The organism is Sphingomonas sp. RS6 (assembly GCF_054489705.1).
In genome coordinates, this window is the sequence record NZ_JBTMWM010000006.1 from 111086 (window position 1) to 168756 (window position 57671).

Genomic DNA, 57671 nt, shown 5'->3' on the forward strand with positions numbered 1-57671 from the left:
CGTGCCGCAGATCGAGGAGGCGCTGCTCAAGGCGTAAGCGGGGCGCTCCGAAGCTTGGCGGCGCCCTGATCGACGTTCCAGGCAGTCGCCACACGGCATCCGTTATCGCAGGCGGGCGGCGTTGCCCGTTCGCCTGCGCGCCGCCCCGCTCAGGATCATCGGATGCAGCACGCCATCACCTGACGGTGACGTGCGTTATGTTGAAGTCGTTTGCGGCGCTTTCGGACTGGTACTGCCGCCGGCGCGCAACATTGCGTCGCTTGGCGTTAAATCATGAACGGTTTGGCTGGGCGGCGTTTACTTATCGCGGACGTACCCAACAGCAATCTGGATAATGTTCGAATTCGATACATATCGACATCGCAACGATCCGTTCTGCTCGGGTCGTTTGTGCTCTCTGGCGTACTCGCGCGGAAGAATTCTGAGGCGTTGAGCCGAGAGGCTAAATCACACTGTATTACAGGGAATTCACAAAATCGCTCGCAAAGCATTCGCTTGTTAACCGGCGTTCGCGAAAGTATAGGCCCTTGGGGCAATGGCAGTCCGCTGGTGGCTCGTCTCCGGCGACTGGTGTGGAGAGAGTGGGGATGGCTACTGTTTTGGATCGTATCGACGAACCGGGTAAACACGTTCCTTCGGCTGCGAATGACGGCTATCGGCCGAGCGACGACGAACCCTTCATGAACCCGCGGCAGCAGGAATATTTCCGCGCCAAGCTGCACGACTGGAAAGATGCGATCTATCGCGAGTCGGCCGACACGCTCAATCAGCTTCAGACCGATTCGCTGCGGGAGGCGGACCTCACCGATCGCGCATCGAGCGAAACCGACTGGTCGATCGAACTCCGCACGCGCGATCGCCAGCGCAAGCTGATCGCGAAGATCGATGCCGCGCTCCGTCGCATCGATGATGGCGAATATGGCTATTGCGAAGTCACCGGCGAGCCCATTCCGCTTGCGCGGCTTGAGGCCCGTCCTACCGCGACGATGACGGTCGAGGCGCAGGAGCGCCACGAACGCAACGAGAAGATCAGCCGAGAGGAATGACGCCTGGCCCCTCGGCGCCTCGGGGAATTACGGAGGCGCCAAGGGGTTAACGCTTTCGATAAGGATGCTGGTCTATTCACGGTGCCCGTGAGTATACGCTTTTGAGAGCCCGAATGGATCAGCAGTCTTCCGCCCCTTCCTCCACGTTATCGGCATCCGATTTTGCCGGGCAGCGTTCGGACGTGCGCGACAGCCTGTTGCTCACAGCCGCGTTTCGCGTCCACGGCGCCGATGCCGGAACGGTGCGCGTTCGCAACCTGTCGGCTGGCGGGCTGATGGCCGAATATACCGGCCCGATGGCATTGCGGACCCCGGTGGCCGTCGAAGTGCGCGGCGTGGGTTGGGTCAGCGGCAAGGTCGCGTGGGCGGCGGAGGGGCGCGTCGGGGTTGCGTTCGATGCACCGATCGATCCCAAGCTGGCCCGGAAGCCCGTTGGCGGCGGAGCCCAGACCCCGGTCTACGTCAAGCCCATCATCACGCGCCGCTGATCGCGGCGCGCATCCGCGACATTCTCTGACTCACGGGGGTGGCCTAGCGGGGTCGGGCTTCGCAAGCGCGGCCTTGGGCGGCCATCGTCCTTCTTTGCGGTGGCGGTTTGCCGCCGTCTTAAAGGCCGGTCGCGGCTTGGCCAGAACCGCGACCGGTTGAAATTTCTGTGGATGCCGATCCTATCGGTTCATCTCTTCCTTGACGCGCAGCTTCTGCTTCTTCAACTGCGCGAGGACCATCCGGTCGGGAGAGGGGCGCTGCGATTCGGCCGCGATTCGCTTGTCCAGATGCGAATGTTTGGCGCTAAGTGCCGAAAGATGCGCGGTATGCATGGAAGCATTCCTCCTTGAACGGTTACAGGGGGAATCCAATAAAACACGTTTGCGTGCAGATGTCGCGCCTCGAATCATCCCTGATCGACGGGCCGCCGAAAAGTCGCGATAGTTCGTGATGGCGCGGCGGGGTTTCCGCAGCGAAGCGGGGGAGCAGCGTATTGGAAGACAATGAAATTCGCCGCCGGGTCGAGGCGCTCAGATCCGAGCACCGCGATCTGGACGCGGCCATTGCCGCCCTGGCCGAGAGCAGCAACGATCAGCTTCAGATCGCGCGGCTGAAGAAGCGCAAGCTGCGCCTGCGTGATGAAATCTCGTTGCTGGAGGACCAGCTTATCCCCGACATTATCGCCTGAACCCCGTTTTCGGACAGATCCGGCCTGCTTTTGGGCTTTCCGCGAGCACGGTCGCTGTGGCACGTTTTTTCGCATGCAAGGCTCGATGTCGTCCCCGATCCGCCGAAAGCTCGTCGACTCGCTCTATGTCGAGGCCATGGTCCTGGCCGACGAGGCTCGCGGCTATTTCGACCAACTCGGCCGCGACGAACGCGACATGCTCGGCGCGCTCAACCGGGTCGCATTCTCATGCGAATCGTTGAAGGTGACGACACGGCTGATGCACATCATCGCCTGGTTGCTGACGCAGCGCGCCGTCGATGCCGGCGAGATCGAGCCGCATGATGCGCTGTCGCCCTCGCGCCGGCTGGGGGCCGCCCCGGAGACAGACATGAACGCGATGGCCGGAATGCCGGGGCAGGCGGTTTCGATCGTGCAGGCGAGTATCGATCTGTATCGCCGGGTGGCGAGGCTCGATTCGTCGCTCGACGCACAATCGGTGGCGATCAGCCCCGCCCGGCGGATGCTCGATCGACTTTCCAGCGCATTCTGAGCCTCAGCGACAGAGCGCCGCACGCGCCTCGGTATATTGCGCGGCGAGACGGTCGATTCTTGCCCCGGCGGATTCGACCGCGTGGACCGCGCCGATCCCCTGGCCCGATCCCCAGATGTCCTTCCACGCCTTCGCCCCGCCAAAGTCCATCGCGCTGGGATCGCTTACCGGCAGATTGTCAGGATCGAGGCCCGCATTGACGATCGACGCGCGCAGATAATTGCCGTGAACGCCGGTGAACAGGTTTGAATAGACGATGTCGTCCGCCCGGCCGTCGACGATCGCCTGCTTATACGCCTCGGCGGCGTTCGCTTCCTCGGTCGCGATGAAGGGTGAACCGATATAGGCGAGATCGGCGCCCATTGCCTGCGCCGCGAGGATCGCCCGGCCGGTGGCGATCGAGCCCGACAGCGCCACCGGGCCGTCGAACCATTCGCGCACCTCCTGCACCAGCGCGAACGGGCTGAGCCGGCCGGCATGGCCGCCCGCGCCGGCCGCGACGAGGATCAGGCCGTCGGCACCCTTTTCCACCGCCTTGTGTGCGAACTTGTCGTCGATCACGTCGTGGAGCGTGATGCCGCCCCAGCCATGCACTGCGTCGTTCAGTTCGGGCCGGGCGCCGAGCGAGGTGATCACGATCGGCACCTTCCACTTCGCGCAGGTCGCGACATCCTGTTCCAGCCGCGGGTTCGAGCGGTGGACGATCTGGTTGACCGCGAAGGGTGCGGCGGGCCGATCCGGGTTGGCCTGATCCCAGGCCGCCAGTTCTTCGGTGATGCGGTGGAGCCATTCGTCGAGCTGCGCCTGCGGACGCGCATTGAGCGCCGGGAAGGATCCGACGATGCCGGCCTTGCACTGCGCGATCACGAGATCGGGCACCGAGATGATGAACAGCGGCGATCCGATGACGGGAAGCCGCAGGCGATCGAAGAGCGCAGGTAAGGCCATGTCCACGATTTGATAGCGCAAGCGGAACGTCTGTCCAGCGCCGCGCGGGCGACGTTACGGCAGCGCCGCCTGCGCTTTCGCGATTGGCGAAATCGTGCGCCAGCTGCGATCGGCTACTTGCGTTTGCCCCGAGTCGCGGCACAGTGATGCGACATCGATGGGGGGGAACGCGCTTGCGTGGATTGAAACTGGCTGCCGCTGCGGGGTTCCTGCTGACCGTGGCGACGACTGCGACTGCACAGACCGCGAAGGAGGCGGCGCTCGATCCAGACCCCGCCAAGGCGGCCCCGCGCTGTTTCGTCGCATCGACAAAGGTGAGCAGCGGGGACGACCGCGTCGACGCATACGAAGTCGCCGATGCGATGTGGTTCATGATCGAGAAGGCGCGCCTGACGCCCGCGCAGGGCTCGATTATGGCGCAGCTCGGAAACATAGAGTCGCTGGTCACCGGAGACCCGGCGGTTACGGCGGAAAATGCGTCGGCGATCATGGCGTTGTGCGCCACGCGCTGGCCGCGCAGTGCCGGGCATTCCTCGGCAATCGCGCTGCCGGCCGACGCGTTCGATCGCCAGCTGATGTGCCTGGCCGTCAGCAGCATCGTCTATGGTGCGGCCGAATCCGAGGTCGAGACCTATGGCGAGAGCGAGGCGATGCCGGCGCTGAAGGCGATCGTCGATCGTGTGAGCGCTTCCCTGACTGACGACGAACTCGCCCGGCACGGAATCAAGAATGACGAGGAAATGCTGATCCGGTTCGGCGCGGCGCTGGGCAATGCGGTGCAGTTGGGCAATCTGAACAGCGTGATCCGCGCCTGTTCGGCGGATTAGCGGCGCGGCTCAGCCGATCTGTTCGAGCTGCGCGGCATAGTCCCGCTGCTTCGCCGCGTAGAGCGCCGCACTGGCGGCGAGCATTGCCTTTTGCGCGTCGTCCAGCGGCCGGACGGCGCGCGCCGGGCTGCCGACGATCAGATGCCCCGGGGGAAATTCCTTGCCTTCGGTGACGAGCGCGCCTGCGCCGACCAGGCAATCATCGCCGATGACGGCATGGTTCAGAATGATCGCACCCATGCCGATCAGCGTTCGATTGCCGATGGTGCAGCCGTGCAGCACCGCGCGGTGGCCCACGGTGACTTCGTTGCCCAGCGTGAGCGGTGCGCCTGGATCCGAATGGAGCGTCGCGCCTTCCTGGACATTGGTGCCTGCGCCGATGATGATCGGGGTGTTGTCGGCACGGATCACTGCACCGAACCAGATGCTGGCGCGATCACCCAACCGGACGTCGGCAATCAGATCCGCGCTTGGCGCGACCCAGCACTCGGCGCCGATTTGCGGGCGCTTTCCGGCAAATTCGTAGAGCGGCACTGCGTGGGGATCAGAAAATCGGGGCGGAGAACGCAGGCGGAAGTGGCATCTGAACGCCCATTGCCAGCGCCAGCCCGAGCGCACCCATCAGGATGGCGAGCGTCGACGAAAGCGAGAACAGGCCCCAGCCGGCCATCGTGACGATTGGCAGCGTCTGCCGGCCCGATCGGCGGTTGCGCTGCATCGTCATGAGCACGAACATCGTCGCGACCGCATAGATGAAAATGAAGAACTGGATCGCCATGTCGCACCTGATTTCTCGGACGCAACAACGGTTAACGCGCACAGGTTAACGCTTCAATGCCGGGAAAGTGCGGATCACCGCGTCGCACGCCGCGTCCGTCGCACGGCGCGGAACATTCGCTTTGTTAAAGCGTAACGCCGCGCTTCCAGATTGCGATTTCCCGCTCGCCATTTCGTTCAGCCGCAGTGGGCTGGCCGGAAGCGACCGCGACGATCGTGTCGAGCAGTGCCGAGGCGGCGGTTTCGATACCCTGATCGAGCACCCGCCCGGCATCGAAGTCGATCCAGCTGGGCTTGCGTTGGGCAAGGTCGCTGTTGGACGCGATCTTGATCGTTGGGACGGGAAAGCCGAGCGGGGTGCCGCGACCGGTGGTGAACAGGATGGCCGTGGCGCCGGCCGCCGCAAGCGCGGTGGACGAGACCGCATCGTTCCCCGGCGCCTCCAGAAGCGTCAGGCCGGCGCGCCGAACGCGCTCGCCATAGCCAAGCACATCGGTGATGGTCGCATGGCCGGCCTTTTGCACCGCGCCGAGCGACTTTTCCTCTAGCGTCGTGATCCCGCCGGCGATGTTCCCGGGGGATGGGTTTTCGGACACCGGCTCGCCGTGGCGGGTGAAATAGGCCTTGAAGTCGTTGACCAGCGCAACAACGCGATCGAATACCGCCTGATCGCTGGCGCGTGCCATCAGCAGTTGTTCGGCGCCGAAGATTTCCGGGATTTCGGTCAGCACCGCCGCGCCGCCGGCGGCGGTAATGCGGTCGCTCATGCGGCCGACCAGCGGATTGGCGGTCAGCCCGGAAAAGCCGTCCGATCCGCCGCACTTGACCCCCAGCACCAGCGACGAGAGCGGGACAGGCTCGCGTTGCGCGCGTTCGGCGACGCCGACCAGTTCCCCAACCAGCGCGAGCCCTTCGCCCAGCTCGTCAGCGGCCTGCTGCGCACCGAGCGCGCGGAGATTGGGATGATCGACTCCAGCCAACATCGCCGACAACTGGTTCGACTCACACCCCAGCCCGACCAGCAGGACGCCGCCGGCATTGGGGTGATTGGCCAGCGCAGTGAGGATCGCGCGCGTGCCGTCGAGATCCTCGCCAAGCTGCGAACAGCCGAAAGGGTGACAGAAGGCATGGATGCCATCGACCCGCCCGGCAAAATGAACGGCTGCGCCGGCAGCGATCTTTTCCGCCGTCCGGCCGACGCAGCCGACCGTCGGAAGGACCCAGATCTCGTTGCGCGTGCCGACCCGGCCATCGGCGCGGCGATAGCCGAGAAAGCCGGGACCGTCGAACATGGCCGGGGCAGCGGATGACGGGGCGTACCGATAGCTGCCGCTCGTCTCCAGCGCGGTAGCAACGTTGTGCGTGTGGACATGTTCGCCCGGCGCGATGTTGCGGATCGCGCGACCGATCGGGAAGCCGAACTTGTGGACCGGATCGCCTGCGCGGATCGGGCGCAGCGCCACCTTGTGGCCCTTCGCGACCGGCGCCGCCACCGTGACCCCAAGCAACGCCTCGCCAGCGGCCAGGTCGCGCAGCGCTGTCGCGACTGCGTCGCTCGGGTCGATCTGGAAAAGCGCAGGGATCGTCATGGCTTGTGGCCCATAAATGCGTCCGCGGGCACGCGCCCGCAGCGGCGTGTAGCGATCGCTGCCCTGCTTTGCAAAATGCCTGCCGTGGCATGAGGGGCGATGGACGCTTGCGGGCTGCGGCACAGGCTATAAACTTCGTGCATGTCACAGTGTCTCCACCGATGAACCTGCGCCACATCGAAATCTTTCACGCCGTCTATGTGAACGGTTCGGTCAGCGGTGCTGCGCGCGCGCTCAACGTGTCGCAGCCATCGGTGTCGAAGATGCTGCGCCATGCCGAATCGCTGCTGGGATTTCCGCTGTTCGATCGCACCAACGGCCGGCTGGTCCCGACCGAGGACGCACACATGCTGTTCAGCGAAGTGAGCGAGATTCAGGATCGCGTCTATGCCCTTCGTGAAGCGGGGCGCAATCTTAAGCGCGGTGCCGGGCAGATGCTGCGGATATCGGCGTTGCCGTCGCTGGCACTGGCGGCGTTGCCCACCGCGGTGGCACAATTTCTGCGCAGCCATGCCGATGTGAAATTCGATCTGCAAACCGTTCACCACGACGATCTGCTGCGCAAGCTCTATGAGCGTGAAACCGATATCGCCATCGCCTACGAAGTACCGCCCACCGCGCCTCTCGGGCATCGGTGGCTGGGGGAGGGTGAATTGGTCGTGCTCTACCGCGAGGCGGACATGCCCAACGCGCCGCCGCGGATCGCACTGGAACAGCTTCGCGACGCAAAGTTCATCAGCCTGGCCGCCAGCGGACCGATCGGTCAGCTATTCACCCAGGAGTTGCAGCGCGCCGGCGTCTCGCTCGACGAGGTCATCTCCGCGCGGACATTCTATATCGCCACCGCACTCGTGGCGCATGGCGTTGGCCTGACGGTGGTCGACAGCTTCACGGCGCAGGCATCGCTCGCGCCGGGCCTGTCGATGCGCCCGCTCAAGCCGCCCGTTACCTTCGACGTCCATGCGATGTTCCTGCTGAACCGCCCGCCGACCGCGCTCGCCACCGAATTCCTGAAGGGGATGGCGCGGGTGATCGACGAACCATGAATCCATAGCTCGCGGCTATGCCGCACCGGGCGGATTGCTATGGCGAAGCCACGGCATCGCGTCCTAGCGTCGACGCACGATGATCCCAGCGCCCTATCTGCTCTATCTCGGCCATTCGACCGACTTTGCCGGCATCAAGACCTCGCGGGGGCTTGCCGAGTTCCGGCCCGACGACTGCGTCGGCGAGTTTCGCCATGACGATTGCCCGCTGACACTGGGGCTCGATCGGCTTTCGATCGCGGACGGTGCGGGCCGGGGCGCGCGGACGATGGTGCTGGGCATCGCCAATTCCGGGGGCACGCTGGGCGATGCGCTGATCGCCGATGCGGCGGCGGCGCTGGAGGCGGGCATGCACGTTGCCGCCGGGCTCCACCAACGGCTGCGCGACGTGCCCCGGCTGGCCGCGCTGGCGGCGGAAAAGGGACTGCACTTGTTCGACGTGCGCGAGCCGCCGGCGGACCTGCCGGTTGGTAGCGGACGGCCACGCGCCGGACGGCGGCTGCTGACCGTCGGCACCGACTGTTCGGTCGGCAAGATGTACACGACGATCGCGCTCGTCCGGGGCCTTCGCGAACGTGGGGCCACGGCAGATTTCCGCGCGACGGGGCAGACCGGCATCCTGATCGCGGGTGCGGGCATGCCGATCGACGCGGTGGTGGCGGACTTCATTTCGGGCGCGGTCGAGCAACTGGCGCCGGCACGCGATGACGGTGGCTGGGACGTGATCGAGGGGCAGGGCTCGCTCTACCACCCTTCCTTTGCGGGCGTGTCGCTTGGCCTGCTCCACGGCGCGCAGCCCGAAGCGATCGTGATGTGCCACGATCCGGTGCGCAAGGACATGCGGGGGATCGAAGGCCGGGCGCTCCCCGATCTGGGCGAATGCCTGGCGCGAAACCTGGAGCTTGCCCGGCTGACCAGCCCGGCGGTGCGGGCGGTGGGGATCGCGCTCAACACCTCGCGGCTGGAGCGGGCGGCCGCCGAGCGGCTCTGTGCGGAGACCGAGGACCGGCTGGGGCTGCCTTGCACCGACCCGATGGCGTTCGGCGTCGCGCCGATCCTCGACCGGTTGCTTGATGCTGCGCACGCTTGACGCGCGCCACGAGCGGTTTCCGCTCGCCCGGCCGTTCCGCATTTCGCGGGGGGAAAAGACGCAGGCCGATGTGGTGACGGTCACGATCCGCGACGGCGGCATGGCGGGGCGGGGCGAGGGCGTGCCCTATCCCCGCTATGGCGAGAGCGTCGAAAGCACGCTGGCGACGATCGAAGCGGTCCGCAGCGCGGTCGAGGGCGGGGTCAGCCGGCGCGAGTTGCTGGGGCTGATGCCGCTTGGCGCGGCGCGCAACGCGGTCGACTGCGCGCTCTGGGATCTGGAGGCGAAGCTGCGCGGCCATTCGGTCGCGACGCTGATCGACGCGCCCGAGCCGCGCGGCATGGCCAGCGCGCTGACCATCGGCATCGATACGCCCTTCGCCATGGCAGCGGCTGCGCGACAGGTGGCGAAGGCGCCGCTGCTGAAGGTGAAGGTCGATGCGACGATCCCCGACGCCCAGATCCGGGCGGTGCGCGGGGCGGCGCCGGGCGCGCAGTTGATCGTCGACCCCAATGAAAGCTGGGACGAGCGGCTGTTGCGCGCGATGGAGCCGATCTTGATCGAGTGTGGCGTGGCGCTGCTCGAACAGCCGGTGCCGGCCGGCGAGGATGGTTGGCTGGAGGGCTTTGCATCGCCCGTGCCGATCTGCGCCGACGAGGCGGTGCATGTCGCCGCCGACCTGCCCCGGATCGTCGGCCGCTACAGCCATGTGAACATCAAGCTCGACAAGGCGGGTGGGTTGACTGCCGCGCTCGACCTGGCCGAGGCGGCGGCCGCGCAGGGGCTGGGACTGATGACCGGCTGCATGATCTGCACGTCGCTGTCGATCGCGCCAGCTTTGCATGTCGCGCGGCGAAGCGCGTTCGTCGACCTTGACGGGCCGCTCTGGCTTGCCGAGGATCGGCCGGGCGGGGTGCAGGACGCGGAGGGCTATCTGCTTCCGCCGCAATCGGGATTCTGGGGATCGGCATGAAGATCGGGTTGCTGCTGGGCGTGGCGCTATTGGGTCTGGGCGCGACGCCAGCGCCGGAGCAGGTCGACCTGCTGATCCGGGGCGGGACCGTCTATCCGGGCGGCGCGGCACCCTTTGCCGGCGATGTCGCGATACGCGGGGACCGCATCGTCGCGGTGGGGCCGCATCTGACGGTGCGGGCGAAGCGGACGGTCGATGCGCGTGGCATGATCGTCGCGCCCGGTTTCATCGACCCGCACACCCATATGGGCGACGACCTTGCCTCGGCCGATCCGGCGGTACGGCTGATCTCGGCCTTTCTGATGCAGGGTGTGACCACGGCCTTTATCGGCAATGACGGCGGCGGCGATCCCGATGTCGCGCGCGTGCTGGGCAGTGCGGCGACGAAGCCGGTGGGCATCAACTATGCGGTCTATGTCGGCTTCGGCGCGGTGCGCGAGAAGGTGATCGGCATGGCCGACCGGGCGCCGACGCCGGAGGAACTGGCGCAGGAAAAGGCGCTGGTCGCGGACGCGATGTGCCACGGCGCGCTGGGGCTTTCGACCGGGCTGTTCTACGCGCCGCAGAGTTTCTCCAAAACCGACGAAGTGGTTGCGCTGGCGGCAGAGGCGGGGAAGCGCGGCGGCGTCTATGACAGCCATATCCGCGACGAGAGCAGCTATACGGTCGGCCTGGCGGCGGCGATCGACGAACTGCTGGACATCGGCCGCGAGGCGCAGCTGCCGGTGCATATCAGCCATATCAAGGCGCTGGGCGTCGATGTGCAGGGCATGGCGCCGGCGATCATCGCCAGGGTGAATGCGGCCCGCGCCGCCGGGCTGAACGTGACGGCGGATCAATATCCCTGGTCGGCCAGCGGGACCAGTCTGGTCGCCTCGCTGATGCCGATCTGGGCACAGGATGGCGGGCGGCCGGCGCTGCTGAAACGCTTCGACGATCCCGCGCTGGCGACAAAGCTGCGCGCCGGCATTGCCGAGAATCTACGCAAGCGCGGCGGCGCCGACAAGCTGTTGATCGTCGAGGGGCGCTATCGCAACCAGACGCTGGCGGCGGTGGCGAAGACGATGGGCAAGGATGCCGTCGATGCCGCGATCGCGGTGATCCGCATCGCCGATCCGGGCGTGGTCTCGTTCAACCAGAGCGAGGCGGACATCGCCGCCTTCATGGCGCAGCCCTGGGTGATGACAGGTTCGGATGCTTCGGGCGGGCACCCGCGCGTCTATGGCAGCTTCGCGCGCAAATATGCGAAGTATGTCGTGGCGGAAAAGGTGCTCACGCTCCGCCAGTTCATCGACCGCAGCAGCGCGCTTCCCGCCGAAAGGTTCGGGCTGACGGACAGGGGGCATCTCCGCCCAGGGGCGTTGGCGGACGTGGTGGTGTTCGACCCCGAAAGCTATGCGTCGCGCGCGACATACGAGGAGCCCAAGCTGCTGGCGGCGGGCGTGCGGACGGTGCTGGTGAACGGCGTGGTGGCGGTCGATCAGGGTCGGATGACGGGGAAGGCGGGCGGACGGGCGCTGCCGCATATGCCGACGGCGGGGACATGCGGGTGACGAGGCTGGGCGTGTCACCCTCACCTTTCCGGCGCTGCGCGCCTCCCTCCCTCTCCCTTGAAAGGGAGAGGGAAGGGTGCAACCGCCGCAAGCGGTGGGAAGGGTGAGCGCGCTGCTCCGCCGCTGGTTCGCCGTTCCGCTGTGGCAGCGCGTGCTTGCGGCGCTGTTGCTTGGCCTCGCCTTCGGGATCGCCTGGCCCACTGCGGCGCCGAAGCTGATGTTCCTCGGCGACCTGTTCGTCCGGGCGATCCGGATGCTGGTGGCGCCGATCGTGCTGGTGACGATCGCCGCCGGCATCACGGCGCTCGCCGATCCCAAAAGGCTGGGCGGGCTGGGCGGACGGACCATCGGGCTGTTCGCGCTGACCACCGCCATCGCCGTGTCGGTGGGAATACTGGTCGCGGTGCTGGTACAGCCCGGCCTCGGTGCCCCGCTCGGCAGTGCGGCGCCGCACGCGCTGGGTACGCCGGTGACCCCCTATGACCAGTTGATCGGCATCGTTCCGCTAAACATCGTCGAAGCGCTGGCAAAGGGCGACATGCTCGCGCTGATCTTCGTCGCGATCCTCACCGGCTGCGGGACGGTGGTGGCGGGCGAGGCGGGTGAACCGTTCGCGGCGCTGCTCCAGTCACTCTCGGCGGTGCTGCTGCGCATCGTCGGGATCGTGATGGAGGCGACCCCGTTCGGCGTGTTCGCGCTGATCGCCAACGCCATTGCCCAGCACGGCGCGGCGGTGTTCGTCCATGTCGGCTGGCTTGCGCTGGCGGTGGTGCTGGGATCGTTGCTGCAGATGGTAGTGGTCCACAGCCTGATGTTGCGGCTGATCGCGCGGCTGCCGGTGCTCCCCTTCTTCCGCGGCATCCTCGATGCGCTGGTCGTCGCCTTTTCCACCGCCTCCAGCTCGGCGACCCTGCCGGTGGCGATGCGGGTGGCGGAGCGCAACCTGGGCGTGGGGCGGCCGATCTTTTCGACCGTGCTGCCGCTCGGCGCGAGCATCGGCAAGGACGGCACGGCGATGTATGTCGGCCTGCTCAGCATGTTCGCGCTGCAGGCGTTCGGCGTGCCGCTGACCCTGCCCGTCTATGGGCTGGTGCTGCTGACCGGCGCGCTGGCGGCGTTCGGCACCGCGCCGGTGCCGTCGGCCTCGCTTTTCATGCTCGCGGCGGTGCTGTCGGCGGTGGGCGTCGCGCCCGAGCAAACCGCGCTGGTGGTCGGGTTCGTGCTGCCGTTCGACCGGCTGCTCGACATGACCCGCACCGTGCCCAGCGCCTCGGCGAACCTGGCGGTCGCCACCTGTGTCGCGCGGATGGAGGGGGAACTGGACGAAGCCGTCTATCGTGGAGCCGATGCAGCATGAGGCTTTTGCTGGTTTTTGCTGCACTATGCTGCACACCGGTGGCGCAGGCCCAGTCGGCGCTCCAGCAGCAGGTGGAGGCGAAGCTCGCCGAAGCCGGACCGGGCCTCCGGTTCGGCCTGGTCGTGGTCGATGAGCAGGGGCGTGAAATCGCCGCGATCAACCCCGACCAGCGCTTCATCCCGGCATCGAACACCAAGATGTTCACCACCGCCGCCGCCTATGCGACGCTGCCGGTCGATGCCCCCGACGCTACTGGCGGCGCGGCGGTGCGGATGGAGGGGCGCGACGTGGTGCTGGAGGGGCATGGCGATGCCCGGCTGTCGAGCGCCGACGATTGCGTGACCGATTGCCTGGCGACGCTCGCCGATGCGGTTGCGGCGAAGACCCGCCGGGTGCGCGACGTGATCGGCGACGACACCGCCTTTCCCGACGAGCGTTGGAGTTCCGGCATGAGCTGGAACAACATCCCGACCCGGTCGGGCACCGGCATTTCCGCCCTGACGCTTGACGACAACGAACTGGTGATCCGGGTGATACCCGGCGCCCCCGGAAAGGCGCCGCGCATCGAGGCGCCGGCCTACCTCCCGATCGAGAACCGGGCCACCAGCGTTGCCACGGGCGCGACGGGCCTCGGCTATGACCGGCTGCCGCTCGAACGCCGGCTGCGGATCACCGGCTCGGTTGCGGCGGGGAGTGCGCCGGTCACGCTGGTGACGGGGATCGACGATCCCGCCGACTATGCGGCGTGGCGGCTGAAGGCGATGCTGGTCGCGCGCGGCGTGAAGGTGGAAGGCACGGTCCGCGTGCGGCATCGCCTGCTGTCACCTAGCGACGATCCGGCGCTGCGCGGCGAGGCGCCGGTGGTGCAGCCGGCCGCGCTCCCGGTGCTCGCGCGCCTGGCGCCGCCGCCGCTGGCCGAAGACATCACGCACACCAACAAGGTCAGCCAGAACCTCCATGCCGAATTGCTGCTGCGGCGGGTGAGTGTTGCGCATGGCAGCGGATCGGTGGCGGACGGACAGGCGGTGGTCTCGGCCATGCTGGCGGGCGCCGGGCTGCCGGACTGGGCGTTCAGCTTTTCGGACGGATCGGGCATGTCGACCTATAACCGCATCACCCCGCGCGGCGCGGTGGCGCTGCTGCGATGGGTGGCGGGGCAGCGCTGGGGTGCCGCATGGCGGGCGACGCTCCCCATCGGCGGCGTCGACGGCACGTTGGCGCGTCGCTTCAAGGGCACGGCGCTGGAAGGGCGCATCTTCGCCAAAACCGGCTCGCTGAACGGCACCAGTGCGCTCGCCGGCGAGTTCGTCGGCGCCAGCGGCAAGCGGCTGTTCTTCGCCTTCTACGCGAACGATGTGCCCGCCGATCGATCGGTCCGCCCGCTGATGGATTCGGTGCTTGAAATGGTGGCGTCGGCCCGCTGAAGGGCGCTAGGTAGTTGTACGTAGCGGCCGATATCCGATGCCCCTATTGGGCGCATGTTAACCCCGATCGCCCAGACATCCCCCTGGAAACCAAGGAGGAAGATGGTGGTCGCGCGCCGGGCAATAGCCGCATCGATCGGGCAGGGGGACGGCGAATGACCGTCCACTTCCTGAACGCGTTACGTCGACCCCGCGGCGCGGCAGCGCGCCAGCGCGCGATCGACGCGCTGGTGCCGGTCGCGGGCGATGAGCCAGCGCTGATCGAACTGCTCGATGCCGTCCGTTCGGTCCTGGCAACGCCGGCCGCGCTGCTCGTTCTCGCCGACGGCGCAGGGATGCGCGTGGCCGCCGCATCCGGCGCGGCCGTTGGCGCGATGGCGGCCGCGGTCGCGCTGTGCGGCCACACGCTTGCCGCACCCGATGGCATGCTATGCGTGCCCGATCTGCGTCGCGAACCCCGCTTCTGCGATGACCCGGCGGTGATGGCGCCGGCCGGCCCCGTCTATTTCGCCGGGGTGGGCCTGTTCAGCGGAACCCACGGCGTCGGCGCATTGTGCGGAATCGATTCGCACGCACATGGCCCGATCTCCTTCGGCCAGCGCGGGATGCTCGAAAAGCTCGCCTTGACCACGGCGATCGAACTGGGTGCGGCGCCTCCGACACGGGTGTGATCCGAACACCACAGTCCGGGATTGTTCGTACGGCGCCCGTGCGCATTATCGCGGATAGTCATTGACAGGGGCATGGTCACCGCTCTTTTAACCCTTTGTTAATCGCCGGTTTCGTTTCGGAAGCGATGTAACCGGTTACAACGCGTAGGGGAGAGTATTCCGTGCTCAACACAAAGATTTTGCGCGCACGCCTCGCGGCGGCGACGATGTTGGCCAGTGGCGCGCTGCTGCTGCCGGCGCAGGTCCATGCCCAGGTGACCACCGGTAGTCTGCGCGGGCAAGTGACCGCAGCAGACGGCACCGCTGCGGCGGGTGCCCAGGTCATGGCGCGCAGCACCGGCACCAACCAGACCTTTCGTGCCACCACCGATGCGAGCGGCATGTACACGCTCAGCGGCATTCGTCCCGGCGCCTATGAGGTGACGGCGACCGTTGGCGGCGAAACGACGAGCCAGTTCGTTCAGGTGGCGATCGGCCAGTCGGCGAGCCTCGATCTGTCGCTCGCGGCTGCGGGCACGCCCGCGGAGATCGCCGCCGGCAACGAGATCGTCGTGACGGGCAGTCGCCTCAACGAGACGCGCACGAGCGAAGTGGCCACCAACGTCAGCCGCGAGCAGATCGAGCGCCTGCCGCAGACCGACCGCAACTTCCTGTCCTTCGCCGCGCTGGCGCCGGGCGTGCGGTACATCGATTCGGAAACGGACAAGGGTTTCCGCTCTGGCGCGTCGACGGCTAGCCAGGTCAATGTCTTCATCGACGGCGTCAGCCTGAAGAACAAGCTGCGCGAAGGCGGCGTTGCCGGCCAGCAGAACAGCCGCGGCAATCCGTTCGGCCAGTTGGCCGTGCAGGAATTCCGCGTCCTTACGCAGAACTACAAGGCCGAGTATGAGCAGGCTGGTTCGGCGATCATCACCTCGGTCACCAAATCGGGCACGAACGAGTTCCACGGCGAGGCCTTTGCCCAGTACACGGACCGCGGGCTGACGGAGAAGAGCTTCATCGACAAGCGCGACGGAAATGCCAAGCCGGCGTTCGAGCGGAAGCAATATGGCGCATCGCTGGGTGGGCCGATCATCAAGGACCGCCTGTTCTTCTTCGCCGCTTATGAAGGCAACGACCAGGATCGCGCGTTCAACGTCAAGAGCAGCGGTTCGGCCGCGCAGATCGCTGCGTTCGAGCAGGCCTCGGGACGCAGAATCTCGGAATTCGAGGGGGCGTTCGTCAGCCCGTTCCGCGGCGACTTTTACTTCGGCAAGCTGACGCTGACGCCGGATGATCGTCAGACGTTCGATGTTTCGTTCAGCCGTCGCCAGGAGACCGATATCCAGGGCTTCGGCGGTAACACGTCATACGAATATGCCGAGAACAAGCGCAACAAGGTCGATACCTATCTCTTCAAGTGGACCTATAACGGCGATAATTTCATCAACGAGTTCAATGCGAACTATTTGAACTACGAGTTCAATCCGACGTCTATCAATCCTGATCTGCCCTCGTACGAATATGCCGGTGTGATTCTGTTCGGCGGCAAGGATTCGACGCGCCGGGAGCTGCAGCAAGGCTACACGATTCGCGACGACTTCACGTTCAGCGGGATCGACCGCCACGTTTTCAAGGCGGGCGTGCGGGTCGAGGTGACTGACATCGAGTTCGCCAACAACGCCTATATCCAGCCAAAATACACGTTCCGGCAGGAGCCGAACAACAATCTGGACTTCACCTTCCCGGCGGAGGCGCGGCTCGGCCTCGGCAACGGGCGAATCCTGGCGTCTGACACCCAGATCGGCCTTTATCTGCAGGACGATTGGGACGTCACCGATCGGCTTCAGCTGAACCTTGGCGTGCGATGGGATTATGAAACCAACGGTTTCAACAACGACTATGTGACGCCGCCTGCGGCGGCGGCGACGCTGCGCGCACTGCCCACGACGAGTTACTTCAATCCCGAGGATTACATCACCGATGGGACCGATCGTTCGCCCTTCGCCGGAGCGATCGCGCCACGTTTCGGCTTTTCCTGGGACATCAAGGGCGACCGCTCGACCGTGATCTTCGGCGGCGCCGGCCGCTATTATGACCGCAATAATTTCAACAACACGGTCGACGAGCTTTCCCGTACGATCAATCCAATCGGGGTTTTCCGCTTCTCCACCGATGGCAGCCCGCGCAACGGACTGCCCACGGTTCAGTGGAATCCGTCCTACGGCACGCGCGAGGGGCTGCTGGCGCTGATCGATTCCAATCCGCAGGTTGGCCTGCCGGAGTTGTTTGCGGTCAAGAACGACGCGAAGCCGCCGGTGAATGATCAGTTCAGCATCGGCGTGCGGCAGCGGATCGGGATGTTCGAAGCGTCGCTTTCCGGTTCGTACCAGCGCGGCCGTAACGGCTATACCAACCTGTTCGCCACGCGCCGGGACAACGGGACTGGCGGATGTTGCGACACCGCTCCCGCGGTCGCCAATGGCTATTCCAACGTGCTGATCGGCTATGACGGGCTAGACACCCGCTACAAGGCGATCTTCTTCACGCTCGACAAGAACTACACCCGTGCCTCCGGCTGGGGCCTGAACATCGCCTATACCTTCGGCAAGGCCGAGCAGAATGGCGGCGATCTGTTCAGCCTCGATGCGGTGACGCCGGACGATTATGGCTGGCGTCCGACGGCCGGCGATGAACGCCATCGCGTCACCATTTCCGGGATGGTCGATCTGCCGCTCGGCTTCCAGTTCTCGACGCTCAGCACGTTCGGCAGCGGTGCCGCCTATCAGGTGGTCGACAGCACCAATGGCGCATCTTCGGGCTTCAACCGCTTCACGGCGGCCTATCCGGAAAAGAACTGCATCAGCGGTCTGTTCGCCTTCTGCGAGGTCAACCTGACGCTCGCCAATCGCGTGAGGATTGCCGGCAACCATCAGGTCGAACTGGCGGTCGACGTACTCAACGCGTTCAACAACAAGAATTTCACGGGCTTCGACAGCGGATTCAACAACCAGATCAATCCCGACACGGGAGAGGTCGTCGATCCGCTGCGCCCGGCGAATGGCACGACGGCTTCGGGTCTATTGACCCTGCCGCGCCGCATCCAGTTCCGGGTCGGCTATCGTTTCTGATCCGGCGCCGGCGCCGACGACCAAAAGAAAAGGGGGGCTGCGGCCCCCCTTTTTTGTTGCGGCAATGGTTCGCTCAGCCGTTTAGCCAGCCCCCCTTGAACCCGGCCAGCGTAAGCCCGCGCCGGATCGCGGGCACCTGACGCATCCGTTCCCAGACAAAGCCGCTGCGATGGTTTGCGGCCATCAGCAGGATCGGCCCCTGGTCGATGCCGAGATAGTCGTCATCGACCCACCCGCCGGCGGGATCCACCGATCCCTTGTTCACCTGCACATCGGTGTAGCGAAAGCTGGGATTGAACGAATCGAGGAAGCCGTATTTGCCGAGCAGCCGATCGCCATAGTCGCGGCGCATCGCATCGGCGCACGGAATCACGATTTCGGGCGCAAACGCGATCGATCCCAGCGCGGCCGTGGGCGCGAGCGTGCCGTCGTCGCGCTCGTCGGGCATGCCGAGCGGGCCGCGCGCCGAATAGGCGTGGAATTCGCGCATCTCGCCCTTGAACGGCAGTCTGAAATAGCCGGGGCCGTCACAGGCGGTCAGGCCCCAGATTTCGTTGGAATAACCGTCCCAGCGCATCGGATTGGCGGTGCAATAGGCGCGCTGGGCATAGGTGGCGCGGCGGCTGTTCTCGAAATAATCCATGCCGGCGGCGCGCATCGGCGCATCCTGGATGCCACGGAAATCGATCCAGGCATGGCTGTACTGGTGGCCGAACATCGGCGCAAAGGCGAGGTGGCGGGTGGCGCCTTCGCCGCGCCAGACGCGCGGATAGGGCGCGGTCCAGGCCGTCCAGCTATCGGCGCGGAGCGGCCGTTCTGGCGCACCGAGGCCGAGGATGTAGACGAACATCCCCTCGTTATAGCCGTCCCAGTTGCGCTCGATGAAACCGCTCTCCGGATGCCAGCCCATCGAGATCGCGTCGCGCCCGTCCTGGAACCACGTCCAGTCGGCGCGGGCGTAGATCGCATCCGCCAGTTTGCGGATCTCCGCCTCGGCAGGGTCGTCGCGATCATAGAACTGTCCGGCGAACAGCACGCCCATGAACAGGATCGTGCTGTCGACGCTCGACAGTTCGACCTCGCGGAAGCGCTGCCCCTCGGCCATATCGAGGAAATGGTAGAAAAAGCCCTTGTGCCCGGCGGTGCCGCTGGCGTCGGGGCCTTGGGGCGCGTTCCAGAAGAAGCGCAGCGTCGTAAGCGTGAGGTCGCGGGCTTCCGCGCGGCTGCACCAGCCGCGTTCGACGCCAATGCCATAAGCAGTGAGCGCAAAGCCGACCGACGCGATCGAACAGAAGCTGGGGCTGGGCCAGCGATCGGGGACGAGGCCGTTGCTGCGGTTCACCGTGTCCCAGAAAAAGCGGAAGGTGCGCTCCTCAAGCTCGTCATACCAGGCCGGCAACGGCATTGCCGCTGCGTCGCCCGCAGCGGCCGGTCGGATGGCCGCCGTGCAGCCGGGCAGCGTCGCTCCCCCCAGCAGCAGGGCGGTGCGTGCAAGAAGGTTGCGGCGGTCGATCATGAGGTCTCCCCTGGAGAAAAAGGGACGGCGCGGGGCGCCGTCCGAGGCGCATTACGCGGCCCATCCCAGAGGGGTCCAGGATGGAACCGGTTACATCCATAGCAGATACAGGCGATTTGCAAGCCGCTTTTCGTCGTTCCAGCCTTATCCCGACGACGCTGCGGTGCTCGTCCGCACCACCAGTGCGGGCGCCAGCGGTATCTGGTCGCCGCCCGGCGACTTGCCTTCCAGCTGGTCGATAAGTTCGGCGACGGCATAGGCGCCGAGGTCGGCGATCCGTACCTGGACGGTGGTGAGATCCATGTATCGGGCGAGCGGGACATCGTCGAAACCGGCCACGGCAATGTCCTCAGGCACGCGCTTCCCGCCGCGCCGGAGGCCGTGGAGGCAGCCCAGTGCCATCATATCGTTGGCCGCGAACACCGCGTCGCAATCGATCTCGCCCGCCACGATCCGTTGGGCAATGAGGTCGCCGGCGCTTTCGTTGAAATCGCCTGCGACGATCGTCGGCGCCACCTCGGGCAGCAGTTCGGCCATCGCGGCGAGATAGCCCTGCGCACGTTCCTGCGCGTCGATATTGCCGTCGGGACCCGCGAGGTGGACGATCCGGCGGTGGCCGGTTTCAACCAGGTGGCGCATCACCACGCCTGCACCCAACCTGTTGTCCACGCAAAAGGTGCTGTGCCCCGTCACGGCATTGGGGCAGTTGATCAGTACGGCGGGCAGGGCGGGCGGCAGCGCCTGCGCCAGCGCGTTCGGTGCGATGTGCGGCGCCATTACCAGCAACCCATCGACGCGGCCCCGCATCGCGCGCAACGCCTTCATTGCCTGTTCGCCATCCGCATGCAGGTTTGACAGCAGCAGCAGATAGCCGCGCTTGCTCGCTTCCCGGTCCATGCCGCGGACACATTCGGAAAAGAATTCGCCGTGAAGATCGGGCAGCACGACCCCGATCGAGTGCGCGCGCGAAAGACTGAGGCTGCGAGCGCCGGCATGCGGGACGTAGCCAAGCTCGGCCGCCGCCTCGAGGATACGTTCGCGGGTTTCGCCGCGCACGTTGCTGAGTCCGTTGAGCGCGCGCGAGACTGACGCCACCGATACCTGTGCCCGTCGCGCAACGTCGCGAATGGTCGCTTCGCCCATCAAATTCCTTCCAGCTGCAAGCGCGGTGCCTGTCTCATCTCTCTCAGGCCCGATCGGTGATTGCAATCCTTGCCGTTCCCCGGATATGTAACCGGTTACGGTGTTTATGGACAGGCAGTTGGCGTTCAAGTGACGCTGCCTGACGAACCAATCGTCCGCGGCCGGACGCTGCGGATGCAGGGAGAGGTGATTTGGGAATGCTCGATACCAGGATTTCACGGCGGAGCGCGCTGCTCGGTGCGGGTGCCATCGCGGCCTGGCTGCACAGTCCGGCACGGGCGATGCTGGCGCAGGCGGCGTCGCTGCCGGTGCCTGCCTATGTCGATGCCTTGATCGCGAAGATGACCCTCGCCGAAAAGGCGGGACAGCTGACGCTGATGCCCAGCGCCTGGGGCGGCGGCATCGCGACGGCGCTCAATCCGCCGACCAACGGGCCGAGCTTTGAGGCGCAGCTGGAAGAGGTCCGTCGCGGCAGCATCACCGGGGTGTTCAATGGCAACGGCGCCGAAATGGCGCGTCGGATGCAGCAGGCCGCGCTCCAGTCGCGGCTGAAGGTGCCGCTGATCTTTGCCGCCGATGTGATCCACGGCCACCGCACCATCTTCCCGATCCCGCTTGGCGAGGTCGCGAGCTTCGAGCCGGATCTTGCCGAACGGACCGCGCGGATGGCGGCGTTCGAGGCGGCGGCGTCCGGCATCGACTGGACCTTCGCGCCGATGGTCGACGTGGCGCGCGACCAGCGCTGGGGCCGCGGGCTCGAAGGGGCGGGCGAAGACGTGCTGCTCGGCGAAGTGTTCGCCGCGGCGCGCGTGCGTGGGTTCCAGGGCAAGGATCTGACATCGGCCGACGCGGTGATGGCCTGTGCCAAGCATTTCGCGGCCTATGGCGCGGCGGAAGGGGGGCTCGACTACAACACGGTCGATCTGTCCGAACGAACGCTGCGCGAGATCTATCTTCCGCCGTTCAAGGCGGCGCTGGACGCCGGCGTGCTGTCGTTCATGGCCTCGTTCAACGAGATTTCGGGCATTCCGTCGACCGGCAATCCCTGGCTGATGCGGCATTTGCTGCGGGGCGAATGGGGGTTCGAAGGGATCGTCGTCTCCGACTATACGGGCGACATGGAAATGATCGCGCACGGCTTCGCCGCCGATGCGCGCGATGCCGCGAAGATCGCCTTCCTGGCCGGCGTCGACATGAGCATGACCAGCGGCTTCTATCGCGATCATCTGCCGGATCTGGTGGAAAGGGGCGAAGTAGCGGAATCGCTGCTCGACGCATCGGTGCGCCGCGTGCTCGCGACAAAGGCGCGGCTGGGCCTGTTCGACGATCCGTTCCGCCGCATCGACGTCAAGCGCGAAAAGGCGCGGTCGCGCACCCGTGCTGCGATCGATCTCGCCCGGGAATCGGGGCGCAAGTCGATCGTGATGCTGAAGAATGAGGGCGATCTGCTGCCGCTACCCAAGGCTGGCAAGAAGATCGCGATCATCGGCCCGTTCGCCGCCGGCGCACACGACCTGGTGGGGCCGTGGGTGGTCTATGGCGACGACTCCCAGGCGGTCGATCTCGCGACCGGGGTGCGCGGTGCGGTAAAGGATGCCCGGTTGGTGACGGTCACGGCCGGATCGGGCGTCGAGGCGCCGATCGAGGGCGGCATTGAAGCCGCCGTTGCCGCGGCCAGGGCGGCCGATATCGTCCTGCTGGCGATCGGTGAGTCGCAGCCCATGTCCGGCGAGGCGCAGTCGCGAGCAGAGATCGTGCTGCCGGCGCCGCAGCAGGCGCTTGCCGATGCGGTGGCGGCGACGGGCAAGCCGGTTGTCGTCATCCTGAAGAACGGCCGTGCGCTCGCGCTCGAGGGATCGGTGCTCGCCGCGCCTGCGATCCTGGTCACCTGGTTCCTTGGCACCGAGACCGGCCATGCCATCGCCGACATCCTGTTCGGCGATCACGCGCCTTCGGGTCGACTGCCTTGCAGCTTCCCGCGTTCGCCGGGGCAGCAGCCCTATTATTACGCGCACAAGCCGACCGGCCGGCCGAACCCGTCGGACGACAATCTCGAACCGTACAAGACCCATTATCGCGGTATCCCGAACTCGGCGCTGTTCCCATTCGGTCACGGGCTGACCTATGGCCGGATCGAATATTCGGCGCTCGAGGTTGCGCCGAGGCTGGCATGGGACGGCGAACTCCTCGTCAGCGCCACCGTCACCAATCGTGGCGCGCGGACAGCGGAAGAGGTGGTGCAGCTCTATGTCCACGATCGAACAGCCAGCGTGACCCGGCCCGTCCGCGAGCTCAAGGCGTTTCGAAAGCTGCGGCTCGAACCCGGCGCTTCCGAACGGGTGCAGTTCCGCCTCCGCCGCGATCAGCTCGAATTCATCGGCATCGACGACAAGCCGGTGGCCGAACCGGGGTTGTTCGACGTCTGGATCGCGCCCTCTGCCGAGGGCACCGGGCTTCAGGGCAGCTTCGAACTGGTCGAGGGTTGAGGGTTCCGCCGCTGCCTTCGCCCGTCCTCGGGCGGGGCAGCGGCGATCCCGGTCAGCCTGCCGATCCTTCCATCTCGCGGACGATGCGGGCATGGGCGCCGCGGCGCAGCGGGTTGAGCGCCATGAACAGCAACGACAGGACAAGGAAGCAGATCGGCGCAAGCACGATCGTCCATCGCATCGCGGCGAGGGTCGCTGCGCTCTGCTCCAGATTGGCGACATAGCCGGCCGATCCGAAACCGATGCCGACGATCGCCGTCGCAATGCCGATCGCCACCCGTTGCAATAGCGCGGCAAGGCCGAAGACGGTGCCCTCCAGCCGCAGGCCGGTCGCCCGTTCGCCATATTCGATCGTGTTGGGCAGCATCGCCCAGAAGACGAAGTGCAGCCCGACGATCGCGGATTGCATCGCCACCAGATAGAGTTGCATCGCCCCGGTGCTGCCGATCCGGAAGACCGCGAAGATGGTCAGCCCGGCGAGGCAGAAGCTGGTGGCGACGAACCAGAGCGACCGCCCGCCCAGGCGTCGCTGGACGAGCATCCAGACCGGCACGGCGGCTGCACTCATCACCCCCATCCAACCCAGCGCCGCCTGTCCGGCCGCCTCGTCGTGGAGGAAGTATTTGAAATAATACAGGATCGACTTGTTGAGCACGCTGACCGCAACGATCATGGACATCATCGCGGCGTTGAGCGTCAGGAAGGCGCGATTGCCCGCGATGCTGCGCAGCGCGGCGAGGATCGACGAGCGCGGGGCGGGGGTCGGATCCGGCTGTTCGCGGCAAGTGGCGCCGACGATCAGCAGAACGATGGTCGCGAGCACCGCAAAGGCAACGGCCGCACCCAGATAAACCTGGGCGGGCACCCGGCTGCCGACGATCCACGCGCCGAGCGGTATCGTCCCCCGCGCGACCACCACCCACGCCAATGTGCCGAACAGCATTCGTGCGCCGGCGATGAACGCCCGATCCTTGCTGTCGTGGCTTATTCGCGCTGACATGGCGAGATACGGGATGTTGGCTGCCGCATAGGTGGTGCGGAACAGCAGATGTCCGACCAGGACGCTCGCGAGCCCCCAGATGCCGGCGACGGGCGGCGGCAGATAGGTGAGGATGCAGGCGATCCCGAGTGGAATGCTGCCGAGCATCATGATGCGGGCATAGCCGCGGCGCGGTCGCCAGCGATCGGCAAGCGCCCCGACCAGAAAATTGAGCACGCCGTCCCAGATTGTCGCGATGGTGTAGATGGCCGCCGCAATCTGAACCGGCAGCGCCAGCGCCTCGGTATAATAGAACAGCAGGAAGAGCATGATGCTCTGCCAGTAGAGATTGAAGGCGAAGTCGCCGAAGGCAAACAGCAGCAGGCGGCCCCGCGCCCTTTTCATCGCGCCGGTGCCAGCATGTCGCGGAGCAGATCGGTGCGTTTGCGGCCGCCGTCGAGGACTGTCCGGTGATAGCCAGGCAGATCGCGTCCCCGGGCAAGGTCGGAGAGCTCCAGCCACACGAACGCTTCGGCCGCGCGGCTTGCCGGTTGCCGCCGGACGCGATCGACATCGCCTTCGAACGGCGCGAAATAGACCGGCTCGCCCATCCAGGCTTGCAGGCGGTTCAGCGCCTCGTCGACGGACCAGCCATCCAGATGCATGCCGATGTCGACAAGCCCGCGCGTGATGCGAAACAACAGCCAGTGGCAATGGCCGAGATCCGCCATCGGATCGCCGGCATAGGCGCCCTGCGCCGCTGCCAGCTGCTCGGCATAGATCGCCCAGCCTTCCGCGAACGCCGATGCATAGGTCAGCCGCAACGGGTGCGGATCGGCCCGCGCCTCCACCGGCAGCTGCACCATGTGTCCGGGCAGCAACTCATGGTGGACCACCGCCGGCAAGGTCCATCGGGGCCGCCGGCGGATATCGGCGAGATCGACGAAATAGCCGCCCGGCACGCCCGGCGCGGGGACGTCGCGATAGCCGTTCTTGAGCGTCCATTGCACGCCCACGTCGAACACCTCGGGCGGTAGCGGCGGGAAGGCCGCGCCGATTCGCAGTCTCGCCGCTTCGAGCACACGGTTCATGTCCGCCGCCGCCTGGTCGCGCCCCTTGTCGTCGTCCGAATAGAGCCAGCGCGGCTCGCGCCAAAGCGCCGCGAAGCGTTCGCCGGTGGTGCCGCGGCGGCGATCGATCCGCGCGAACAGCCGCTCGGTGCGCGTCAGCGTAACCTTCAATTCGCGCGCCAGTCGCCGCCGCAGCACATTTGGATCGGCATCGTCGGCAGTGATGCGGCGAAGCAGCAGCGCATAGTGCGCCGTATCGCCGCCGAACGGCGCCGCGCCGAAACGGCTGCCGATTTGCATGTCGATCGTCAGGCCGGCAATCGCCGTGTCGCGGTCGAGCCGGGACGAACCCGAGAGCGAGTGCGGATCGATCGCCTGCAGCGCGGCGATCGCCGCCTGCGGGGCGTCCGACGCGGAATCGAGGATCTGGCGCAGGCGCGCGTCGGCGCTGGGCGTCGCCAGGGCCGATCGGGGTGCCAGGATCGTTGCGGCCGCACCGATCAGCGAGCGGCGTGTAATCGGAAACATGGCGCCGTGCTAAAGCAACTCGGTAGCCGCTGTCGCGCGCGAAATCCGGTCTGGGCCGGGGCAGGGGTCGGGTACCGCCGCCGACGGACAGATACCGTCCGGCCGTGCGCGACGCAGCGCCGGCTGGACGGCACGTTCGATCAGCGCTGCTCGCCCGCCTCGTCGGGGGCGTTGCGGTCGACGCGCGAGGTCATGCCCGTCGCGGCGGCATCGGCCTGGGTCTGCTCTTCGTCGCTGAACGGTGTCGGCGTGGCCGTCGGCAGCGGCGGTTCGACGGTGTTGGCAACCGGGGCAGCCGCCGGTTCTTCGGTCGAAACGTTCACCACGGCCGGCGTCTCGGGCACGACGATCTCGGTCACGTTCGCATCCGGCGCGGGTGCGGCCTCTTCGCCGCCGCCGCAGGCTGCAAGCGCGAGCGCGGCGCCGGAGAGCGTGGCGATGGTGCGAAACTTCATATCGATTCCCCTTTTCTGGTTTCGGTTCAGGACGCGGCGGCGCTGATCGCCGCGCGCTGTTCGATCTTGTCGGCGAGCAGCTTGTCCCAGCCATAGGGATCGCTGCGGAAGTTCATCGTGCCGTCCGGCCCGGCATAGGCGGTCCAGTAAAGCAGGAACACCGACACCTGATCCTGATCGGCCAGTTTCACGCGCTGGGTATCCCCACTGGCCACTGCGGCGGCAATCGCATCGGGCTGCCAGGCGGGATCGTTGCGCAGCAACAGCTCGGCAAGCGGACCCGGCTTTTCGAGCCGGACGCAGCCGTGGCTGTCCAGCCGGCTATAGCTGTCGAAACCGGCCTGGACGGGGGTGTCGTGCAGATAGACGGCATAGGGATTGTCAAAATCGAACTTGTAGCGGCCAAGCGCACTTTTCGGTCCGGCTTCCTGTTGCAGGCGGCGATTGGGACCGGTGCCGATCACGCGATAGCCGTGGCTTTTCAGATAGGCTGCGCCTTTCGGCCACAGCTCCTTGGCCGCGATTCCGGCTGGCACGTTCCACGGCGGATTGATCACGATCGAGTGGATGCGCGACTGGAGCATCGGCGTTTCGTTGCCGGGGCGCCCGGTGACCGCCTTCATCGACGCGATCGGATTGTCGCCTTCGAACACGGTCATCACCGCAGCGGCAATGTTGACCTGGATCCGTTTGGCGGGAAGCTGCTGTGGCAGCCAGCGCCAGCGTTCCATGTTCGCCATGATCTGGCGCACGCGCTCCTCCACCGGCACGTTCAGCGCGGCGCGGGTCTGGGTCGAAACCACGCCGGTCGGGCGCAAGCCATAGCGCCGCTGCGCCCGCACCACCGCGGCCTGAAGATCCTGATCGAACGTGTCGCCGGTGGCTGCCACCAGCTTGTCCTCGACCGCCAGCCTGGCGCGCAACGCTCGAACGCGCGGGCCGGTGGCACCCTTGGCGAGATCGGGGCCGGCGGCAAGCGCGTCCCACCCGCCGGTGACCATCAGCATGCGATAGGTCGCAAGGCCCTTTTGCAGCCCGTCATAGCCCGAATAGGGCGGCGGCAGCGAGCGAACCCAGGCGGCGATCCGGTCCCGCCGAACGGCATCGGCAAAGCCGGGCAGGGGATCATAGGCGGCAGGCCGCAGCCCCCAATCCTCGATAAAATCGCTGGGCGCCAGGCGACCCGAATGCACCGAGCGCGCGTAATCGAGCGCGGCGCGCACCAGGCCGTCATTATCGGCGGGCAGGGTGATCGTGCTGTTCATCCGGCGCAGCCCCTGGGCGAGCCCGGCCTCGGGCAGCAACTGCCGCAACTCATCGGCCTGCGCCCGGGTCAGCGTCGGCAGCACCACGACCTGCGCGGGCACCGTCATCTGCTGCGGCGCTGCAGGCGGCTGACCAGGCTGCGGCGCGGGCGCGGTGGGCGTCACCGGCCGATTCTGCGCGAACGCAGGCGAGATCGTCGCGGTCGCCAGCAGCAATGCCGCAACACGGCCCATCCGAACTCGATTCATCGTTTCGCCCACGCGCAATACTCCACTCGTCGCGTCATTTACCAACCGGAGCCCTATAAGCCATGCCCCCGCCAAAGCGCGAGTGCGAAAGTCTCGCGGCGCGCTTGACAATTGGCAACGCTGTCGGAAAGCGTCGCGGTCCGAAAGACCAAACCGCATCCCAGGAGAGTTCATTGGCAACCACACGATCGACGCAGACGACACTCGCCTTTGCAGCGGTCACAACGCTGTTCCTGGCATGGGGGTTCATCACCTCGCTGGTCGATCCGCTGGTGGCCGCCGTGAAGGGCGTCTTCACGCTCACCAATCTCCAGGCCCAGGCCAGCGCCTTCGCCTTCTTCTTCGCCTATTTCGTGGTGTCGCTGCCGGCCGCAGCGCTGGTCGCGCGGCTGAAGGCGGTGCCATCGATCCTCATGGCGCTCTGCACGATGATCGCGGGCTGCCTGATCATGCTCGCGGCGGCAAATCTCGCAAACTACTGGCTCGTGCTGCTCGGCCTGTTCGTTCTGGCGAGCGGGATCACGGTGCTTCAGGTGGCCGCAAACCCGCTTGCAGCCGCGCTCGGCGATCCGAAGGGCAGCCATTTCCGCCTGGTGCTCAGCCAGACGTTCAATTCGTTCGGCACGTTCCTCGGCCCGCTGCTTGGCGCACAGCTGTTCCTGCGTGGCGTCGAGGTGAAGGAGGGTGCGGTCGTCAGCGAGGCCGTTCGTGCCGAGGCGTTGGCCGGCATCGATTCGGCCTATTTCTGGCTTTGTGGCCTGATCGCTGTGCTGGCCATCTTCTTCTGGCTCAGCCGCAAGGTCGTGAGCGGCGCAGCGCCGGCCCCGGCATCGGCCGCCGGCCTGTTTTCGGCGTTCAGCTCGAAATGGGCGCTGCTCGGCGGCGCCGCGATCTTCCTCTATGTCGGCGCGGAGGTCGCGATCGGGACGCAGATGGCGTTGTTCCTCAACGATAACAGCATCTGGGGCCAGTCCGACGCGCCGTTCTCGGTGCCGGTGCTCGGCTATTTCATGGGCAGCGACGGCGTACACGGCGTCTCGCTCCAGGAAGCGGGCAAGGCAGTTGCCTTCTACTGGGCGGGGGCGATGGTCGGTCGCGCGATCGGTTCGGTGCTGCTCACGCGCGTCGCCGCGCACAAGCTGCTTGCGCTGTTCACTGCGATCGCTGCCGCGATGTGCGTCTATGTCGTCCTGATCGGCGGTGTCACCGCGGGCTTCGTCGCGCTGGCGATCGGCCTGTTCAATTCGATCATGTTCCCGGTGATCTTCACGCTGACGCTCGAACGGTCGAGCGCGCGCGAGGAATCGACCTCGGGCCTGCTCTGCACCGCGATCGTGGGTGGCGCCGTGCTGCCGCTGCTCGTCGGCAAGGTTGCCGATCTGCACGGCTATGCGTTCGCGCTGGTCGTGCCGGCGCTGTGCTACGTGGTGCTTTGCGGCTTTGCCATTGCGGCCGGGCGGGCTGCGACGGTGCGCGCATCGGGGGGCGCGTCGCTGCACTGATCGGTCGCGGGACCGGGGTTTGACCCAGGTCCCGGCTTGCGCCACCTTCGCCGCTTGCCCGATCCAGGTGCGCTGCAGGAGAATGCCCGATGAAGTTTGGCCGCCGTTCCGTGCTCGCCGGTGCCGTGGGTTTGCCCGCGCTGGTTCCGCTGGCGCGCGCCCAGGAAAGCTGGGAGCAGCGCAAGGAGCGACTGTTGCACGAGGACTGGCCCGAACTCAGCCGCTATGCCGAGGATGATCGCCGGCTGATCCGATCCGGCGCGAAGATCGACATCGTGTTCATGGGCGATTCGATCACCGAAGGCTGGCAGTCGAAGCGCCCCGGCTTCTTCAAGGAAGGGCGGGTGTGCCGCGGAATCAGCGGCCAGACGACGCCGCAGATGGTGCTGCGGATGATGGCTGATGTGATCCACCTAAAGCCGCGCTTCGTCCATATCATGGCGGGCACCAACGACGTCGCGGGCAATACCGGCACGATCACGCGGGACCAGACGCTGGACAATGTTCGCATGATGACGACGCTGGCGCAGGCAAACGATATCGGTGTCCTGCTCGCGGCGGTGCCGCCCGCCGATCACTTTCCCTGGCGACCGGGCCTGGAGACGATCGCGCCGATCCGTGCGATCAACGCCGGGCTTCAGGAGCATGCCAAGGCGATCGGTGCCGTGTGGATCGACTATGCGACGGTGCTGGGCAACGGCGCCGGTGGCATCAAGGCCGGGCTCGCCTCGGACGGCGTTCACCCGACCGAGGCCGGCTATGATGCGATGGCCACCGTGATCGAGCCGATCCTGGCTGCACGGCACGCCTGACGGCAAACCAATTCGCCAAAAGAAAAAGCGGGGCAGTTCGCACTGCCCCGCTCCCGGTTTGGCATTCGGGTAACGTGGCGCAAGCGCCACGTCTGACCGCGTCAGAAGTCGAACCGCGCCGTGGCCGAGATCGTGCGGCCGGCGAGCACGCGGGCCTGCACCACGCCGCTCGTCGGGATCGTGCTGTCAGCCACGCCGGTGATCGCCTTGACGTCGAGCAGATTGGCCGCGTTGAGCGACACCAACAGGCTCTTCGTCACGCGCGCCTGGGCAAAGGCGTTGGTCGTGACATAGCCGGGGATGCGCAGCTGATTCTGAACCGTCGAATAGCTGCCGGTGGTGCCGATGAACACCGCGCCCAGGCTGAAGCGATCGGTGCTGATCTGCGGCGTCACCTGGAAGACGAAATCGGCCTGGTTCTGCGGCGTCTTGCCGTTCAGCGACGGGTCCAGATAGTCCTTGGCGATCTCCGCCTTGGTGTAGGTGGCGCCGGCGGCGATGCTGGCGATGCCGCGGGTGTAGCTGCCTTCGAATTCCAGGCCCTTCGCCCGGAACAGCCGCTCGATCGGTGCGCCGTTGCGCGGATCGAGGTTGGTGTCCATCGATTCCGCCCAGAAGGCGGTGAGGTTCAGCATCGTCGAGTCGGTGCGGTACTTGAAGCCGCCTTCCGCCTGACGGACGGTATCGACCGCCACCTTCGAGCGGATCAGGCTGCCGTCCGTATAGTCGATGAACGTCGACGAGAAGATTCGATCGGCGTTCGCGCGGCCGCCGCGGCTGTAGCGGCCGAACAGCGAGAAGGTTTCGGCGAGCCGATAATTGGCGCTGACCGAGTAGGACAGGTTGTTGTATGAATAATCGATCAGCCCGGGCGTCGCCAGGTTCAGCCGCGAGGTGCGGCTCTCGGCTGCCGAGATCACGCCATCGCCGTTGATGTCGTACGGCGTCGCGCCGGTGCCGCTCGTGAGCGTGCCCTGCACTGTGCCCATGTCATAGCGGATGCTGGCGCCGAGCGCGAGCTTGCCGATATGATAGTTGACCGAGGCATAGGGCGCGTTGACGTCATATTTCGCGTTGCGGCGCTCGCGGCAGCAGCCGCCGCCGAGCAGCGCCGCGCCGAACCCGTAAAAGCCGTTCTGCGTGATCGCCACGTTCGCCGGCGAGGTCACGTTGATCAGCGAGGCGTTCCCGCCGCCCAGCACGTCCTGGATCACGGAGGACCACAGATAGGACAGATCGAGCGTCTGCCGCGACTTGTAGAAGCCGGCCGTAGTGGTCAGCTCGCCGCCGCCGATCTTCCAGGTGCGGCTGCCGCGCAGGTCGTTCGTGATATTGTCGAGATTGTTGTAGCGGACGTTCGCGAAGGTCAGCGGGATCAGCAACCCGTTGCCGTTGAGCGTCGAAGGGTTCGCGATGGCCTGGCCGGCGTTCGGCCCGGTCGCATAGCTGAGCGAGCCGCCGAAGCCGCCGACGCGGCCCATCACGGCGGCGGCAGGAGCGACCTGGACGAACTCGGGGCTGATGAAACCGCCGCTCATGCCGCTGTAGCGGAAGCGGTTCGTGACGGACCAGCCGCCGACGTCAAACTTCGCCTCGAAGCCGACGGCCTTGACGATCGGGTTCTGCCCGTCGCGCACGCTCTGGCTCGAAAGGTTGTTGTTCGAATCGAGGCCGACGATGGTGGAGAAGTTCCGCGTCAGGACGCTGTCGCGCTTCATGTCGAAGCCGGGAACGTTCGAATAGGTCGGGTCCGAATCCGTTCCCGAAACCTGAACGGGCACATAGCCGTATACGGGCGTGCGGTCGTTCAGATACTTGCCGTAGAAGCGGATATAGCCGCCGGCGAAGTCCTTGGTGACGTTGATCTTGATCTGGCCGCCATCCTGGCCGTCATAGCCGGTTCGGCGCACACCCTCACCGCGGCGGTAGAATCCGCCGACATGGAAGCGCAGCGTATCGGACAGCGGCGCGCCATAGTCGAAATCGATGCGGTTCGACCGATAGTTCAGGCCGAAGCTGGTCTGGATCGAGCCGCCGGCGGTAACGCCGGTCTTGGAGATGAAGTTGATCACGCCGCCGGGCGAGTTCGACGCGAAGGTCGAGGCGGAGCCGCCGCGGATCGCCTGGACCTGACCGATATTGGCATCGAGGCGCATGAACGTATCGGCGGTCGCGAACGGCGTGTCGCCGAACTCCATCACCGGCAGGCCGTCTTCCTGCAGCTGGACATATTTGCTGCCCGTGGCTGCGATCGGCAGGCCGCGAATGCTGATATTACCATAGCCTTCGCCCTGCGACGCATCGGCGCGAACGCCGGGGATGTCGCGCAGAAGGTCAGACACCGAGCGGGGCGAGAATTTGAGAATGTCGTTCTCGTCGAGCGAACTCGTCGAGATGGCGCTGTCTAGAAGGTCGCGTGCTTTGGCGACGCCGGTCGAAAAGTTTTCGCGGCGCGGTGCGGGGGCCGCTTCTTGGGAGGCTTCGGCATCTTTCCCGGCGGGAGCGGTTTCCTGTGCGTATGCGGTACCCGCGAATACGAAGAAGGTCGCAGAGACCAGCAGTGACAGTTTCCTCACGTCTATTCCTCCCAATTCACATCCCGCGCACATGAAGACGCGGCTATTCCTCCGTGGCCCATGGCTGCACGGCGCAATCCAATTATAGGAAGAAGGGGGTCGTTCCGGAGCCGACCCGGCCCGGATTGCGGAAATTACGGAGGTCGCGAACTACGTCGTCGGGTCGAATTTACTGCGATCCGGTCGCCGGAACGGGTTGGTTTGGCTGGTCTCAGCGACTAGGCGCGTCGGACAGTCAGCGCGAGGAGGAACCTGCATGATCCGTACTGGTCTGATCGGCTTTGGCCTCGGGGGCACCGCCTTTCATGCTCCGTTGATCGAGGCGGTCCCGGGCCTCGAGCTTTCAGCGGTTGCCACCTCGCGCGTCGATGCGGTGAAGGCGGCCTATCCATCGGCTCGGGTGGCGGACGCCGATGCGCTGATCGCCGATCAGTCCATCGACGTCATCGTCCTCAGCACGCCAAATGCCACGCACTATCCGCTCGCCCGCGCCGCGCTGATGGCCGGCAAGCATGTCGTGGTCGACAAGCCCTTCGCCCAGACGCCGGACGAAGCAGCCGAACTGATCGCGCTTGCGAAACAGCGGGAGCGGGTGATCTGCCCTTTTCACAACCGGCGGTGGGACAGTGACTTTCTGACCGTCCAGCGTGTCGTTCAAGACGATACGCTCGGCGAGGTCATGCTGTTCGAGGCGCATTGGGATCGGTTTCGCCCGGAGCGATCGCAGGCCTGGAAGGAATCGGTGGATGCCGGCGGCGGGCAACTGCCCGATCTGGGCTCGCACATGATCGATCAGGCCCTGGTGCTGTTCGGACCACCCGATGCGATCGCCGCCGATCTCGCCGTGCAGCGCGAGGGCACCGAGATCGAGGACTATTTCGCGCTGACGCTCCATTATGGCCGCCGCCGCGTCGTGTTGGCCTCGTCGCGGCTGGTTGCGGCGCCCAGGCCGCGTTTCAGCATTCACGGTATGAACGGCAGTTTCGTGAAGTTCGGGCTAGACCCGCAGGAGGCGGCGATGCGGGCAGGCGGGTCGGTCGACGATCCCGGTCATGGAATCGAGGCGCCGGAATGGCACGGCCGGTTCACCAGGGCCGACGGTCATTCGACGACCATCGCATCGGCGCGCGGCGACTATCGGCGCTTCTACGCACAATTCGCCGCGGCAATTCGTGGGGATGGGGCGCCGCCCGTCGATGCGGCAGACGCCCTGGCCGGGCTTCGGATCATCGACTGTGCGCGCCGAAGCGCGCGCGACGGTCGTCTCGTGCCGTTTTCGCCCTGACGACCGCCGCGCTCGCGATTAGGGGCGCCAGCCGACCGGCAGCCGCTCGCCCTTCACTGTCACGCTCTTGGTCTCGACGATGTCCGAAGCCGAGCGCGCGAGCATCACCTTATACTCGCCGGGTGCCACCACCCACTCCTTCGAGGCGCCGTCGAACGTTGCGAGCAACCTCGGGTCGATCGTCAGCGAGACCTGCTTCGACTGGCTGGGGGCAAGCGTCACCTTGTCGAAACCGCCGAGCCGCTTGGGCGCCTCCCATCCATTGCCGGCGACATAGACCTGCGGCACCGCCGCACCTGCGCGCTTGCCGGTGTTCCGAACGGTGAAGCGCACGGCGATGCTCTTGCCGGCCGGCTGCGCCTGCAACGCCGAATAGGCGAAGCTGGTATAGGAAAGCCCGTGGCCGAACGCGAAGGCGGGGGTGTGACCCTTCAGGTCATACCATTTATATCCCACGGCTGCGCCCTCGTCGTAGCGCGTCTCACCCTCGTTCGGGGCAGCCGGCCTCGGCAGTTGTTCCAGGCTTGCCGGGAAGGTCGCGGGCAGATGGCCCGATGGGTTCACCTTGCCGGTCAGGACGTTGGCGATCGCCTCGCCACCCTGTGTGCCCGGATACCATGCCTCAAGGATGGCGGCGGCCTTGTTCGACCACGGCGTCAGCACCGGGCCGCCGGTCTCCAGCACCACCACCGTCTTCGCATTGGCATCGGCAACCGCGTCGATCAGGGTGTCCTGTCCGTCGGTCAGGCTCAGCGACACGTCGAACGCCTCGCCGGCCCATTGCGTCGCAAAGACGATGGCGATGTCGGCATTCTTTGCGGCTGCGGCGGCTGCGGCCGGATCGCTGCCGTCGAGATAGGTGATCTTCGCGCCGGGCAGCTGCCGCCGAAGCGCGTCGAGCGGCGAGGACGGGTAATACATGATCGGTCCCGGCCAGACGGTCGGTTCGAGACCGGGAACGGCATTGCCGCCCACTGGATAGACGAGCGACGATCCGCTGCCCGCCAGCACGCCCTTGTCCGCGCGACCGCCGATGACGACGATGTTGCGCGCGCTGGCGGCGACTGGCAGCACATCGCCCTTGTTTTGCAGCAGGACGATCCCCGCTTCGGCATCGGCGCGGGTCACTGCCGCATGCTTCGCCAGCATGTCGGCAGGAAGATCGATCGGCGCAGCCGTGACCGGATGATCGAACAGGCCGTGCGCGAACATCGACCGCAGGATGTTCATCGCCATGTCGTCAAGGCGGGCCTGGCTGACGTCGCCCTTCGCGACCGCCGCCTTCAGCGGATCGCCGAAATAGGCCTGATCGTCGAACGGAAAGCCCGATTCCTGGTCGAGACCCGCATTTGCGGCCGCGACGGTGGAATGGGTGGCGCCCCAGTCCGACATCACATAGCCGTTCCAGCCCCAGTCCTTGCGCAGCACTTCGTTCAGCAGCCAGGGCTGTTCGCAGCCATAATGGCCGTTGATGCGGTTATACGCGCACATCACCGATCCAGGGCTCGACTGCTCGATCGCGATCTGGAACGCGAGCAGGTCGCTCATCCGCGCGGCGACCGGATCGATGACCGCATTCATCTTGAAGCGATCGGTTTCCTGGTCGTTGATGGCATAGTGCTTGATCGTCGAGATGATGTTGTTCGACTGAATGCCGTCGATCTGTGCGCCGACGATCATGCCCGCCAGCAGCGGATCCTCGCCGCCATATTCGAAGTTGCGGCCGTTGCGCGGTTCGCGCAGCAGGTTGACGCCGCCGGCGAGCATCACGTTGAAGCCCGAGGCGCGGGCCTCGGCACCAATCATCGCGCCGCCCTGGCGCGCGAGGCCGAGATCCCATGTCGCTGCCGTGGCGATGCCGGAGGGCAGGGCGGTCCGGCCGCGCTTCTGCACCGCCGAGCCCTGGGTCGCAACGCCGATCCCGGCGTCGGTCTGCCACTGCGCGGGAATGCCGAGGCGGGGAATGCCGGGAATATAGCCGGCCGAACCCGGCCGCGCGCCTTCGCGGATCGTGTAGTTTTTCGGCGGGAAGTCGCTGCCGAAATAGCCGAAGACGAGCGTCAGCTTCTCGTCCTGCGTCATCTGCGCCAGCACCAGCTTTGCCCGCGCCTCGGGGGACAGTGCGGTGTTGGTCCAGCCGGCCGATGCGGGCGCCTGCTGCGCGGCGGCAGGCGTCATCGCCAGGCAGGCGGCGATCGTGATCAACGGAGCGCAGATCGGCGCGCGACGAAGCTTCATGTTCCTCTCCTCAACCCACCAACGCTATGTCAGCGTTGTCTTGCTGCGAGCTATAACGTTGCATTTCGTCGCGCGCCAGATGGCGATCAGATCCGGATGCGAACCGGGACCGATTTCGACGCCGGCGTCTTCGATGCCTCGTCGTGATGCCGGAGCGCGATGAGCGGGTTGAGCTCGGGATAATAGCCGGCGAGACAGCCATCGGGCAGCTGGAAGGGGACCACCTCCAGCCCCTCCACGACGCGCTCGACGCCATCCGATGCGTCGCCCACCAGCGCCACACGCTGGCCTTCCTTCAGCCCGGCGCGTGCCATTTCCCGGGGGTTGATCAGCAGCACGTCGCGCTTCCCCTCAATGCCGCGCAGCCGGTCGGAATAGCCATAGACCGTCGTGTTGAACTGGTCGTTCGAGCGCAGGGTCATCAGGCGATAAACGCCATGATCGTCGGCGAAACCGGTGGCGTTCAATGCACCGGGGACGGTGAATTCGGCCTTCCCGCTGGCGGTTGCCCATTTGCGATCGCGGGCGCTGTTGCCCTTGAAGAACCCGCCGGGCGTGAAGAGCCGTTGATTGAAGTCGCGGAACTTGTCGGGATAGGTGGCCTCGATTGCGTCGCGCACCAGCGCATAGTCGGCGGCCCACGCGTCCCAGGGCACGTTGGGATTGGGATCCAGCGTTGCCTTGGCGAGCGAAGCGACGATCGACATTTCGGATCGCAGATGCGGGCTCGCCGGCTTCGCCTTGCCGATCGACCCGTGGATGCAGCTCAGGCTGTCCTCCATCGTCACGGTCTGCGGTTTGCCGCCCTGGACATCGGATTCGGCGCGGACGAGACAGGGCAGGAGATAGGCCGCTTCGCCGCAGAACAGCTGGCCGCGGTTGAGCCGTGTCGCGATCTGCACGGTCAGGTCCATGCCCGACCAGGCCTGCTCCATCACCCGGTGATCGGGGGCCGCCCGGAGGAAATTGCCGCCAAGGCCGATGAACGCGCGCACCTTCCCCGCAACGATCGCTTCGCAGCCGGTGACGGTGCCAAGGCCGTGATCGCGCGGCGGATCGAAGGCATATTGCTCCGCCAGCCGGTCCAGCGGCACCAGCGCCGGGTTCTCTGCGATGCCGACCGTGCGCTGGCCCTGGACGTTGGAATGGCCGCGCACCGGCGATACGCCTGCGCCCAGCCGGCCGAGATTGCCGCGAAGCAGCATCAGGTTCACGACGCTGGCGACATTGTCGAACCCGCGGACATGCTGCGTCAGGCCCATGCCCCATATGCCGATCGATCGTTCGGCACGGATATAGATGTTCGCGGCCTCGATAATGTCGTCGCGCGTCAGCCCGGTCTCTGCCTCGATCGCATCCCAGCTGGTCGCGCGCGCATGGTCGGCGAAGGCGTCGAAGCCATGCGTATGTTCGGCGATGAAGGCGTGGTCGACGATGCCGCCAACCCGGTCGTCCTCGGCCAGCACGTGCTTGCACATGCCCAGGATGGCGGCGATGTCACTGCCGGGCTTCAGCTGATAGTAGTGCGAGGAGATCGGTGTCTTCCGGCCCGTCACCATCTGCGTGCTCTGCGGATTGCGGAACTCGAGCAGGCCCTTTTCGCGAATGGGATTGAATGTGACGATTGCGGCGCCGCGCTTGCGCGCCGCTGCCATCGTGTGGACGAAGCGGGGGCTGTTCGTGCCGGTGTTCTGGCCGAAAAAGAAGATCGCGTCGCAATGCTCGAAATCCTCGAGCAGGCAGGTGCCGACCGGGGCGCCGATCGTCGACTTCAGCGCCACCGAGGTCGTTTCGTGGCACATGTTCGAACTGTCGGGCAGGTTGTTGTGCCCATAGAGGCGCGCGAACAACGCCCAGGCGTAGCTCGTCTCGAGGCTTGCCTTGCCGGACGCGTAGAAGATCGTCGAACGCGGATCGAGGCTGCGAAGCCGGGCGCCGATCGCCGTGAACGCCTCCTCCCAGGTGCAGGGCAGATATTTGTCGGCGGCGCGATCATAGCGCATCGGGTGGGTCAGGCGCCCAGCCTGTTCCAGTTCGTGATCGCTCCACGACCGCATTTCGGTGAGCGTATGTTGCGCGAAGAACTCGGGCGTGGCGCGTCGTGTGGTCAGATCCCACATCGTCGCCTTCGCCCCGTTTTCGCAGAATTCGAACATGTGCGGCTTGGCCGGCTTGGTCCAGGCGCAGGAGCTGCACATCAGGCCGCCCGGCTTGTTGAGCCGCATCAGAGCGGGGAACGTCTCGGCAGCAGGCCGTTCGGCGGCGCCGACCAGCGCCATGCCGCGCATCGATCCCCAGCCACCCTCGGCACCTGAATAATATACCGTGCCGTCCTTCGATCGGGCCATTGCTGCACTCCACCGGTTACGTCGCATGACCACTATAGGGTGGCGCGATCATCTTCCTATCCTGTACCGTATGGCATGGAGTTTGATCGCATCACCCCGGCGGGAGATCATATCGCGCTGCAACGCACGCTCGTCCCCGAAGTGCCCGTGGCGGTTGAGGTGAACGGGCTCGCCTATGCGGTGATGATGGCGACGCCGGGCGATCTTGAGGATTATGCACACGGCTTCATCGCGGCGGAGCGGCTGGGGGAGGTCGTCGACGTCGAGGTTCATCAGACGGACGCCGGCGTGATTCTTCGCGTGACGCTGAACGACCCGACGACCGTTATCGATCGCGTCCGGCACCGCACTGCCGATTCCTCCTGCGGCCTTTGCGGCGTCGAAAGCCTGGAAATGGCGATGCGGCCGCTGCCGCCCGTGAGCTGCGAGACCTCTGCCGATGCCGCCGCAGTCTTTCGCGCCGCAGCCGAACTCAGGCAACACCAGCCGCTGACCCGCGCGACCGGCGCTGCCCACGCCGCTGCCTGCTGCACGGCCGACGGCGCCATCCGGTTGGTTCGGGAGGATGTCGGGCGCCACAATGCCTTCGACAAGCTGATCGGGGCGATGGCGCGGGGACGGCTGGACTGGGACGGCGGCTTCGCGCTAATCACCGCGCGGTGCTCGTTCGAACTGGTCGAAAAGGCGGTGCTCGCGCGCTGCCCGTTGCTCGCCGCGATCTCGGCGCCGACCGATCTCGCCGCCCGCAAGGCGCAGGAGGCCGGATTGTCGCTCGCCGTGCTGGTGCGTGACGATGCATTGCTCTGGGCGCGACAATGAAGCTGCTCGGCGCGATCCTGGCGGGGGGGATGGCCAGCCGCTTCGGTTCCGACAAGGCACTGGCGCAACTCGGGGGCCGAACGCTGATCGAGCATGTCGAGCACGCGCTCCGGCGGCATTGCGACGCCATCGTGATCTGCGGCCGGCAGCAGGCAAACGGGATTGCCGATCGTCCCAGAATGGGACTCGGGCCCATGGGCGGGATCAACGCGGCCATCGCGGAAGCGGCCGCACGCGACTTCGATTCGGTGCTGACCGCACCCTGCGATACGCCGATCCTGCCCGCCGAATTGCTGTCACGCCTGATCGCCGCGAAGGGGCCGGCGATCCTTGCCGAAGTGCCGGTAATCGGCCTGTGGCCGGCATCGCTCGGCGCGGCCTGCGATCATTTTCTGGACAATGCCGAGCGGCTGTCGGTCCGGCACTGGGCGCGCCAAGTCGGCGCCGCCGAAATTGCGCCAGGCGTAACGGTACCAAACATCAACAGCTTGGAGGACCTGCATGCTTCAGCCGGGTTTTTCCCCTAGTTTTGATTCACTTGCCGCCGCAGTAAGAACCGCATCGGTTGGAGCCCCGCGCAAGCGGGTTCTCACGCGGGGATAGCCATGGATCGCCTGTTCGCAGCGTTTTGGAGCGGGAATTACTCGCCGCACGGCTATTGCCTGTTCTGGCAACCCGAGCTGCTGTACACGCATATGACGGCGGACGCGCTGATCGCGCTCGCCTATTTCTCCATCCCGGTCGCGATCGTCACGCTGGTGCGCCGGCGGCGCGATCTGGCGTTTGGCTGGGTATTCTGGTGTTTCGCCAGCTTCATCCTTGCCTGCGGCCTGACGCATGTGATGGGCATCGTCACGCTGTTCTATCCGCTCTACGGCCTCGAAGCCGTGATAAAGGCGATCACCGCTGTCGCCTCGATCGCGACCGCGGTTGCGATCTGGCCGCTCCTGCCACGATTGGTGGCGCTGCCATCGGCCGAGCGGCTGCGCGAATCGAACGGCAAGCTGGCGGCGATGGTGGCGGAGCGCGACGAAGCCTATGCCGAACTGCAGCGCGAGATCGCGCAGCGCCGCAGTGCCGAAGCGGCGCTGCTCCAGTCGCAAAAGCTGGAGGCCGTCGGGCAGCTTACCGGGGGCATCGCACATGATTTCAACAACCTGCTTCAGGCGATCGCCGGCAATCTCGAGCTGATCGCGCGCAAGCCCGACGATTCGGATCGCATCGTGCGCTGGACGTCGAGTGCGCTGGACGCGGTGGAACGCGGGCGTTTGCTGACGGGGCAGTTGCTCGCCTTTTCGAGCAAGCAGCGCCTCGACGTGAAGGCCGTGCGGCTTTCCGACCTCGTTGTCGGGATGGCGGGCCTGGTGGAACGCGCAGTCGCGCCGCTCAGCCGCGTCCGGATCGAGCGGATCGACCCCAGCTGGACGGTGGCGACCGATGCGCTCCAGCTCGAACTCGCGATCCTCAATCTCGCCTTCAACGCGCGGGATGCGATGTCGGGCGGTGGCACCTTCACCATCACCGCGGCCTTGTCGAAGGACGATGCTCCTGCCGGGCTGCCCCGCGGCGAGTATGTCGCGCTCAGGCTGTCGGACACCGGCACCGGCATGAGCCCGGAGGTCGCCGAGCGTGCGGTGGAGCCGTTCTTCTCGACCAAGGGTGTCGGCAAGGGGACGGGCATGGGCTTGTCGATGGCGTTTGGCGTGCTGCGGCAGTCGGGGGGGACGTTGGCGATCGAAAGCGAGGTCGGGCAAGGCACGACGATCACGCTGTTCCTGCCGCTGACGACGGCTGCACCGCGTCGCCCGATGGCGGACGATGGCGCGCGGGACATGCGAATCACCCTGACGGGCGCAGAAATTGTGCTGGTTGACGACGATGCGCATGTGCGTGCCCCCTTGGCAGAGACCCTTCGTGCGGCGGGCGCCGAGGTGGACGAGGCCAGCAATGGCGAGGAGGGCATCGCGCTGGTGAAGCAGAAGCGATATGGTCTGCTGCTGGTCGACTTCGCGATGCCCGGGCTCAGCGGCAGCGATGTCGCCGAACGTGCCCGCGCGATCGACCCGGACCTGCCGGTTATCGTCGCGACGGGCTTTGCGGATTCCAAAAAGCTCGATGCGATCGCCGCTCCCGACGTCGTCGTGCTGCGCAAGCCGTTCGAGTCCCACGAATTGCTGCAGCATGTTGCAAGAATGCTGCGGCGTTAAGGCACCCGCATCGCTCAGGGCAGGGCCGCGCGCAGCTCCTCGATCCAGGCGGTCGCCACGCTGTCCGACGGGGCGCGCCAGTCACCGCGCGGACTGAGCGCAGCGGCGGGGGAGACTTTCGGCCCGTTTGGCAGGGCCGATCGCTTGAACTGGCTGGTCTGAAAGAAGCGGAACAAGAACGTCTCCAGCCACTTGCCGATCGTCGCCAGATCATAGGCGTGGCGCTCCGCCGCCGGAAAGCCGATCGGCCACAGCCCCGCCTCGGCATCCTTCCACGCATGCCAGGCAAGGAACGCGACCTTGGACGGCTTCAGCCCGAACCGGGCGATATGGTGCAGGAAGAAATCGTGCAGCTCATAGGGGCCGATCCGGTCCTGCGTGCTCTGCATCTTGCCCTCGGCATCGGCGGGCACCAGTTCGGGCGAGATTTCGGTGTCGAGGATCGACAGCAGCACCGTCGCCGCCTCGCCGTCGAACTGGCCGCTCTCGACGCTCCAGCGGATCAGATACTGGATCAGCGTCTTGGGCACGCCGGCATTGACGCCGTAATGGCTCATCTGGTCGCCGACGCCATAGGTCGACCAGCCCAGCGCCAGTTCGGACAGGTCGCCGGTGCCGAGCACGAAGCCGTGATTGCGGTTGGCGAGGCGGAACAGATAATCGGTGCGCAGCCCCGCCTGCACATTCTCGAACGTGATGTCATAGACCGGCTCGCCCTTGGCGAAGGGGTGGCCAAGGTCCGCCAGCATCTGCCGCGCGGCCGGGCGGATATCGATTTCGGCGGCGGTGATGCCGATCGCGCGCATCAGCGCCCAGGCGTTGGATTTGGTGCCCTCGCTCGTCGCGAAGCCGGGCATGGTATAGCCCAGGATGTCGGTGCGCGGTCGGCCCAGCCGGTCCATCGCCTTGGCGGCGACGATCAGCGCATGGGTCGAATCGAGCCCGCCCGAAATGCCGATCACCAGCGACTTGCTCTTCGTCGATGCCAGCCGCTGCCGCAGCCCCTCGACCTGGATGTTGAACGCCTCGTAGCAATCCTCCTCCAGCGCCGCCGGCGTGCTGGGAACGAAGGGGAAGCGCCGGATCGGCCGGATCAGCCCGCGCTCGGCGAAGTCGGGCCGATGGTCGAAGGGGATGCGGCGGAAGCGGGTTTCGGGATGCCCGGCATTGCGGGCATTGTCGTTGAACGTGCCGTCGCGCATCCGCTCCAGCCGCAGCCGTTCGAGATCGACATCGGCATAGGTGATTTCGGTGGTCAGCTCGAACCGCTCCGACGCGGCCAGCTTCTCGCCGAATTCATAGATCAGGCCCTGGCCGTCCCACGCCAGGTCGGTCGTGCTCTCGCCCGGTCCCGACGCCGAATAGAGATAGGCGGCGATGGTCCGCGAGCTTTGCGAGGCGCAGAGCAATTCGCGCTCGCGGCCCTTGCCGATCACGATGTTCGACGCGGAAAGATTGCACAGCACCAGCGCGCCGGCCATCGCGCCTTCGGTCGAGGGGGGCTGCGGCGCCCAGTAATCCTCACAGATCTCGATGTGGAACACGAAGTCGGGCAGGTCGCTCGCCGCGAACAGCAGGTCGGCGCCGAACGGCACCGTCTGGCCTGCGACGCTGATCTCCAGCCCGAACAGGCCAGCGCCGGAGGCGAACCAGCGTTTCTCATAATATTCGCGGTAATTGGGCAGATAGGTCTTGGGCACCACGCCCAGGATGCGCCCGCGCGCGATCGCCACCGCGCAATTATACAGCCGGCCGTTACGCGCCAGCGCGGCGCCGACCAGCAGCACCGGCTTCAGGTCGCGGCTCGCCTCGGCCACCGCCGCCAGCGCCGCCTCGGTCGCCGCCAGCACTGCATCCTGCAAATGCAGGTCGTCGATCGCATAGCTGGTGAGGTTGAGTTCGGGAAAGACCAGCAGGTCCGCCCCTTCCGCGTCGCCCTGCTGCGCCAGCGCGATCGTCGCGCGGGCATTGGCGGCGGGATCGGCGACCGTGCCGATCGGGGTGCACACCCCCGCGCGGATCATGCCGTGGCGGTGCAGCGCGAAAAAGGGATGCGGATCGGCCATGTCCGTCTCCTATGCCGGGGACCAGACCCTGCCAACCCCGCGCACGCAGGATCGATCCCGGCGTCGAGACGCCGGCTTCTGGCTTTGGCGCGATCAGGCCTTTGCGGCGAAGATCATCCGGCCCGGCCCAAGCCGTTCGAAGACGCGCGCCAGTTGCCGTTCGCCGACTGCAAAGCAGCCCTGGCTGCGGCCCAGCTTGCCATGCTTGGCGATCATGTCCGGATTTGCATACCAGGCGGAGTGGATGACGATCGCGCGCTGGAGCGCATTGTCGTTGGTCGGGTCGAGCCCGATCAGCCGCTGGGAATCGCCATGCTTGCCGACATAATAGTCCGAGGTGAGGAACGCGCCCTCGCAGGTCGCCTCCGAGTTCACCCGGTTCGAAAAGCGCTGGAGAACGCCGGTATGCCCAGGATCGGAGCCGATGCCGTGCGAGACGAGGCAGCTTTCGACGTCGCCGGTTCCCATGTTGACGAGGTAGAGGCGGGCTTCGGACGACGGCTTGGAGAAATCGGCGATCGCGATCCGGTCGTGCGTATCGACCCGCATCGAATGGCGATCGAGCGCCGCGACGGCGCGTTTGAACAATTCGGGGCGAATGCCGGCGGGCGACTTGCGGACCTCGGCGGCGACCGTCGGCGCCTTGGGAAGGGCGGCAAGTTCGGGCTGCCGGACGATCGGCTGAGCCGGGGCGGGGGCTGCTGCCATCGTCATGCCGACGCCGCGCGAGGCGCAGGCCGATACCACCGCTCCGCTTGCCATCACCAGCGCCGACCGGAGCAGCGCACGGCGCGATTGCGCCAGTTCTTGCTTGTCCATCACGTTGTTAAGCGCCCGTTATTCAATTTTCTGATCCCACGGGAACCTTATACCCAGAAATTGTTTAACAGGGGGACCGCTGAGGCGGCAAAACGGTGCGACTCGGCGCAGGCGTTGCCCGGTTCGCCGAACATGCGCGCATAAGTTGGTAACCGGATTGGTTTTCGCGCGCTGCTGTGGCGGCGACGAATCGGCCGCGGCGTCGCGCACAACGCTGGTCATTCATATCGGGTGCCGCGAGCGATTTTGTCCCCCCGAATGCACTGTAATCGGCTAAGGGCGCGGGCATGACGATGCGCTATGAACAGGCCGTTGCGGCCCTGATCGAAACCGGGCGGCGGCTCGACGCGCGCGGCTGGGCGCCGGCGACCTCGGGCAATTATTCGGTCCGGCTCGACGATGGCAGCTTCGCGCTCACCGTCTCCGGCCGGCACAAGGGGCGGCTGACGCCCGACGGTATCATGCGGATCGACGACGAGGGCATCGGCCTGACCCCCGGCAAGCCCTCCGCCGAGACCGAACTGCACCTGGCGATCTATCGCCTGTTCCCGGATGCCGGCGCGGTGCTGCACGGCCACTCGCCCCAGGCGGTGGGGCTCAGCCGCGCCGCCGCCGGTGCCGATGCCTGGGTGCTCGCCGGGCACGAGATGCTGAAAGCCTATCCCGGGCACACCACCCATGAGGGCGAGGTCCGGCTGCCGATCGTCGAAAACAGTCAGGACATGGCGGTCATCGAAGCGGCGGTGCGTCCGGCGCTGCTGGCGCCCGGCGCGATTCCGGCCTATCTGATCCGCAGCCACGGGCTCTATGCCTGGGGCAAGGATGTGGACGAGGCCGAACGCGTGCTCGAGGCGACCGAATGGATGATCGCCGCCGAACTCGCCGAACGCAGCTTCAGACAGGCAAGGGCACGATGAGCCAGTTGCGAATGTTCACCGAAGCGGGCGGGGCGCCGATCCTCGATACGCAAGACCCGATCACGATCGCCGAGGAACTGGGCGCGATCGGCGTGCGCTTCGAACAATGGCCGCTGCGCGCGATTGCCCCCGATGCCGATCAGGACGCCGTGCTCGCCGCCTTCGCGCCCGAGGTCGAGCGGCTGGTCGCGGCCGAAGGCTATCGCTCGGTCGACGTGATCCGCATGGCGCCCGACCATCCCGAGCGCGAAGCCCTGCGCGCCAAGTTCCTCTCCGAACATCGCCATGCTGAAGACGAGGTTCGCTTCTTCGTCGAGGGCGAGGGGCTGTTCACGATGCATGATCGCGGCCGCGTCTATGCGGTGCTGTGCACGCGCGGCGACCTGATCTCGGTGCCGGCGGGGATGCGCCACTGGTTCGACATGGGGACGCAGCCCTGCTTCACCGCGATCCGGCTGTTCACCAATCCCGATGGCTGGATCGCCCGCTTCACCGGCGACGCCATCGCCGAGCGTTTCCCGCGCCACGAGCCTTTGGCCGCCTGAGCGCGGCAGAGCGAGAGCCGATCCATGACCCAGCACAAGGCCGTCCTGCTCGATATCGAGGGGACCACCAGCAGCATCGCCTTCGTCGCCGAGGTGCTGTTCCCCTATGCCCGCGCGCATCTCGCCGACTATGTCGCCGCGAACGCCGAACAGGTCGCGCCGATCCTCGCCGAGGTGCCCGGCGACGACAAGGTGGCGACGCTGCTCGGCTGGATCGACGCCGATGCCAAGGAAACCCCGCTCAAGACGCTGCAGGGGCTGATCTGGGAACGCGGCTATGCCGACGGCACGCTCCAGGGCCATGTCTATCCCGACACGCCCGACGCGCTGCGCTGCTGGTACACCGCCGGCGTGGCGATCTTCATCTATTCATCGGGCTCGATCGCCGCGCAGAAGCTGATCTTCGGCCGCTCGATCGCCGGTGACCTGACGCGCTATCTCTCGGGCTATTTCGACACCACCACCGGCCCGAAGCGCGACGCCGCCAGCTATGCGAAGATCGCAGACGCGACCGGCTTCGCGCCGCCTGAAATCCTGTTTGTCTCGGACATGCCGGCGGAAGTCGATGCCGCCCGCGCCGCCGGGCTGGGCGTGCTGCTGATCGACCGGCAGGGCGGCCCCGCCGACATCCATTCGCTCGCGGAGATTCGCCTGTGATCCTCGAAGGCAAGCATACCCGCTCGATTGCGCGGACGGCGGACGGGCGGGGGATACGCATCCTCGACCAGCGGCAGCTGCCCTGGGAAATCCGCTGGGTCGAACTGCGCGACCTCGACGCGGCGGCGGTTGCGATCCGGGAGATGTGGACGCGGGGCGCACCGATGATCGGGGCGACCGCCGCCTATGGCCTCGCCATGGCGCTGGCGGTGGATGCCAGCGACGGCGCGCTCGATGCCGCCTATGCGACGCTGGTAGAGACCCGGCCGACCGCGATCAACCTGCGCTGGGCGCTCGATCAGGTCCGCGCGGCGGTGCAGCCGCTGGCGCCGGCGGAACGGGCCGATGTCGCCTTCGCCCGCGCCGACGCGATCTGCGACGAGGATGCGGAACTGTGCCGTGCGATCGGCATGCACGGCCTTTCCCTGCTGCGCGAACTGCACGGAAAGCACCCGGATCGCCCGCTCAACATCCTCACCCATTGCAACGCCGGCTGGCTCGCGACGATCGATTACGGCACCGCGACCGCGCCGATCTACCTCGCCCATGACGGTGGCATCCCGGTGCACGTCTGGGTCGACGAGACCCGCCCCCGCAACCAAGGCGCGCTGCTCACTGCGTTCGAGCTGCGCAACCACGGCGTGCCGCATACCGTGATCGCCGATAATGCCGGCGGCCTGTTGATGATGCAGGGGCAGGTGGACGCGGTGATCGTCGGCACCGACCGCGTGATCGCGAACGGCGATGTCTGCAACAAGATCGGCACCTATCTGAAGGCGCTGGCGGCGCACGACAATGGCGTGCCTTTCTATGTCGCGCTGCCCTACACGACGTTCGACCCCGCGACCGCGACCGGTGCCGACATTCCCATCGAAAACCGCGCCGCAGAGGAAGTCACCCGGCTGACCGGCCCGGACGAAACCGGCCGTATCGCGACGGTGCGGGTCACGGATTCCCCCGCGCTGAACCCGGCGTTCGACGTCACCCCGGCGCGGCTGGTGACCGGCTATATCACCGAGCGCGGGGTGCTCGAACGCATCTGATACCGAATTGCACTTTCCATGCGTCTCCGCGTTGATGGCAGCGAAAGGAGGCGGGCCGGTGTTCTTCGATTCCCTGCATGATCTGGCACGGGTGCTGCTGGTCGGCAGCATTGCCTATGCCGCGCTCGTCGCCATGCTGGGACTGAGCGGAAAGCGCACGCTCGCGAAAATGAACGCGTTCGACCTGGTCGTCACCGTCTCGCTCGGTTCGACGTTGGCGACGGTGCTGCTGTCGAAGGACGTCGCGCTGACGGAGGGCGTACTGGCCTTTGCGCTGCTGGCGTTGCTGCAATTTCTCGTCGCGTGGAGTTCGCTCCGCTTCCCGCTCGTCAAATCGCTTGCGAAGTCGACGCCGCGCCTGTTGCTGGAGGATGGCCGCCTGATCGACGAGGCGATCCGCCGCGAGCGGGTGACGCCCGAGGAGGTTCGTGCCGCGATCCGGGGTGCGGGCCTTGGGGAAGTGGATTCGGTTGCGGCCGTCGTCCTCGAAACCGACGGTAGCTTCAGCGTCATTGCTCGGGAAAATGCCGGCAATCGATCTGCCTGGCCACGATCGTGAGGGTGGATGCGTCCTGCTTCCCCCGGAACCGTGCATGGTTCGATCCGTTGACCCGGCTTCTGGCATGTCTGCGCAGGACGGCCAGCGACAGGCACCCGGACGGGGTGCCCACCTACGAACCAACAGGGACTTTGCAATGATCAAATGGGCCATCATCTTCGCCGTAATCGCGGCCATCCTCGGGCTGCTCGGCTTTGGCGGGCTCGCAGGCGCCGCGTGGGGGATCGCCAAGATCCTGTTCTGGCTGGCAGTGATCGTCGCGGTCGTGCTGTTCGTGCTTGGGCTGACCGTCTACAAGAAGGTCACCTGATCAGTCCGCATCATATTTGTGCGTGAAGGGGCCGCTGATCAGCAGCAGGATCAGGATGATCGTCGACAATATGGCCGCAAGCCATAGCATCCCGATCCCGCAAAGAATGCCGATCACGCCGGCCGCCCAGATCGAGGCGGCCGAGCCGGCACCCTTTACGTAATTTTCCTCTCTGAACATCGCGCCGGCGCCCAGAAAGCCGATCCCGGTAATCACCCCGGCAAACACACGGCCTGGATTGATCTCGACGGTGGGCTCTGTCGTGCGTGCCGCCAGTTCCAGAACGCCGAGCGACAAGCAGCAGGCGCCGAGCGAAACGATCACGAAGGGCCTGAAGTCGATTGGCTTGCGCCGTACGAAGCGCTCGATCCCGATGAAGAACGGGAGGATCAGCGACGCGCAGATGCGGAGCGAAGCCTCATCCCATGCGAGGTGGATTGGCGAGAAGCTGCCTGGTTCCATCCGCCGATAAACGGTTTCCCGCGAGCGCGGTTGCGCGGCCAGGTGACCCAGCGGGGTAAAACCCTATGTCGAACTGGCCGGTTCATCGCGGAACTCGACGTAAAGCCATTCGTGTTCCCGTCGTTCCCGCAAAAATGTTATGCCACATTATTCTAGCGTCAATTTTGCCCGTTCGTATTTCTACTTATGTAAGAATGGCCGTGTATGAGGATTTTCGTTTCGCTTCTGCTATTTATAACATCTATATAAGTACCTAATTTCAGAGAATGAATAGCATAGTGGATACTACAGTATTTATCAAATAATCGTAATGATCATCATCCTATAGGTTCGCCAAGAACGCACCGCGCTGGTGTGCGAACGGACATCTGCAGGCGCTGGGACTGCAGGCGAGATGAAAGGGATGAGGAATGCGGATGCGCGATTTTGGGCTGTTGGCAGCAGTTGCGCCGCTGCCATTGCTGGCGACGCCGGCAATGGCACAAAGTCAATCATCGGAATCAGGCAAGGAAGGAAGCGCTGCGCCTGCGAAGCAGGAGAATTTCTCCACCGGTGTTGCCAAGGCACGCGATCAACTCGATAGCGCGACGTCGACCAGTGTAATTGACGAGGCTAGGTTGAACCGGCTTGGCGCACGGTCGGTTTCGGATTTGCTGCGCGTGCTTCCGGGCGTCCGGTCCGAAGCCGATGCAGGCGATGGCTATGGCAGCTTCACGATACGCGGCCTGCCGCTATCGTCCACGGGCGCAAAGTTCGTGCAGTTTCAGGAAGACGGCCTGCCCGTTCTGGAATTTGGCGACATCACCTACACCAGCGTCGACACCTTCGTCCGAGCGGACTTGAACCTGGCGGGCGTGCAGGCGATCCGCGGCGGATCGGCGTCGACATTCGCGTCGAACTCGCCGGGCGGCGTGATCAACTTCATCTCGAAAACCGGTGTCCGGCAGGGGGGCACGATCCAGACCACGATGGGGCTGGATTACAAGAGCTACCGCCTGGACTTCGACTATGGCGGACGCCTGTCCGATACTGTGCGATTCCACGTTGGCGGCTTCTATCGGCAAGGAAAGGGGCCGAGAGAGACCGGTTTCGACGGCCAGCGCGGCGGTCAGATCAAGTTCAATGTCACGAAGGAATTTACCGGGGGCTATATCCGCTTCTATGGCAAGTATCTGGACGATCGCAGCCCCGCCTTTGGCGTGGTTCCCATTCGAGTAACCGGCACCGACGCGAATCCGGTTTACGAAGCGGTGCCCGGCTTTGATCCGAAACGCGATCTGCTTTATTCAAGAAACGCCACCGAGGTGATTTCGCGGGATCGAGAAAACAATCTCGCGCGCTATGACGTTACCGACGGGCAGCATCCGGTCGTGAAAGCTTTCGGCATCGAAACCCAGTTTGGTCTGGCCGGATGGACTGTCACCGATCGCTTCCGCTATTCTGGCATATCGGGCTCGCTCGTCACGCTCGATGCCGTCCCGCTCGGTCGCGCGGCCACAATCGCCACGCAGCTGGGCGGCGCCGGCGCGACGCTCAGCTACGCGAACGGGCCAAATGCCGGCCAGTTGATTTCGGATCCTGCCGCGCTGAACGGAAACGGTCTGCTCGCACAGCTTACCTTTACCAACAACGACATTCGCAGCCTCGACAACATGACCAATGACCTGCGGGCGACGCGCGTATGGAAGCTGGGCGGGGGCGAACTCACAACGACGATCGGCTTCTACAAGTCTCGACAGGAAATCGCGATCGACAATCTTTGGGCTGCGATGCTTTCGGAAGTGCGTGGTGGCGGCGACGCGGCGCTGATTAACATCACCACGGCCGGTGGCGTGCCGGTCACGTCGGACGGCTACTACGGCTATGGCGCCGCATTCCTGCAATTCCCGCGCACCTGCTGCCGGCTGAGCATCGATGCCGCCTATGATATCAATGCCCCCTATGGCTCGTTCAATTATCAGATCGGTAAGCTGGCGATCGGCGGCAGCGTCCGGTACGATCATATCGATGCCAGCGGCACGCTCATCCGCGATGCCGGGCAGAGCGCCTTCGATGTCAACGGAGACGGGGTGATCACCGGCGCGGAGCAGCGCGTATCTTCGCTTGCCCTGACGACGCCGGTGGCGATCGATTACGGCAAAGGTTATGTCTCCTACTCGCTAAGCGCGAACTATCGGATCGCCGAATTTCTGTCGGCCTTTGCGCGCTACAGCCGGGGCGGTCGTTCAAATGCCGATCGTCTGATCCGGGGCGGCTTTATCAATCCGGCCACCGGGTCGCTCTTCGACATGGCGAACGCGGTGGACATGGTCCGGCAGTTGGAAGGCGGGTTCAAGTTCCGTACGGCCGGGTTGTCTGCGCAATTCACGGGCTTCTGGGCAGAGGCCAACGACACCAACGTTCTGCTCGGTCAGCGCTTCACTCGGCTTTATCAGGCCAAGGGCGTTGAATTCGAAGGCGCGTTCCAGCGCGGCTGGTTCAGCCTGACTGCGGGTGCGACCTATACCAAGTCGGAGATCAAGACCGACAGCCTGACGCCATCGAATGTGGGCAAGAAGCCAGGTCGCCAGGCCGATTTGATTTTTCAGGCGATGCCACAGGTCACATTTGGCAATCTTGCCGCTGGCGCAGTATTCGTCGGCACCACCGGAAGCTACACCGATGTGAGCAACCGGCTGCGTATGCCCGGTTATGTAACGACCGATTTGTTCGCGGAGTATCAACTTAACCAGCAACTCGCGCTCAGCATCAATGCCAACAATGTTTTCGACAAGCTGGCCATTGCCAGTTCGAATGACGGTACGATACCGGCGGCTGGCATCGTCCAGGCGCGTGTTTTGAACGGCCGCAACATCAGTGCCTCGCTGCGATTCGGTTTCTGAGCCTCGTCTGAGCGGGGGCGAGACACCTCGCCCCCGCCTGTTGCTTGCGGTGATGGCGTCGAGGCGGCTTATGGCGCGGCGAGCACCGCAGCCGTCGTGCCGATCACCAGCACCACCAGTATCGCCCCCATCCGCATATAATCGGTGAAGCGATATCCACCTGGCCCCATCACCAGCAGGTTGTTCTGGTGCCCGATGGGCGTGAGGAAGTCCGCCGAAGTGCCGACCAGCACGGCCAGCAGGGCGGCATCTGGCGTGATGCCGAGTAGTTGGGCGACATCGATCGCGAGCGGCCCCATGATGATCGCGGTGGCGACATTGTTGAGGAAGATCGAAAGCAGCAGCGTCATGCCGCATAGCGCCGCGATGACGACGAACGGGGAACCACCCGCCAGCGTCGCACCCAGCCATTCCGCCGCGATGGCGGCGGCCCCGCTGGTTTCGAAGCTGCGTCCCACCGGAATCATCGCGGCAAGCAGCACGATGACGCTCCAGTCGATCGCATTGTAGATTTCGTCGGGCGCGATCAATCTGGTCGCCGCCATTGCCACCGCCAGCGCGACGAAGGCGAGCGCCGGCGACACGCCGAAGCCGACGATCGCGCCGATCGCGAAGAGGAACAGGGCGATGATCGGGACGGCCCGGCGGCGGGCAAGCGGTACCCGATCCAGCCGGTCGATCTCGAGTAGCCTTGCGCCGCCGATGAAGTCGGCGAGGTCCTCGGGCTTGCCGCGCACGAACAATTGATCGCCCGCCTCGATCCTGAGCGAGGAGAGCGGCGATCGCCGCCGCGCCGCCCGCGGCCCTACCGCGACGACATTCAGCTGATCGTCGCTGCGGATGCGGACCGCCTCATGGCTCAGTCCGATGAGGAACGAGCCGTGCGCAACGACCATCCGGGCCGTGACCGCTGCCGGCTCGTTCGGCGCGACGTCGCATTGCAGCTCGGTCGCCGCGGCCGCGACCCATTGCTGGTGCCTGGAGAGGACCAGCAGCCGGTCCCCCGCGCGAATGCCGTCATGGGGATCGATGCGTCTGCCCTCGCGAAACATTGCCAGCAGCCGAACCTCGGCGCGTCGGAGGCGCGGCAACAATGTCTCCGGCGCCAGCGCTTCGGGCGCGGTCAACTCATAGACGCGCCAGGGCGGGCGTGCGGGCCGGTCGACGCCCCGGCGAACGGGCAGCAACCGCCAGCCGATCAGCGCCAGGTACAACAGACCGACCGCGGACACCGCGACGCCGACGGGGGTCATCTGGAAAAAGCCGAAGCCTTGGCCGAGTTCCTTCTCGCGAACCGAGGACAGGATCAGGTTTGCGGGCGTGCCGATCAGCGTCGTCATGCCGCCCAGGATCGTCGCGAACGCCAGCGGCATCAGTGTTGCGGCTGCCGGACGCTTCGCATCGCGGGCGATTTCCGCCGCGATAGGCATCGTCACGACCAGTGCCGCGATGTTGTTCATGAACGCCGAAAGAAAGGCGCCGACAGCAAGCAGCATCGCCAGCCGGAACGAGAAGCCGGCGCGCCTGGGAATGATGATGCGGGACAGGCTGGCGGCGACGCCGGACAGCTCAATCGCGCGACCCACAACCAGGATTGCCGCCACCGCGATCACCGCCGGGTCCGCAAAACCGTCGAACACTTCGCTCGGCGCGGTGAGACCCAGCAGCACGCAGGCGAGCAGTGCGAGCAGTGCCACAAGATCGTGGCGAACCCTTTCCGAAACGAAGAGAATCAGCGCGCCGAGCAGAACAGCGGTACTGAGCAGGGGCTGGCTCATCGGGCACGTCTGCCGCAGCGGCGCCGGATGCACAACCGGCGTCTACGGCATTGGAAATATTAGTGGCCGGCGTCTTGTGCGCCCGTCAGTTTCCAGCGGCGCAGCAGGGGAGGCATGGTCAGTCCCTGCGCGAAGATCGAGAAGGCGACGACACCGAACGTCACAACGACGATCTGGTCGCGCTCGATCACGGCAGCAGGCACGGCGAGGGCAAGTGCCAGCCCGACTGCGCCGCGCAGCCCGCCCCAGACCAGAACGTGCTGATAGGCGCCAGGGAGCCGGAGGTGCGACGCGCCGAATAAGGCGGCGAGCGGATAGACGGCTGCCGCACGACCGATCAGCGTCAGGACGATGCCGGCCGCCAGCGCACCGCTGACGAGAGCGATCGGCTGATGCGCCTCATGGCTGCCGATCAGTAGGAACAGGCACGAGTTCGCCAGGAATGCAGCATATTCCCAGAAGTCCTGCACATGCTGGCGGCCCGCCGTCGAGATCGAGCCCTTCGGCCCGATCGCCCCGACGATGATGCCCGCCGCCAATGCAGCGAACACGCCCGATGCCCCGACATGTTCGGCCAGCAGGAAGCTCGACCAGGCGATGACCGTGGTCAGCGTCACTTCGACGAGATGGTCCGTGGTGCGGCCGGCGATAGTGAGCACCAGAAACGCCACGCCGCCGCCGATCGCAATGCCGCCCAATACGGTCCAGAGCAGCGAGATCGCCACGTCGGGCACGGTGAGGCCGCCGCCATCCGCGAGCGAGATCAAGATCGCGAAACCGACCGCAGCGACGCCGTCGTTGAGCAGGCTTTCGGATTCGACCACCATGCTGAGACGAGGTTCGGCGCGCATCTCCTTGAAGGCGGCGATCACCGATACCGGGTCGGTCGCCGCGATCAGCACCCCGAAAAACGCTGCACCCAGCCAGGTCCAGCCTAGGAGGACGTGCATACCTGCGGTGACGACCGCCGCTGATATCGCCACGCCGGCAAAGGCCAGCACCACCGTCAGCGGCATCTGTTCACGGAAGCGGTGCCACGGCATCTGCAGCGCCGCTTCAAAGATCAACGGCGGCAGGAAGACGTTGAAGATCAGTTCGCGTGAGAGCGGCAGGTCCGCGCCCACCGGCAGAAACGCAAGCGCGATTCCGGCAAGGACCAGACCGGCCGTGTAGGGCAGGCCGATGCGGCGGGACAGCATCGCCACCAGCGACGCGACGATCAGCAGCGTTCCGAGTTCCGTCAGGCCGATATCGCTCACCAAATTGCTCCCCGGTACGAGCGGATCGGGCCGATTGCCCGTAACAGCCGTTCGAGGATGCCAGCCTCGCGGTCAAGTTTCGGCTGAGGCGCGCGTTGCCGCAAGGCCCGTCGTCATTCGGCTTTGCGGATTGCGATGGGCTCTCGCCAGCCCCGTAACGCCGGTTCGTGCGCCAGGGCGAATAGCTATCGTTGCCAAATGATCCCAACAAACTCGCGCGCTTGAAGGATACTCTTCATGACTAGGGGCAAATCCCTAGGCCCTGCTTTACCAACTGTGCGTCCGGGCGCGCATAAACGGTCCTATAAAGTAGCTGAAAACTAAGGATCGGGAATTGGGCTCGCAATGCAACTCGCCGACACTCCTGCATCATTGCCGCCGCCAGCCCCTTGGCAGCTGGCTGCAATAGCGCGCGGAATGATGCGGGCTCGATCAGCATTGGGTCGAACAAAAGCCGAAGAGATCAGCACTCGCTGATTCACCCTTGGTGCGCGCTTCATCCGGAAGGGCGTCAGGGCAGCAAAAAACAAAGGGCCGCGACATGTCCGTAGCCATCATGATGGACGAGAAAGACGAGAAATGATGATCGCATCGATGAAAATTCCGAGGAAGCTCGGTTTGTCGTTCCTGTTGATCTGCGCGTCTGCAGCGATCGTCATGATCGTCTTTTTCGTGAATATCACGTCCATCAGGTCGACGACGGATCTGAACAATCTCAGCCAGTCGGTCCACGCCAAGACGCTGACCCTCGAAACGGCGCTGCTCCGGCAGAACAGCCAGCTTCGCGGCTTCCTCGTGACCGGAGACACGTCGTACCTGAAGTCGTACGACGAGGGCCGTAGCGAGTATGACGAAACGGCCGTCGAACTCGAAAAGCTGCTGACCGAGCCCGAGCTGCTCGACGCGCTTCGCAAATCGCGTGAGGAAACGCTCGCCTGGCGCGAAAAATGGGGCGATCGCCTGATCAAGGAGGTCAAGGCCGGCCGTCGCGAACAGGCGCAGGAAGAGGTCCGCAACGCGGGCAAGTCCGTGCTGGTCTCCGCCGCCGTGCTGCCGCTCCGCAGCATTCGCGATGCGCAGGTCGAAAAGATTGAAAACAACTCGGCGCGCCAGGAGACCGCCATTACCTCCGCGCGCACCGTGCTGATCGTCGGCGCGGTCGCGCTGATCGGCGTCGCCATCGCGCTCGCCCTGGCGCTAAGCCGCGCAATCGCGCAGCCGATCACCGCGCTCACCCGGACGATGGCGGACCTCGCCGCCGGCCGGAACCATGTCGACGTTCCCGCCACGGCCCGTGGCGACGAACTGGGCGACATGGCGCGCGCCGTGCTCGTGTTCCGCGACAACGCCATCGCCAAGGAAGCGGCCGATGCGGCCAACGCCAAGGCGGAAGCCGCGCAGAAGCTCGTCGTCGAGACGGTGTCGTCGCACCTCCACGAACTCGCGCAGGGTAACCTCACCGCCGAGATCACGGCGGAGTTCCCCGGCGAGTACAGCGTCGTGAAGACCAACTTCAACGCGGCGGTGTCTGCACTTCGCACCCTGATCGCCTCCGTGCTCGAAGCCACGGCGTCGATCCGCACCGGTTCGAGCGAGATCGCCCAGGCCGCCGAGGATCTGGCACGCCGGACCGAAGCAAACGCGGCGAGCCTTGAACAGACATCGGCCGCCGTTACCCAGATGGACGGCCGCCTCAAGGCGACGGCGACCGCCGCCGGGCGCACGGTGGAGCGTGCCAACGGCACCGTCGCCACCGTCACCAACGGCCGCTCGACCGCTGACGAGGCCGTGCAGGCAATGGGCCGTGTCTCCGATAGTGCCAAGGGCATCGACAGCGTGATCGAAGGCCTGGACAAGATCGCGTTCCAGACGCGCGTTCTGGCCATGAACGCCGCCGTCGAGGCCGGTCGTGCGGGCGAGGCCGGCCGTGGCTTCGCGGTGGTCGCCGATCTGGTTTCGGCACTGGCGATGCGCGCCGAGGAAGAAGCCGGTCGCGCCCGCGATCAGCTGACGGCAACCCAGACCGATATCGTCACGGCCGTCCAGGCGGTGCAGCGCGTCGACGGCGCACTGGCGGACATCTCGGCCGGCGTGGGCGAAGTGAACGAGCTGCTCGGCAACATGGCGGCTGACAACCAGGCCCAGTCGAGCGCCGTCACCGAAATCAGCGCCGCACTCGGCGCGATGGACCAGTCAACCCAGCAGAACGCGGCAATGGTGGAGCAGACCTCCGCCGCGGCGCGCAACCTGGCGAGCGAAGTCACGGTGCTCTCCGAACAGGCCAGCCAGTTCAAGGTCGGCCATTCGGCAGCTGCGCCGCGCATGTCGCCGGCCCGGTTCGACGGCCATGTAAAGCCGCTTCCAGCCGCAGCCGTCTCGGCGCTCGTGCGGAACAATGATGCCTCGGAAGACTGGCAGTCCTTCTAGGCCGTCATGACGACTTCAGGGCGGCCCGGTCATGCTGATCGACACGGAGCGGAGCCGCCCTGCACGGAATGAGTAATTGGGGATGCGTAGATGAACATGCCGATGCCGCGCCTCGGCGCGGGGGAGCTTGCACGACAGGCACGGTTCGCGCGCGATCTCGGTTCGCCCTTCATCGCGGAAGTGCTGGATGCCGGGCACCGTCAGCTGCGGCGGGGGTCGCGGACCGAGGCGACGATCATGGGCTGGCCCACCGATCCGGCGGCCTCGGCGCTCGCGATGCGGTTCAACGCTGCGCTGCATCTCCTGGCCCGCCGCGGCACTCCGGCGCTGCTCGCTGCGCTGTATCGCG

The 57671-nt window shown here is 65.8% G+C and carries 49 protein-coding genes (2 of these 49 running past the window's edge); 30 read left to right on the forward strand and 19 right to left on the reverse strand.

The window, feature by feature from the left end; translation table 11 throughout:
• The 3 genes from ACX40Y_RS12660 to ACX40Y_RS12670 all read left to right on the forward strand — a co-directional run.
• Nucleotides 1-37: the final stretch of a host attachment family protein gene (locus ACX40Y_RS12660; protein WP_459119928.1), read on the forward strand. It extends 473 nt beyond the left edge of the window; only the last 37 of its 510 coding nucleotides appear in the window; its start codon lies off the left edge, out of view; its stop codon occupies nt 35-37.
• Nucleotides 38-587: 550 nt separating this feature from the next.
• Nucleotides 588-1046, forward strand: coding sequence for an RNA polymerase-binding protein DksA (gene dksA / locus ACX40Y_RS12665; RefSeq protein ID WP_459119929.1), 459 nt, complete (start codon nt 588-590; stop codon nt 1044-1046).
• Between the two features lie 113 nt (nt 1047-1159).
• Complete coding sequence (locus tag ACX40Y_RS12670; RefSeq protein ID WP_459119930.1) at nt 1160-1534, forward strand: PilZ domain-containing protein; 375 nt, start codon at nt 1160-1162, stop codon at nt 1532-1534.
• A gap of 180 nt (nt 1535-1714) precedes the next feature.
• Here ACX40Y_RS12670 and ACX40Y_RS12675 read toward each other — a convergent pair whose 3' ends face one another.
• On the reverse strand, nt 1715-1867 hold the full coding sequence (locus ACX40Y_RS12675; RefSeq protein WP_459119931.1) for a YdcH family protein: 153 nt from the start codon (nt 1865-1867) through the stop codon (nt 1715-1717).
• A 161-nt stretch (nt 1868-2028) separates the two neighbouring features.
• Between ACX40Y_RS12675 and ACX40Y_RS12680 the strand changes: the two genes are divergently transcribed.
• Together ACX40Y_RS12680 and ACX40Y_RS12685 are read left to right on the forward strand one after the other, a co-directional pair.
• Entirely contained in the window at nt 2029-2223 is a 195-nt protein-coding gene (locus tag ACX40Y_RS12680; RefSeq protein WP_459119932.1) for a DUF465 domain-containing protein, read from the forward strand.
• A gap of 85 nt (nt 2224-2308) precedes the next feature.
• Nucleotides 2309-2755, forward strand: coding sequence for a DUF1465 family protein (locus ACX40Y_RS12685; protein ID WP_459119933.1), 447 nt, complete (start codon nt 2309-2311; stop codon nt 2753-2755).
• Between the two features lie 3 nt (nt 2756-2758).
• Here ACX40Y_RS12685 and ACX40Y_RS12690 read toward each other — a convergent pair whose 3' ends face one another.
• Entirely contained in the window at nt 2759-3703 is a 945-nt protein-coding gene (locus ACX40Y_RS12690) for an NAD(P)H-dependent flavin oxidoreductase (protein WP_459119934.1), read from the reverse strand.
• A 218-nt stretch (nt 3704-3921) separates the two neighbouring features.
• On the opposite strand from ACX40Y_RS12690, the gene ACX40Y_RS12695 reads away from it, so the two are divergent.
• Nucleotides 3922-4530, forward strand: a complete 609-nt coding sequence (locus ACX40Y_RS12695) for a hypothetical protein (protein WP_459119935.1) — start codon at nt 3922-3924, stop codon at nt 4528-4530.
• 9 nt (nt 4531-4539) lie between these two features.
• Here ACX40Y_RS12695 and ACX40Y_RS12700 read toward each other — a convergent pair whose 3' ends face one another.
• The 3 genes from ACX40Y_RS12700 to ACX40Y_RS12710 all read right to left on the reverse strand — a co-directional run bounded on the left by ACX40Y_RS12700 (nt 4540) and on the right by ACX40Y_RS12710 (nt 6896).
• Nucleotides 4540-5064 (reverse strand): gamma carbonic anhydrase family protein, encoded by a 525-nt coding sequence (locus ACX40Y_RS12700; protein WP_459119936.1) that lies wholly within the window; start codon nt 5062-5064, stop codon nt 4540-4542.
• A 10-nt stretch (nt 5065-5074) separates the two neighbouring features.
• Nucleotides 5075-5308, reverse strand: a complete 234-nt coding sequence (locus ACX40Y_RS12705) for a hypothetical protein (RefSeq protein WP_459119937.1) — start codon at nt 5306-5308, stop codon at nt 5075-5077.
• 124 nt (nt 5309-5432) lie between these two features.
• On the reverse strand, nt 5433-6896 hold the full coding sequence (locus ACX40Y_RS12710) for a UxaA family hydrolase (protein WP_459119938.1): 1464 nt from the start codon (nt 6894-6896) through the stop codon (nt 5433-5435).
• Between the two features lie 161 nt (nt 6897-7057).
• Between ACX40Y_RS12710 and ACX40Y_RS12715 the strand changes: the two genes are divergently transcribed.
• From ACX40Y_RS12715 to ACX40Y_RS12750, 8 genes are all read left to right on the forward strand, one after another.
• Complete coding sequence (locus ACX40Y_RS12715; RefSeq protein WP_459119939.1) at nt 7058-7942, forward strand: LysR family transcriptional regulator; 885 nt, start codon at nt 7058-7060, stop codon at nt 7940-7942.
• Between the two features lie 79 nt (nt 7943-8021).
• A complete protein-coding gene (gene dgcN / locus ACX40Y_RS12720; protein WP_459119940.1) occupies nt 8022-9032 on the forward strand; it encodes an N-acetyltransferase DgcN in 1011 nt (336 codons plus the stop codon).
• Entirely contained in the window at nt 9016-10005 is a 990-nt protein-coding gene (dgcA, locus tag ACX40Y_RS12725; RefSeq protein ID WP_459119941.1) for an N-acetyl-D-Glu racemase DgcA, read from the forward strand. The genes dgcN and dgcA overlap by 17 nt, the downstream gene beginning before the upstream one ends.
• Nucleotides 10002-11558 carry an N-acyl-D-amino-acid deacylase family protein gene (locus ACX40Y_RS12730; RefSeq protein WP_459119942.1) on the forward strand — a complete coding sequence of 519 codons (1557 nt, stop codon included), beginning with the start codon at nt 10002-10004 and terminating at the stop codon, nt 11556-11558. The genes dgcA and ACX40Y_RS12730 overlap by 4 nt, the downstream gene beginning before the upstream one ends.
• Nucleotides 11559-11634: 76 nt before the next feature.
• Nucleotides 11635-12915 carry a dicarboxylate/amino acid:cation symporter gene (locus tag ACX40Y_RS12735; protein ID WP_459119943.1) on the forward strand — a complete coding sequence of 427 codons (1281 nt, stop codon included), beginning with the start codon at nt 11635-11637 and terminating at the stop codon, nt 12913-12915.
• Between the two features lie 38 nt (nt 12916-12953).
• Nucleotides 12954-14339, forward strand: a complete 1386-nt coding sequence (gene dacB, locus ACX40Y_RS12740; RefSeq protein WP_459119944.1) for a D-alanyl-D-alanine carboxypeptidase/D-alanyl-D-alanine endopeptidase — start codon at nt 12954-12956, stop codon at nt 14337-14339.
• Between the two features lie 155 nt (nt 14340-14494).
• On the forward strand, nt 14495-15010 hold the full coding sequence (locus tag ACX40Y_RS12745) for a GAF domain-containing protein (protein ID WP_459119945.1): 516 nt from the start codon (nt 14495-14497) through the stop codon (nt 15008-15010).
• A 161-nt stretch (nt 15011-15171) separates the two neighbouring features.
• A complete protein-coding gene (locus ACX40Y_RS12750) occupies nt 15172-18120 on the forward strand; it encodes a TonB-dependent receptor (RefSeq protein WP_459119946.1) in 2949 nt (982 codons plus the stop codon).
• Between the two features lie 73 nt (nt 18121-18193).
• On the opposite strand, the gene ACX40Y_RS12755 is transcribed toward ACX40Y_RS12750, so the two are convergent.
• The gene (locus ACX40Y_RS12755) at nt 18194-19636 is read right to left on the reverse strand and encodes a glucoamylase family protein (protein WP_459119947.1); all 1443 of its coding nucleotides are present in this window, start codon (nt 19634-19636) and stop codon (nt 18194-18196) included.
• Nucleotides 19637-19780: 144 nt separating this feature from the next.
• The gene (locus ACX40Y_RS12760; RefSeq protein ID WP_459119948.1) at nt 19781-20998 is read right to left on the reverse strand and encodes a LacI family DNA-binding transcriptional regulator; all 1218 of its coding nucleotides are present in this window, start codon (nt 20996-20998) and stop codon (nt 19781-19783) included.
• Between ACX40Y_RS12760 and bglX the strand changes: the two genes are divergently transcribed.
• Nucleotides 20977-23265 (forward strand): beta-glucosidase BglX, encoded by a 2289-nt coding sequence (bglX, locus tag ACX40Y_RS12765; RefSeq protein ID WP_459119949.1) that lies wholly within the window; start codon nt 20977-20979, stop codon nt 23263-23265. The two genes, ACX40Y_RS12760 and bglX, sit on opposite strands and share 22 nt — an antisense overlap.
• A 52-nt stretch (nt 23266-23317) precedes the next feature.
• On the opposite strand, the gene ACX40Y_RS12770 is transcribed toward bglX, so the two are convergent.
• The 4 genes from ACX40Y_RS12770 to ACX40Y_RS12785 all read right to left on the reverse strand — a co-directional run bounded on the left by ACX40Y_RS12770 (nt 23318) and on the right by ACX40Y_RS12785 (nt 27811).
• Entirely contained in the window at nt 23318-24649 is a 1332-nt protein-coding gene (locus ACX40Y_RS12770) for an MFS transporter (RefSeq protein WP_459119950.1), read from the reverse strand.
• Nucleotides 24646-25842, reverse strand: a complete 1197-nt coding sequence (locus ACX40Y_RS12775; RefSeq protein WP_459119951.1) for a DUF885 family protein — start codon at nt 25840-25842, stop codon at nt 24646-24648. Before ACX40Y_RS12775 ends, ACX40Y_RS12770 begins: the two co-directional genes overlap by 4 nt.
• Nucleotides 25843-25982: 140 nt before the next feature.
• On the reverse strand, nt 25983-26297 hold the full coding sequence (locus tag ACX40Y_RS12780) for a hypothetical protein (RefSeq protein WP_459119952.1): 315 nt from the start codon (nt 26295-26297) through the stop codon (nt 25983-25985).
• 26 nt (nt 26298-26323) lie between these two features.
• Nucleotides 26324-27811, reverse strand: a complete 1488-nt coding sequence (locus ACX40Y_RS12785; protein WP_459119953.1) for a L,D-transpeptidase family protein — start codon at nt 27809-27811, stop codon at nt 26324-26326.
• A gap of 173 nt (nt 27812-27984) precedes the next feature.
• On the opposite strand from ACX40Y_RS12785, the gene ACX40Y_RS12790 reads away from it, so the two are divergent.
• Nucleotides 27985-29313: an MFS transporter gene (locus ACX40Y_RS12790; RefSeq protein ID WP_459119954.1), complete on the forward strand. Its 1329-nt coding sequence runs from the start codon at nt 27985-27987 to the stop codon at nt 29311-29313.
• Nucleotides 29314-29402: 89 nt separating this feature from the next.
• A complete protein-coding gene (locus ACX40Y_RS12795; protein ID WP_459119955.1) occupies nt 29403-30125 on the forward strand; it encodes a GDSL-type esterase/lipase family protein in 723 nt (240 codons plus the stop codon).
• Between the two features lie 101 nt (nt 30126-30226).
• On the opposite strand, the gene ACX40Y_RS12800 is transcribed toward ACX40Y_RS12795, so the two are convergent.
• Complete coding sequence (locus ACX40Y_RS12800; protein ID WP_459119956.1) at nt 30227-32701, reverse strand: TonB-dependent siderophore receptor; 2475 nt, start codon at nt 32699-32701, stop codon at nt 30227-30229.
• Nucleotides 32702-32957: 256 nt separating this feature from the next.
• Here ACX40Y_RS12800 and ACX40Y_RS12805 point away from each other — a divergent pair, with 256 nt between their 5' ends.
• A complete protein-coding gene (locus tag ACX40Y_RS12805; protein ID WP_459119957.1) occupies nt 32958-33986 on the forward strand; it encodes an oxidoreductase in 1029 nt (342 codons plus the stop codon).
• Nucleotides 33987-34004: 18 nt separating this feature from the next.
• On the opposite strand, the gene ACX40Y_RS12810 is transcribed toward ACX40Y_RS12805, so the two are convergent.
• Entirely contained in the window at nt 34005-36224 is a 2220-nt protein-coding gene (locus ACX40Y_RS12810; RefSeq protein ID WP_459119958.1) for a beta-glucosidase family protein, read from the reverse strand.
• 86 nt (nt 36225-36310) lie between these two features.
• Nucleotides 36311-38572, reverse strand: a complete 2262-nt coding sequence (locus ACX40Y_RS12815; protein WP_459119959.1) for an FdhF/YdeP family oxidoreductase — start codon at nt 38570-38572, stop codon at nt 36311-36313.
• Between the two features lie 75 nt (nt 38573-38647).
• On the opposite strand from ACX40Y_RS12815, the gene fdhD reads away from it, so the two are divergent.
• The 3 genes from fdhD to ACX40Y_RS12830 all read left to right on the forward strand — a co-directional run bounded on the left by fdhD (nt 38648) and on the right by ACX40Y_RS12830 (nt 41598).
• Complete coding sequence (fdhD, locus tag ACX40Y_RS12820) at nt 38648-39391, forward strand: formate dehydrogenase accessory sulfurtransferase FdhD (RefSeq protein WP_459119960.1); 744 nt, start codon at nt 38648-38650, stop codon at nt 39389-39391.
• A complete protein-coding gene (gene mobA / locus ACX40Y_RS12825) occupies nt 39388-39918 on the forward strand; it encodes a molybdenum cofactor guanylyltransferase (protein ID WP_459119961.1) in 531 nt (176 codons plus the stop codon). Before fdhD ends, mobA begins: the two co-directional genes overlap by 4 nt.
• Nucleotides 39919-39996: 78 nt before the next feature.
• Nucleotides 39997-41598: a response regulator gene (locus ACX40Y_RS12830; protein ID WP_459119962.1), complete on the forward strand. Its 1602-nt coding sequence runs from the start codon at nt 39997-39999 to the stop codon at nt 41596-41598.
• 14 nt (nt 41599-41612) lie between these two features.
• Here ACX40Y_RS12830 and ACX40Y_RS12835 read toward each other — a convergent pair whose 3' ends face one another.
• Both ACX40Y_RS12835 and ACX40Y_RS12840 read right to left on the reverse strand, forming a co-directional pair.
• Nucleotides 41613-43664 (reverse strand): NAD(+) synthase, encoded by a 2052-nt coding sequence (locus ACX40Y_RS12835; protein WP_459119963.1) that lies wholly within the window; start codon nt 43662-43664, stop codon nt 41613-41615.
• Nucleotides 43665-43757: 93 nt separating this feature from the next.
• The gene (locus ACX40Y_RS12840) at nt 43758-44483 is read right to left on the reverse strand and encodes a murein L,D-transpeptidase catalytic domain family protein (RefSeq protein WP_459119964.1); all 726 of its coding nucleotides are present in this window, start codon (nt 44481-44483) and stop codon (nt 43758-43760) included.
• 287 nt (nt 44484-44770) lie between these two features.
• Between ACX40Y_RS12840 and ACX40Y_RS12845 the strand changes: the two genes are divergently transcribed.
• From ACX40Y_RS12845 to ACX40Y_RS12870, 6 genes are all read left to right on the forward strand, one after another.
• Nucleotides 44771-45400, forward strand: a complete 630-nt coding sequence (locus ACX40Y_RS12845; protein WP_459119965.1) for a methylthioribulose 1-phosphate dehydratase — start codon at nt 44771-44773, stop codon at nt 45398-45400.
• On the forward strand, nt 45397-45945 hold the full coding sequence (locus ACX40Y_RS12850; RefSeq protein ID WP_459119966.1) for a 1,2-dihydroxy-3-keto-5-methylthiopentene dioxygenase: 549 nt from the start codon (nt 45397-45399) through the stop codon (nt 45943-45945). Before ACX40Y_RS12845 ends, ACX40Y_RS12850 begins: the two co-directional genes overlap by 4 nt.
• Nucleotides 45946-45969: 24 nt before the next feature.
• Nucleotides 45970-46602, forward strand: a complete 633-nt coding sequence (mtnC, locus tag ACX40Y_RS12855; protein ID WP_459119967.1) for an acireductone synthase — start codon at nt 45970-45972, stop codon at nt 46600-46602.
• Nucleotides 46599-47645, forward strand: a complete 1047-nt coding sequence (gene mtnA, locus ACX40Y_RS12860) for an S-methyl-5-thioribose-1-phosphate isomerase (RefSeq protein ID WP_459119968.1) — start codon at nt 46599-46601, stop codon at nt 47643-47645. Before mtnC ends, mtnA begins: the two co-directional genes overlap by 4 nt.
• A gap of 58 nt (nt 47646-47703) precedes the next feature.
• Nucleotides 47704-48204 (forward strand): DUF421 domain-containing protein, encoded by a 501-nt coding sequence (locus ACX40Y_RS12865; RefSeq protein WP_459119969.1) that lies wholly within the window; start codon nt 47704-47706, stop codon nt 48202-48204.
• A 136-nt stretch (nt 48205-48340) separates the two neighbouring features.
• A complete protein-coding gene (locus ACX40Y_RS12870) occupies nt 48341-48514 on the forward strand; it encodes a DUF1328 family protein (protein ID WP_459119970.1) in 174 nt (57 codons plus the stop codon).
• Here the strand turns inward: ACX40Y_RS12870 and ACX40Y_RS12875 are convergent, their stop codons facing one another.
• The gene (locus ACX40Y_RS12875; RefSeq protein ID WP_459119971.1) at nt 48515-48976 is read right to left on the reverse strand and encodes an MgtC/SapB family protein; all 462 of its coding nucleotides are present in this window, start codon (nt 48974-48976) and stop codon (nt 48515-48517) included.
• Nucleotides 48977-49386: 410 nt separating this feature from the next.
• Here ACX40Y_RS12875 and ACX40Y_RS12880 point away from each other — a divergent pair, with 410 nt between their 5' ends.
• Nucleotides 49387-51858: a TonB-dependent siderophore receptor gene (locus ACX40Y_RS12880; protein ID WP_459119972.1), complete on the forward strand. Its 2472-nt coding sequence runs from the start codon at nt 49387-49389 to the stop codon at nt 51856-51858.
• Nucleotides 51859-51926: 68 nt separating this feature from the next.
• Here the strand turns inward: ACX40Y_RS12880 and ACX40Y_RS12885 are convergent, their stop codons facing one another.
• Both ACX40Y_RS12885 and ACX40Y_RS12890 read right to left on the reverse strand, forming a co-directional pair.
• Nucleotides 51927-53636, reverse strand: coding sequence for an SLC13 family permease (locus tag ACX40Y_RS12885; protein ID WP_459119973.1), 1710 nt, complete (start codon nt 53634-53636; stop codon nt 51927-51929).
• A 59-nt stretch (nt 53637-53695) separates the two neighbouring features.
• Nucleotides 53696-54895, reverse strand: coding sequence for a cation:proton antiporter (locus ACX40Y_RS12890; protein ID WP_459119974.1), 1200 nt, complete (start codon nt 54893-54895; stop codon nt 53696-53698).
• A 582-nt stretch (nt 54896-55477) separates the two neighbouring features.
• Here ACX40Y_RS12890 and ACX40Y_RS12895 point away from each other — a divergent pair.
• Nucleotides 55478-57322 (forward strand): HAMP domain-containing methyl-accepting chemotaxis protein, encoded by a 1845-nt coding sequence (locus ACX40Y_RS12895; protein WP_459119975.1) that lies wholly within the window; start codon nt 55478-55480, stop codon nt 57320-57322.
• A 90-nt stretch (nt 57323-57412) separates the two neighbouring features.
• Nucleotides 57413-57671, forward strand: partial view of a DUF2332 domain-containing protein gene (locus ACX40Y_RS12900; protein ID WP_459119976.1) — the 5' end (the start) only. The gene runs 785 nt beyond the window's last position; only the first 259 of its 1044 coding nucleotides appear in the window; it begins with the start codon at nt 57413-57415; its stop codon lies beyond the right edge, outside the window.

Excerpts from the sequence above, each read along its gene's own strand:
- dksA (WP_459119929.1), top strand. The coding sequence starts at position 588 with ATGGCTACTGTTTTGGATCGTATCGACGAACCGGGTAAACACGTTCCT.
- ACX40Y_RS12670 (WP_459119930.1), top strand. The coding sequence starts at position 1,160 with ATGGATCAGCAGTCTTCCGCCCCTTCCTCCACGTTATCGGCATCCGAT.
- ACX40Y_RS12675 (WP_459119931.1), bottom strand. The coding sequence starts at position 1,867 with ATGCATACCGCGCATCTTTCGGCACTTAGCGCCAAACATTCGCATCTG.
- ACX40Y_RS12685 (WP_459119933.1), top strand. The coding sequence starts at position 2,309 with ATGTCGTCCCCGATCCGCCGAAAGCTCGTCGACTCGCTCTATGTCGAG.
- ACX40Y_RS12690 (WP_459119934.1), bottom strand. The coding sequence starts at position 3,703 with ATGGCCTTACCTGCGCTCTTCGATCGCCTGCGGCTTCCCGTCATCGGA.
- ACX40Y_RS12705 (WP_459119937.1), bottom strand. The coding sequence starts at position 5,308 with ATGGCGATCCAGTTCTTCATTTTCATCTATGCGGTCGCGACGATGTTC.
- ACX40Y_RS12710 (WP_459119938.1), bottom strand. The coding sequence starts at position 6,896 with ATGACGATCCCTGCGCTTTTCCAGATCGACCCGAGCGACGCAGTCGCG.
- ACX40Y_RS12715 (WP_459119939.1), top strand. The coding sequence starts at position 7,058 with ATGAACCTGCGCCACATCGAAATCTTTCACGCCGTCTATGTGAACGGT.
- dgcN (WP_459119940.1), top strand. The coding sequence starts at position 8,022 with ATGATCCCAGCGCCCTATCTGCTCTATCTCGGCCATTCGACCGACTTT.
- dgcA (WP_459119941.1), top strand. The coding sequence starts at position 9,016 with ATGCTGCGCACGCTTGACGCGCGCCACGAGCGGTTTCCGCTCGCCCGG.
- ACX40Y_RS12730 (WP_459119942.1), top strand. The coding sequence starts at position 10,002 with ATGAAGATCGGGTTGCTGCTGGGCGTGGCGCTATTGGGTCTGGGCGCG.
- ACX40Y_RS12745 (WP_459119945.1), top strand. The coding sequence starts at position 14,495 with ATGACCGTCCACTTCCTGAACGCGTTACGTCGACCCCGCGGCGCGGCA.
- ACX40Y_RS12755 (WP_459119947.1), bottom strand. The coding sequence starts at position 19,636 with ATGATCGACCGCCGCAACCTTCTTGCACGCACCGCCCTGCTGCTGGGG.
- bglX (WP_459119949.1), top strand. The coding sequence starts at position 20,977 with ATGCTCGATACCAGGATTTCACGGCGGAGCGCGCTGCTCGGTGCGGGT.
- ACX40Y_RS12770 (WP_459119950.1), bottom strand. The coding sequence starts at position 24,649 with ATGAAAAGGGCGCGGGGCCGCCTGCTGCTGTTTGCCTTCGGCGACTTC.
- ACX40Y_RS12775 (WP_459119951.1), bottom strand. The coding sequence starts at position 25,842 with ATGTTTCCGATTACACGCCGCTCGCTGATCGGTGCGGCCGCAACGATC.
- ACX40Y_RS12780 (WP_459119952.1), bottom strand. The coding sequence starts at position 26,297 with ATGAAGTTTCGCACCATCGCCACGCTCTCCGGCGCCGCGCTCGCGCTT.
- ACX40Y_RS12785 (WP_459119953.1), bottom strand. The coding sequence starts at position 27,811 with ATGAATCGAGTTCGGATGGGCCGTGTTGCGGCATTGCTGCTGGCGACC.
- ACX40Y_RS12795 (WP_459119955.1), top strand. The coding sequence starts at position 29,403 with ATGAAGTTTGGCCGCCGTTCCGTGCTCGCCGGTGCCGTGGGTTTGCCC.
- ACX40Y_RS12805 (WP_459119957.1), top strand. The coding sequence starts at position 32,958 with ATGATCCGTACTGGTCTGATCGGCTTTGGCCTCGGGGGCACCGCCTTT.
- ACX40Y_RS12810 (WP_459119958.1), bottom strand. The coding sequence starts at position 36,224 with ATGAAGCTTCGTCGCGCGCCGATCTGCGCTCCGTTGATCACGATCGCC.
- ACX40Y_RS12815 (WP_459119959.1), bottom strand. The coding sequence starts at position 38,572 with ATGGCCCGATCGAAGGACGGCACGGTATATTATTCAGGTGCCGAGGGT.
- fdhD (WP_459119960.1), top strand. The coding sequence starts at position 38,648 with ATGGAGTTTGATCGCATCACCCCGGCGGGAGATCATATCGCGCTGCAA.
- mobA (WP_459119961.1), top strand. The coding sequence starts at position 39,388 with ATGAAGCTGCTCGGCGCGATCCTGGCGGGGGGGATGGCCAGCCGCTTC.
- ACX40Y_RS12830 (WP_459119962.1), top strand. The coding sequence starts at position 39,997 with ATGGATCGCCTGTTCGCAGCGTTTTGGAGCGGGAATTACTCGCCGCAC.
- ACX40Y_RS12835 (WP_459119963.1), bottom strand. The coding sequence starts at position 43,664 with ATGGCCGATCCGCATCCCTTTTTCGCGCTGCACCGCCACGGCATGATC.
- ACX40Y_RS12840 (WP_459119964.1), bottom strand. The coding sequence starts at position 44,483 with ATGGACAAGCAAGAACTGGCGCAATCGCGCCGTGCGCTGCTCCGGTCG.
- ACX40Y_RS12845 (WP_459119965.1), top strand. The coding sequence starts at position 44,771 with ATGACGATGCGCTATGAACAGGCCGTTGCGGCCCTGATCGAAACCGGG.
- ACX40Y_RS12850 (WP_459119966.1), top strand. The coding sequence starts at position 45,397 with ATGAGCCAGTTGCGAATGTTCACCGAAGCGGGCGGGGCGCCGATCCTC.
- mtnC (WP_459119967.1), top strand. The coding sequence starts at position 45,970 with ATGACCCAGCACAAGGCCGTCCTGCTCGATATCGAGGGGACCACCAGC.
- ACX40Y_RS12870 (WP_459119970.1), top strand. The coding sequence starts at position 48,341 with ATGATCAAATGGGCCATCATCTTCGCCGTAATCGCGGCCATCCTCGGG.
- ACX40Y_RS12875 (WP_459119971.1), bottom strand. The coding sequence starts at position 48,976 with ATGGAACCAGGCAGCTTCTCGCCAATCCACCTCGCATGGGATGAGGCT.
- ACX40Y_RS12880 (WP_459119972.1), top strand. The coding sequence starts at position 49,387 with ATGCGGATGCGCGATTTTGGGCTGTTGGCAGCAGTTGCGCCGCTGCCA.
- ACX40Y_RS12885 (WP_459119973.1), bottom strand. The coding sequence starts at position 53,636 with ATGAGCCAGCCCCTGCTCAGTACCGCTGTTCTGCTCGGCGCGCTGATT.
- ACX40Y_RS12895 (WP_459119975.1), top strand. The coding sequence starts at position 55,478 with ATGATCGCATCGATGAAAATTCCGAGGAAGCTCGGTTTGTCGTTCCTG.